The sequence below is a fragment of the Collinsella aerofaciens genome, from assembly GCF_028209395.1.
Lineage (GTDB): Bacteria > Actinomycetota > Coriobacteriia > Coriobacteriales > Coriobacteriaceae > Collinsella > Collinsella aerofaciens_AZ.
The window spans coordinates 1-56913 of the sequence record NZ_JAQLDQ010000008.1; the positions used below are offsets into that span (position 1 = coordinate 1).

The following is a 56913-nucleotide window of genomic DNA, read 5'->3' on the forward strand; positions in this document are numbered from 1 at the left end:
ACCCCGGAGGAGTTCCGGAATCAGGCCCTCGCGGCCTAGTCGCTATTTAGGGCGTCCAAGATTTGGGACGCAGTTCAGTGCGAGCTGCAGGGTCTTTTGTCAAGTGACGAATCGCTTGTGGAGCCGCGCTCCATTTTGCTCGTTAGCCCTCCTTGCGGACTTTTTGCAGGTAGCGGTACACGCTGGGCTCCGAGATGCCCAGCGCGGTGGCGGCGCAGGCCACGGCGCCCTTGAGCATGAACACCCCGTTGCCGTTGAGGTGGCGAATGACGTCCACGCGGTCGCTCTGACCAAGCGACGCTACATCCAGCCCGCGCGCGCTCAGTAACTCGGAAATACTGCGGTCGATGAGCTCCTGCGTAGACTCCGAAAGGCTTTCGACCTCGATAGACGCGGGCTCTGCCTGCCTAGGCGCAGCGTCGAAGCACGCCATGAGCTGCTGCGCCATGGCGTTGATGGAACGGACCGTGGAAAGATCGGTGTTGACGCAGAGCATACCGACAATCTCGTCATTCTCGCGGATAAAGTACGTCGCCGACTCCAACGTCTTGCCACCGGCACCGCGCCCCTCGTAGCCCGTAATAAACGGCAGGTCGCGATACTTGGCGTCGTGCATGATCTTGAGTGCCAGGTCGGTGGCGGGACCGCCGACCTTGCGGCCGCTCACGATGCCGTTGCGAATATCGACGATGGCGTGGTCGGGATCCGAGAAATCGTGCAGGACGATCTCGCTGTTCTTACCGAGTACCTGCTCCAGGAAATCGACCATCGGCAAAAAGCGACGTACGGTCTCGTTCACGGGCAACTCCTTTGGGTTCTATCGAAGTGTTCATAACAATTTTTTATCATGGTAACACGCTGCTCATCATCTCGTATATCCGCAGGTACATTGCGTAATACAGACGAACGGTAGAAATTTGGCGGTAAACGGTCGACCAAAAGAAAAGTTAGATGTTATTTTGAACAGACACATTCCTGACCTGCGGAAATGCGTTATCTCAGCTGAAGAATAGTCTGATAACAAAAAATTATTATTGAGAATGAGAATCATCTTTAATACGATATGCAACGAAGGCACAACCTCAACCCCGCACTGCGTCACAATAGAGCGTTAGATGCGAAAACAACTATTTCGAGGATTGGTGGTCAAATGACCCAGGAGACGGTTAAGAACGGCACTGAAGCCCTGTTCACTCGTGAAGGCATGCCTCCCGTTAAGGAAATGATCCCGTGTGCCCTTCAGCACGTACTGGCTTCGTTTGCCGGTATCATCACCCCGGCTGTCATCATGGCCGGCGTCTACGGCTTTAATAGCCAGCAGAGCACCGACATCATCCAGGTCGCGCTCATTCTTTCGGCAATCGACACGGCCCTTCAGGCCTTCGCTCCCTTCCGTCGTATCGGCGGCGGCCTGCCCATCGTCATGGGCGTTTCGTTCGCGTTCCTCCCGGCCCTGCAGGCCATGGGCGCCTCGGGCTTTAGCTTTGGCGCGCTGCTGGGCGGCGAGATCGTCGGCGGTGCCGTTGCTGTCCTCTTTGGTCTGGCCTACAGCAAGATCAAGTGGCTGTTCCCGCCCGTCGTGACCGGTACGGTCATCTTCTCCATTGGCGTCTCTCTCTATCCCACGGCCGTCAAGTACATGGCCGGTGGCATGGGCACGCCGCTGTGGGGTACCCCGCAGGCATGGTGCGTCGCTCTTATCACCTTCGCCGTGGTCTTCGCACTCGCCAACTTTGGCAAGGGCACGCTCAAGCTGGGATCCGTGTTCTTTGGCATGATCGTTGGCATGATCGTTTCGATCCCCTTTGGCATGATCGACTTCTCCAGCGTCGCCACCGCTCAGGTCTTCGCTCTTCCCAAGCTCATGCCCTACGCGCTCGAGTTTGATCCCGAGGTCTGCATTACCCTCGCCGTCGTGTTCCCCATGGTTGCCATCCAGGTTATCGGCGACGTCTCCGCTGCCTGCCTGGGCTCCATCGACCGTATGCCCACCGAGCGCGAGCTCTCCGGCGCTATTGTGTCCCAGGGCCTCACCTCTATGGTCGGCGGCCTGCTGGGCGGTCTTCCCACCAGCGCCCTTGGCCAGAACGTGGGCATCATCTGCTCCAACAAGGTCGTCAACAAGTGGGTCTTTGTGATCATCGCGGCCGTCTTTGCCATCGCCGGTCTGTTCCCGCAGCTCTCTGCCGTGCTCTCCGCCATCCCGCAGCCTGTCATCGGCGGCGCGACCGTCGGCGTCTTTGGCACCATCACCATGAACGGCGTGCGCATGTTCACCCGCGAGGGCCTCACGCAGCGCACCACCACCATCGTCGGCACCTCCGTCGTCTTTGGCCTGGGTATCTGGATGGCCAGCGGCTGCCTTGCCGGCGAGGGTATGCCCACCTGGGTGTCCACCGTCATCGGCTCCAACGCCGTGACCCCCACCGCCATCATGGCCATTGTCCTTAACCTGATCCTTCCGCAGACGCCGGTCGTGGCTCAGCACATCGATGCCGCCAAGGATGCCGCCGTGGATCTGGTCTTGCCCGAGAGCAAGAAGTAACCAATTCGGTGCTATTCGTCGGCGGACGCATCGCCTCGTCCGCCGACGCCATGCGGCGCCAAGCCGCACTTCAAAGGGCTTGTCCCTTTGGTGAAGCGTTGACGGGAGAGGGCCCGTTTCCGGTGTAGGCCGGCGCTTCGCACTTCCGCCATGTCAGAGGTGTCAAACCCCGCCCCTGATGTTGAAGGGAGCATTTATGCTTCTGGTCGCTAACGGTTCCGTCTTTACCCGCAACGCTCAGACTCCGTTCATTCCCAACGGTGCGGTCGCTATTGACGGAGATACGATCGTCGAAGTGGGCCCCGAGCGCGAGCTCAAGGCCAAGTACCCGAATGCCGAGTACGTCGACGCCCGGGGCAACCTCATCATGCCCGGACTCATCAACTGCCACACCCACATCTACTCGGGTCTGGCCCGCGGCCTTGCCATTAAGGGCTGCAACCCCACCAACTTCCTGGAAAATCTTGAGCAGCAGTGGTGGAAGATCGACGACAACCTGACGCTCGACGGCACCAAGGCAAGCGCCTATGCCACGATTCTGGACTCCATCCGCGATGGCGTCACCACGATTTTCGATCACCATGCAAGCTTCTGCGAGATTCCGGGTAGCCTCTTTACCATTAAGGACGCCGCTCAGGAGCTGGGCATGCGTTCGTGCCTGTGCTACGAGGTTTCCGACCGCCGTGGTCAGGAAAAGTGCGACCAGGCTATTGCCGAGAACGCCGAGTTTGCCCAGTGGGCCGCCAAGGAGCGTCGCGATAACGATAACCACATGATCGCCGCCATGTTTGGCGGTCACGCCACCTTTACGTTGTCGGACGAGACCATGGATAAGATGGCCGAGGCCAACAACGGCCTGACCGGCTTCCACATCCATGTGTGCGAGGGCATGAACGACGTGTGGGACTCCCGCCTCAACCGCGGCGGCATCAGCCCCGTCGAGCGCCTGCTGCAGCACAACCTGCTCGGTCCCGACACCATGCTCGGCCACTGCATCCATGTGACGCCCGCCGAGATGGATATCGTCAAGGAGTCCGGTACCTGGCTGGTCAACAACCCCGAATCCAATATGGGAAACGCCGTGGGCTGCGCCCCCGTGCTCGAGTTCTTCCGCCGCGGTATCCCCGTGTGCATGGGCACCGACGCCTACACCCACGATATGCTCGAGAGTCTCAAGGTCTTCCTGATCATTCAGCGCCACAACGCCGCCATGCCCAACGTGGGCTGGTGCGAGGCCATGACGATGCTGTTCGAAAACAACGCCAAGATGGCCAGCAAGTACTTCGATCGCAAGCTCGGCGTGCTCGAGGCCGGCGCTGCCGCCGACGTCATCGTCATGGACTACAAGCCCTTTACGCCACTGAGCGAGGAGAACATCGACGGCCACATGCTCTTTGGCATGATGGGCAAAAACTGCCGCACCACCATCATCAACGGCCGCGTCCTGTACAAGGATCGCGAGTTCGTCGGTATCGATGAGGACAAGATCAACGCGTGGACCATGGCTGAGTCCAAGAAGCTCTGGAGCACGCTCAACGATCGCGTGTACTAATTCCAATTGGAGATTCGCGCGCGTCGGATGTTTCGCCGCATCCGACGCGCGCATAGGCGGCCTCCGCGGGGTCGCCGGCGCTGTGCTAGCGCTACACCGTATTTGCGCCCGCCGCGCGGTCTCGCCGGGCGTTACAGAGAGGAGCTCACTATGAGCGACATCATGAGGCCGATCCCGTTTTCGCAGCTGATGAACTGGATCATCGAGGAGCACAAGACCCAGGACGCCATCTTTGGCGTGCGTAAGATGGTCACGACCAACCAGGAGGGTGCGCTTCCCATTTTTGACGAGCGCATCGAGACTCCGTTTGGCCCGGCTGCCGGTCCCAATACGCAGCTGGCCCAGAACATCGTGGCCTCTTATGTGGCCGGTTCTCGCTTCTTTGAGCTCAAGACCGTCCAGGTTATGGACGGCGAGGAGCTCTCCAAGTGCGTCAACAAGCCCTGCATCGTGGCTCAGGACGAGTGCTACAACTGCGAATGGTCGACCGAGCTCGAGGTTCCGCAGGCCTTTGCCGAGTACGTGAAGGCATGGTTTGCCTGCCACCTGATCGCTCGCGAGTACGGTCTGGGCAGCCCGGACGGCTTTGTCTTCAACATGTCGGTGGGCTATGACCTGGAGGGCATTAAGAGCCCCAAGGTCGACGCCTACATCGAGGGCATGAAGGATGCCAGCGGCTCCGACGTCTGGAACGAGTGCCGTGCCTGGGCACTCGCCAACCTGGACAAGTTTGAGCATGTCGACGCCGCGTTTGTCGAGTCCATTCCGGCGCGCGTGTCCAACTCCATCACCGAGTCCACGCTGCATGGCTGCCCGCCCGCCGAGATCGAGCGCATCGCGACCTATCTGATCACCGAGAAGGGCCTCAACACCTACATCAAGTGCAACCCCACGCTGCTGGGCTATGAGTTTGCCCGCCAGCGTCTGAACGAGCTGGGCTTTGACTACATCGTCTTTGATGATACGCACTTCCGCGAGGACCTGCAGTGGGCCGACGCCGTGCCCATGTTCGAGCGCCTGATTGCCCTGTGCGCCGAGCGCGGCCTGGAGTTTGGCGTCAAGCTGACCAACACGTTCCCCGTCGACGTGACGAGGAACGAGCTGCCTTCCACCGAGATGTACATGTCCGGCCGTTCGCTGTTCTCACTGACCATCGAGGCCGCCCGCCGCATTACCGAGCAGTTCGATGGCAAGCTGCGCATCAGCTACTCCGGCGGTGCCACGGTCTACAACATCCGCGCTCTGTACGATGCCGGTATTTGGCCCGTTACCCTGGCGACCGACGTGCTCAAGCCCGGTGGCTACGAGCGCTTTAGCCAGATGGCCGGCGAGTTTACCGACCTGGATGGCAAGCCGTTCGCGGGCGTCTCTCTCGAGGCCGTGACCGCGATCCAGACCGACTCGCTCACCAACCCGCTCTATAAGAAGCCGCTGCGCCCGCTGCCCGACCGCAAGGTCGCCGGCAAGAGCCCGCTTTCCGACTGCTTTACCACGCCGTGCCGCACGAGCTGTCCCATCCAGCAGGATATTCCTGCCTACCTGGCGGCTGTTGACGAGGGCCGCTACGAGGACGCACTCAACATCATCATCGAACGCAACGCCCTGCCGTTCATTACCGGCACCATCTGCCCGCATCCCTGCGGCCGTGCCTGCGAGCGTGCATTTTACGAGCCCGAGGGCGCCCAGATTCGCGCCAGCAAGCTCAAGGCCGCCCGCGAGGCCATGACCGCCGTGCTGCCCAAGCTGCGCGCCCAGGCTATCGCCAACGACGGTGAGCGCAACGTTGCCGTTATCGGCGGCGGCCCGGCCGGCCTGGCGACGGCGTTCTTCCTGACGCGTGCCGGCGTGCCCGTCACCATCTTTGAGGCCCGCGATTCGCTCGGCGGCGTGGTCCGTCACGTGATCCCCGAGTTCCGCATCTCGAGCGACGATATCTCCCACGATGCCGAGCTCTGCCTGGCCTTTGGCGCCAAGGTTCAGCTTAACGCCCGCGTGGAGTCCATTGACGAGCTCAAGGCCCAGGGCTTTACCGACGTTGTCGTGGCCACCGGTGCCTGGATGCCCGGTTCCGCTGGTTTGGGCGAGGGTGCCGAGCTCGACGTGTTGGAGTTCCTCGAGGCCGCCAAGAAGGGCGAGAAGCTCGAGCTGGGCAAGGACGTCGTGGTCATTGGCGCCGGCAATACCGCCATGGACGCGGCCCGCGTGGCCAAGCGCCTTGCTGGCGTGAAGAACGTGCGCCTGGTGTATCGCCGCACCAAGAAGCAGATGCCCGCCGACGAGGAAGAGCTCGATCTTGCTCTTGCCGACGGCGTTGAGTTCTGCGAGCTGCTGGCGCCCAAGGCGCTCAACGGCGCCGTGCTGACCTGCGACGTCATGGAACTTGGCGAGCCGGATGCAAGCGGCCGTCGCAGCCCCGTCGCCACGGGCGAGACCGTCGAGCTTTCCGCCACCACGGTGATCTGCGCCGTGGGCGAGGGCATCGATGCCAGCCTGTACGACGCCGCGGGCGTCGAGCACGACCGTCGCGGCCGCCTTGCCGCCACCTCCACCGGCGTCGAGGGCGTCTGGGCTGCCGGTGACTGCCGCCGCGGTCCCGCTACCGTGGTCGAGGCTATCGCCGACGCCGCCGAGGTCGCCCGTGCCATTGCCGGCGTGGACTTTAACAAGTACGCCGACTGCAACGAGCAGGCCGGCCGCGAGGACACCTGCTACGAGCGCAAGGGATCGCTGTGCCGCGACAAGCGCAACTGCACCAAGACCCGCTGCCTGGGCTGCGGCTCGGTGTGCGAGGTCTGCTGCGATGTGTGCCCCAACCGCGCCAACGTGGCAATTAAGGTGCCGGGCCTGGCCAAGCATCAGGTCGTCCACATCGACGGCATGTGCAACGAGTGCGGCAACTGCGCCGTGTTCTGCCCCTACCAGGAGGGTCGTCCCTACAAGGACAAGCTCACCCTGTTCTGGAGCGATCAGGACATGGAGAACTCCGAGAACGAGGGCTTCCTGGCCGTGGACGAGGACCACTTTAAGGTCCGCGTCGCCGGCACGGTCCGCACCGTCTCGGTCGATGCCGTCAACACCGGTCTGCCCGAGGCCGTCCGCCTGACCATCAAGGCCGTGCGCGACAGCTATCCGTATCTCCTTAAGAAATAGGCGAGTCTCTTATGGCCAAATCCATTCAACATAACGTGGCCTACGTTGCCTGCGGAAGCGGTTGCGCCTCCGCAGGCGGCGACGCCCGCTGCAGCGAAGGCTGCATTGACTGTGGCGCCTGTGTCACGGCCTGTCCCCACGGCGCCATTGCACTGATTGATGGCATCGCCCGCGTGGACCGCTCCAAGTGCACGGGCTGTGGCCTGTGCGGCATGGCGTGCCCGCAGCGCGTGATTGCCTTTGTTCCCGGCTACCAGAACATCCTGGTGCGCTGCAACAACACCGATAAGGGCGCCATCGCCCGCAAGATTTGCGACACGAGCTGCATCGGTTGCGGCATGTGCGCCAAAAAATGCCCTGCCGGCGCTATCCGCATCGAGGACAACTGTGCCCACATCGACGGTGCGGACTGCCTGTCGTGCGGCATGTGCGCCGTCGTTTGCCCGCATGGCGCCATCCACGACCGCACCGGCATCGCCGCCGGCGTGTAGAAGGGAATCACCATGGCACAGGAATTCACTTTTACCGTTAACGGCGTCGAGCACACGACGACCCAAAACAAACCGCTGCTGCGCTACCTGCGCGACGACCTGCACATCCATTCCGCCAAGGACGGCTGCTCCGAGGGTGCTTGCGGCACCTGCACCATTCATGTGGACGGTGCGGCCGTCAAGGCCTGCGTGCTGACCACCGCCCTTGCCGCCGGCCGCAACATCGTGACTGTCGAGGGCCTGCCCGAGGACGTGCGCGAGGCCTTTGTGTACGCCTTTGGCGCCGTGGGCGCCGTGCAGTGCGGTTTTTGCATCCCCGGTATGGTCATGGCAGGCGCGGCGCTGATCGCCGAGGACCCCGAGCCCACCGAGGAGCAGATCAAGTACGCCATCCGCGGCAACGTCTGCCGCTGCACCGGCTACAAGAAGATTATTGAGGGCATTTCGCTGGCCGCTGCGGTGCTCCGCGGCGAAAAGCAGATCGACGAGGACCTGGAGCGCGGCGACGACTACGGCGTGGGCAAGCGCGCCTTCCGTATCGACGTGCGCAAGAAGGTACTCGGCGAGGGCAAGTACCCCGATGACATCGACGAGCTCGATCAGCCGGGCCTGACCTATGCCAGCGCCGTGCGCTCCAAGTATCCGCGCGCCCGTGTGCTTTCCATCGACACCTCCAAGGCCGAGGCCCTGCCCGGTGTGGTGGGCATCCTGCGCGCCGAGGATGTGCCGGTCAACCAGGTCGGCCACCTTATCCAGGATTGGGACGTCATGATCGCCCAGGGCGAAATCACCCGCTGCGTGGGCGATGCCATTGTGCTGGTGGTTGCCGAGGACGAGGCGACGCTCGAGAAGGCCAAGAAGCTCGTAAAGATCGATTACGAGCCGCTGGAGCCCGTGCGTAACATTGTCGAGGCCAGGGCTGCCGACGCCCCGCGCCTGCACGACAGTTTCTTTGCCTTTGGCAACACGGTGGAGCTCAAGGACAACGTGTGCCAGAGCCGTCACGTGACGCGCGGCGACGCCGCCAAGGCGCTGGCAGAGAGCGCGTTCACCGTGACGCAGCGCTTTACCACGCCCTTTACCGAGCATGCCTTCTTGGAGCCCGAGTGCGCCGTCGCCTTCCCGTACAAGAACGGCGTCAAGGTGCAGTCGACCGACCAGGGTGCCTACGACACGCGCAAAGAGTGTGCCCACATGTTTGGCTGGGACAATGAGCCCGAGCGCGTGGTCGTCGAGACCATGCTCGTGGGCGGCGGCTTTGGCGGTAAGGAGGACGTTTCGGTCCAGCACCTGGCCGCGCTCGCCGCCTATAAGCTCCAGCGTCCTGTGAAGTGCAAGCTCACGCGTGCCGAGTCGCTCGCGTTCCATCCCAAGCGCCACGCCATGGACGGCACCTTTACGCTGGGCTGCGACGCCGAGGGCAACTTTACCGGTCTGGACTGCGAGATCAACTTTGATACCGGCGCCTACGCGTCGCTGTGCGGCCCGGTGCTCGAGCGCGCCTGCACGCATGCCGTCGGCCCCTACAAGTACCAGAACACCGACATCCGCGGCTTTGGCTACTACACCAACAACCCGCCCGCCGGCGCGTACCGAGGCTTTGGCGTTTGCCAGTCCGAGTTTGCACTCGAGAGCCTGATTGACCTGCTGGCAGAGAAGGTCGGCCTGGACCCGTGGGAGATTCGTTACCGTAATGCCATCGAGCCGGGCGAGGTTTTGCCCAACGGCCAGATTGCCGACTGCTCCACGGCACTTAAGGAGACGCTGCTCGAGGTCAAGGATGCCTACTACGCGCATCCCGGCCACGCCGGCATTGCCTGCGCCATGAAGAACGCAGGCGTGGGCGTGGGCCTGCCCGATGCCGGTCGCTGCAAGATTCGTATCGAGGATGGCCGCGCCGTGGTCTATGCCGCCACGTCCGACATCGGCCAGGGCTGCAACACCGTCTTTTTGCAGGACGTTGCCGAGGCGTGCGGTCTGCCGCTGAGCTGCATCGCCAACGGCGAGTGCTCTACCGAGAACGCTCCCGACTCCGGCACCACGTCTGGCTCGCGTCAGACGGTCGTGACCGGCGAGGCCGTGCGCGGCGCCGCCTTCCTGCTGCGCGATGCCATGCTTGGCGTCGAGGCCGGCAAGCCTGCGCCTACCGCCCCGGTGAGCGCCCATGGTGACGGCGTCAAGATCGAGTACGACGACGGTCGCGCCTATCAGCTACGCACACAGGAGCTCGTCGCCGGCCAGGGCATGCATCCTCAGGATCCCGCGGCCGCCATCAAGGCGCTCGAGGGATGCGAGTTTGGCTACGTGTATCTGGAGCCGACCGACAAACTGGGCGCCGACGTCCCCAATCCCAAGAGCCACATCTGCTACGGCTTTGCCACGCACGTGGTCATTCTGGACGATGACGGCCGCGTGAGCGAGGTCTATGCCGCGCACGATTCCGGCAAGGTGGTCAACCCCATCTCGATCCAAGGTCAGATTGAAGGCGGCGTGCTCATGGGTATGGGCTATGCGCTCACCGAGGACTGGCCGCTTAAGGACTGCGTACCCCAGGCAAGGTACGGCACGCTCGGGCTGTTCCGTGCGCCCGAGATTCCGGATATCCACGCCATCTACGTGGAGAAGGACGAACTGCTGCCCGTGGCATACGGCGGCAAGGGCATCGGCGAGATCGCAACGATCCCCACGGCGCCCGCCGTGCAGAACGCCTACCGCGCATTCGACGGCAAGCTGCGTCCGGATCTGCCCATGGTGGATACGCCGTACAGCCGCGCTCGTCACCGCGGGTAGAGTAGAGCGCGGACGGCCATTGCTGACGGGCTGTTCGCGCTCAACACCAACTGCATATGCTGCACCTTTGGCCCCAGCTCCATCGCGAGCCGGGGCCTTTTGTTTGGAGCACCTCCACATGCGGAAGCTGCGTCCCAGATTTCGGCTCCAGAATGAGACGTACTTTCCGGACGGGGCTTCAAACGGAAACCGTATCCCGGATTCGACGCTCAGAATGGGACACACTTTCCTGGACAGCCCTCAACCGGAAACTGCGTCCCAGAATTTCGCTTCAGAGTGGGATGCCGTTTCCGGCTGAACCCTCTGCGGAAAGTTCATCCCAGAATTGACGCTCGGAGTGGGACACGGGTTCCGGATCGGCCCTCAGCGGAAAATGTATCCCAGTTTGAGCGTCTATTCCGGGATGTAGTTTCCGCTGGGCGTTCAACCGGAAAGCGTATCCCGGTTTGGTAGGCAGGCGGGCATAAGCTCAGCGGCCCCTACGGCTCCACGTCGTTAAGCCATGCCGGCAGAGCGGTCTGCCGGATGCCTGCCGTCTGCAGCTTTTTCGCGAGCAGTCCTGCCGAGCGGACTTCGCTCATGGTAAAGCGCAGCAGAGGGTGACCGTAGAGCGATAGGTGCGCCTCGCGCTGTCGTTCGGCAACGAGCGCCTCGGCGGTGGTGCGTCCGGCCAGCATGGTCTGGTCGGTATATTTGATGAGCCCGTCGAGCTCGCCCAGCGTGAGTTCCCGCGCCTGGCGCTCCCAGGCAAAGTCCGTTCGTATGGGCTTGGCCGAATCGAAGGGGTCCGTCAGCTCGTATTGAAGCCAGTCGGGCGCAAAGCCTGTCTCGATCATGACGGCTCGGGCGACCGATTCCCCGCCGCTCTCGGCGCGGGCGTCGGCATATCGAAGCGTTGTGAGGGCGGTGCGGATCGCGCGACCATTGCGCGCAGTCGCTCGTTGCTCAACGGCCTCCATCAGCTGTTCCGGCGCAAGGCCGAGCTTTGAGATCGCCGAATCGGCAATGGACATGCCGTCGGCAAAACCAGTTTGCAGCAGGCAATCTGTGGCCGTTTGGATGGGCGGTGTTACCGATACGCCGGCTCTGCGTATTGCTCCGGCCGGCTCAATCTGGTGCCGCTGAATATGTGCGCCCGGGCGAGCCGACGGCTTGGTGGCGCTGCAGACATGCACGACGTTCAGGTGTCGCCACGAGACCTCGAGCCCCAGCAGGCAAGCTGCCGAAAACGAGCAGAACGTCCAATCAGGGTGGATGATCGCAAGGGCGCGAATAATCTCGCAATGACGCTGCGCCCGGTTGAGTCCATCCCAGCGCGTTTTTCGCGCAAACAGCCCCGGCATGGGCGAGACAACCGTGCCGCCGGTGCGCCGAAGGAGCGCTTTGCGGATTGCCGTGCTCGGGGGAATCAGACAGCGCCCCTCTTGTTCGGCTTGAGTGAGCAGTTGGTCGATGAGTTGGTCATTGCAATGGGTCATGAGCTACCGCCTCCTTTTGGGTAGCAAAAACGTATCAGCCGCAACTTGCCGCTCAGCTGACCAAAAGCTGACCAAAATCTAACCATGCAGGTAGATGGCCTGTTTTCGGCGACTTTTTTACATCCGAATCGGTGGGCGGTAATCGGCGACCGTGAACGGTGGCAAGTTATGAAGACTGGGTAAGTTTCGGTACGTGTACTTTTTGAAAAAGAGCATTCTATCTGCTGTTTTTGCGTTTCTGGATCGCATATTTGAAGGCATGTGATATGGGCTGCGGACTGTCGCCTTGTATCTGCGGAAACTGTGACCCGGAATTGCCACTCGGAATGGGACGCGCTTTCCGGATCGCCCTTCAAGCGGAAACTACATCCCAGATTTCGGCTCCAAACCGGGATGCGCTTTCCCGGCGGCGTCTCTGGCGGAAATTGCACCCCGGAATGAGCGCTCAGAGTGGAACATGCTTTCCTAACGAAGCCGCATGCGGAAACTACGTCCCGGATTCGATGCTCAGGACGGGATGCCGTTTCCGATAGAGACATGGGGTGGAAAGCCTCCCATTTCTAATGTTCAAGAAATGGGAGGCAGCTCATCGCGAGCTGGGCCTTTTGTTTGGAGCGGAGGCAGCATCCCGGAATTCGGGCAATCCGGTGGTCAGGGGTTGAGCAAGCGTCGCGCTAAGGATGCCAAGCGTAAAACCTTCAATGAACATAGCGTAAAAACTACATCCGCAACGGCGTAAAAACTACATTGGAAGTAGCGTAAAATCCGCATTGAAAATGGCGTAATTTCGTATATCGCATGATCGCCCGAGCTTGCACACGGCCTTTTGCGAGCTCTTGCCATGAACGAGAGCCAGGCCGTCACGTACAAGACGCTCATAAAGGACGCCTCGTACGGTGAGGCGGGCCCCGACGAGAGGACCATCGCTGCGTACTTGGATCTCTTCAACAGGCTCAAGCTGACCGAGGACCTGTGCGGATGGGAGCCGCCCATGCGCTCGAAGGCCCGCGTTCGCGTGCGCCCCAAGCGCTACTTCTGCGACCCGTCACTTGCGGCGGCGTTGCTGGGGGCTACCCCTGAGCGGCTGCTTGGCGATATGCAAACGCTGGGGATGCTCTTTGAGAACCTCGTTCTGCGCGACGTGCGCGTGTTCCTTTCCACCTACGGCGGTGTCGACAACAGTGTCCATTATTTCCGAGATGAGAAGGGCCTTGAGGTCGATCTGATCGTTGAGCACGACGGGCGCTGGGGAGCCATCGAGGTCAAGCTGAGTGATGCGAAAGCAGACGATGGAGCGAGAAATCTCAAGGCGCTGGAGAGGAAAGTACTCTCCAGTCCTACCGCCCAGAATGCCGCGCCGTCGTTTTTTGGCGGTCGTGGTTGGAAAGGGGAGCATTGCCTACACACGCGACGACGGCGTGGCGGTGATCCCCATGGCGGCACTTGGGGCGTAGTGGTTTTGCGGGCGTGCTGTGCTTCCATTACCGAAAATCCATTTGTTAGACCTGGCGTCCGCGGGTAAAATAAAGTCGACGGCAGCCCAAGTAGTGAAGAGCTGGGCGGCGCCGTTACTTCGATTAAGGGGTCAATGCCTTAGAGGCGTCGACCCCTCTTTTTCTGCTTCGTACGCTGCTTGAGTGCCTCGGTAAGTCCGATAAGCGCCGTGAGGAGCGAGACCAAAGCGGTCAGGAGCTTCACGAAATCAGTCAGATCGGTCATGGGCATCACCTCCCGTCGCATGGAGGGCGCTGCCCGGCACATGGAACTGCCGTCAACAACTGCAATTCTATCAAAGTACTGCTATAAATACGAATATATGTTCGATAATAACAGTGACGTGATTCTCTCAAAGTGTGGCTTTACGCAAGGATGCCGGAAAGCCGTGCTGTGCGATTTCATGTCCGCACGGGTTCCTATCCTTACGACAATGTAGCCGCCTATGTAACGAGCGGCAGTTGACGGAGAAAGGCCCTGACCGTGCCAGACAAAAAGACGCCGGATATTTCGGCCGTCGATACGACGAACTTTGCGCGCCAGATTGTGCTGGACTTTGAGTTTGCGCCGGTGCCAAAGCAGCGCCAACGTCGTGGACTGCGCAACGAGATTATCGAGGTTGGCGCCGTCAAGCTCGATTACCACGGCAACGTTATGGGCGAGTTCTCGCAGTTTGTGCAGACGGAATTTACCGAAGGCGTTGCGTTCCCCGTCTGCGAGCTTACAGGGATATCAGCCGTGGACACCGCGATGGCCGATCCGCTCTATGTGGTGATCAAAAGGCTCAACGATTGGATCGGTCGCTACTCCGCCCAGATAGTTTGCTGGAGCGGGACGGATCGCCGACAGCTTTTGGCCGAGTGCCAGGCAAAGCACATCGACCTTTCCGCATTTCCTACGGACTGGGCTGACCTGCAGGCGTTTTACACCTCGATCATGGATGTGGGCAGCCACGGGTGCGTCTCGTTGGGCGACGCGGCAACGTGGTTTGGCATCGAGTTCGACGAGTCGACGGGCCACGCCCACAGCGCCTTAGCCGATGCGCGCGTGACCGCCAAGCTGCTCAAGCAGGTGATGGACGGGGACTACCACGTGAGCCCGTGCGCCCAGGAAGTCCGCCAGCGGTGGGGGATGGGCGAGCGAGTCCAGACGCACCTTTCCAGCAAGTGCCCCGAGCTGGGAGACCTGCTGCTGAAACTGAAAGCGGAGGGGAGATAGGGTACGGACATCATTGTCGTTTTCGTCTGCGAAGAGGGAATCAATTAACTACAAAGTGTGGATGGCTTCTAGTGAAGACTTAACCACCAGATTATGAAAGGGTTAGCGGGCCATTGGGGGTTGCAGTGTTCACCCGTCGCAAGACGTTGCTCGTTCAAATTGGGACGCTCCGCATCCGATGAAATGGTTGATGCGGAGCGTCCCTAGAGACCTGTCTTCTGTTGCCTAATAGTAGAGTTCAATATACGAATACGCCTTATCAAAAAGAGCCTGGTCTTTGAGCTTGTAGCGCATCCAAAGAATGGCGCGTAGCTGCTTCTTGACCTCTTTGACGCCTGCTGTGGTTGCCTGCCAACCGTCGAATCGGGTGATCTTAACGATTTCGTCGATGTCGCCGACGATGTTCTCGACGATGATTGGCGTGTCCCCATTCTTTACACCATTGAAGAGTTCTGTGAGGGCAGCCTTGCCCTTGTCCTCCTCTTCTTCGGGCACGACTTCCTTTTCGGCCGCTCGAGCCTCTCTGGCGAGGTCGATGAGCATCTTGAGGAACTCGACGCTGTTGATGAGACCTTGCTCGTGACGCTCCCTCAGGTCCTCCAGGCGCTCGCCGAGCTTCTGGAACTTGCCATTCTTATCGTGCCTGCGGATTCGGGCGACGAGATCTATCTCCAGCTTACGCGTGATCTTCTCGGTATTGCTCTTGTCGTTGATGAAGTGCTCGATCATATCCTCGTCGAGTTCAAGGATGTCGTCATCGTCTCGGACTCTCTCGACGGTGATGTTCTCGTGCACGAGCTCGATTGTCTTGGGCCCGAGCGCTGCCCAGATGAGCTTCCCGCGATTGTCTACCGGTCTCACGGAATCGTAGACCTGCGAGAGCCAGATGAAATCGGGCTTGTAGGGATTGAGACATGGGTCGGGCGAAAGGGCTTCCCACGCTCTGTTCAAGACCGAGAAGTCGGCCCCAAACTGGTCTTTCACCTTTGTCGTTGGCAGGCATTGTTGAGCTTCGAGAAGGGACTCCCAATCCGCGCTGCGGCGGTCTTTGACCGTTGAGAAGTACTCAAGACAGCAATGCATAAGCCCGGGTAGCTCGGCCTTTACCTCGTCGATGTTGGTTATGACCTTCTTCACCTCGGCCTCGTCGAAGTGCAGAGACTTGGCGACGTTGTCGAAGAGGCCGATATAGTCGACAATGAGACCGAATGTCTTCTTGTCGTTGTAGACGCGGTTGGTTCGACAGATTGCCTGCAACAGCGTGTGGTCGCGCAAGGGCTTGTCAAGGTACTGAGTTTGCAGGATGGGCGCATCGAACCCCGTGAGCAGCTTTGCAGTGACGATGAGAATCTTGAGCGGATCGTCCGGGTCGCGGAAACGGTCAAGGAGCTTTTCTTCGGCATCGCGATCTCGACGGTATGCCTTGTAGCGGTCTTCCTTGTCGTTGTTCGTGTCCATGACGATTGCGACCGCATCAGCGCCCAAGAGCTTGTCGAGCTTCTCCTTATACAGCAGGCAGCACTCTCGGTCGTAGCAGACTACCTGCGCCTTGAAGCCGTCGGGCTCAACCTTTGACTTGAAGTGCTTGGCGATGTGTTCGCATACCTTGTGGATGCGGTCGGGGGCCTTCATGACGGACTCGATCTTGACGCGCCTGGTAAGTTCCGCCTTGTCCTCTTTGCTGAGGTCTCGGGTCATTTCGTCAAAGGCGGCGTTCACGACCTCTTGGTTGACGTGGAGCTCGACGGGAACAGTTTCAAAATGGAGCGGCAATGTGGCGTGGTCGCGGATGGAGTCGGCGAAGGAATAGCGGCTCATGTAGCCGGACTTGTCCTCTTTGGCACCGAAGGTGTGGAACGTGTTCTTGTCGGTTCGGTTGATGGGCGTGCCGGTCAAGCCGAAGAAGAAAGCGTTTGGCAAGGCGAGTCGCATCTTCTCGCCGAGGTCGCCCTCTTGGGTGCGGTGCGCCTCGTCGACCATGAGGATGATGTTCTCACGGTCGTTGAGTGTCCCCGCAACCTCGCCGAATTTGAAGATGGTGGTGATGAGGATCTTTCTCATGTCCTGCTTGAAGAAGGACTCAAGCTCCTCCTTGCTGCCGGCGCTTGCGAGGTTGGGGATATCGGATGCGTTGAAGGTCCCCGTAATCTGGGTCTCGAGGTCGATTCGGTCATCCACGATGACGACGGTCGGGTTCTTGAGTTCGGGGACCATGCGCAGCTTCTGGGCGGCGAATACCATGAGCAGTGACTTTCCTGAGCCCTGGAAATGCCAAATGAGGCCACGCTTCGGGTATCCTGCGCGGACGCGGTCCACGATGAGGTTCGCGCCCTCGAACTGTTGGTAGCGACAGATCAGCTTGATGCGTCGATGCCTCTTGTCGGTGGCGAAGAGCGTGAAGAACTGGAAAATGTCCATGACGTTCGTGGGGGTTAGCATGGACGCCATGCTTCTCTTGACGTCGGCAAGTGTGCCCTCGCTCTTCTTGTCGCCCTCATGCCAGGGTCCCCACATCTCGGGAGGCATGTTCACCGACCCGTAGCGATAGCATTTTCCTTCGCTGGCGAAGTTGATGGCGCTACAGACGAACATCTGCGGGATGCTCTTCTCATATTTAGCGATGTCGCCGGCGCCGTCGAGCCAGGTTATCGAATCGCGTACCGGCGTCTTGAACTCGCCAATGACGAGTGGGAATCCGTTGACAAGAAGGACCAGGTCTAGGCGCTTGCCACCTTGTTCCTGGGGATAGACCCACTGGTTGGTGATGATGCACTCGTTCTTGTCGAGATCACCGTCCGCCGCCGTGCCAAAGAAACGGATTGGAACCATGCGACCGTCTTTGCCGTAGGGGAATGAGTTCTCCTCGAAGACGAACTTTTTGAACCGCTCGTTGGTGGAGACCAGGTTCTGCGGGCTTGCAGATTGAACGAGAGCCCTGAGTTGGTAGATGATTTCATCGGCGCGGTCAGGGTCTTCTGCGATCTCTGGGTTGAGCCTGATGAGGGCATCCTTGACCATGGGCTCGACCATGACGTCGGCATGGCGGCGCGGGAGGTCTTCGGCAGCAACGTATCTCCAGCCAAGGCTGGCAAGCGCCTCGACGCTCATTTGCTCGACGGTGTTGTCCTCGTTAAACATCTCCGAGTCCTAACTCCTGGTTCAAAATTTTCTTCGTTGTCGCATTCAATTCGTCGAGTGCCTGCTGTACGGCAAATTTCGATTTGTCGACCTGGGCGACGAAGTCGGCGAACTTCTGCTGACGTTCTTTTGAAGCCACCTTGATTGGCAAGCTACACAGATCGTCAAAGTCGAGAGCGCTTGTACTTACGCTCCTGACCCCAGCCAATAGTCGCTGCTCATGCGACCTTATTGCCCAAAGAAGGTAATTAGCGCCGAACTCCTCATTTGGAATGAATGCTTTGATATCTTGGTTAATGGCCACGGTCTTGTTGCATATTGCAGTAGAGACCTTTCGTTGAAGAAGCGCGCTTCTGGTAACCACCAGCACCGAATTCTGGGGAATAAGCTTCACTCCAGCCTCCTCCAATGCCGTATCGCTTAGCCAAAGAGACCCGGATGACACGGAGTCATCTTTTACATCTCCCGATTTAATGAAAGGAACGTTTCCTCCGTAATACTCCGGATGCTTCATTGAAGGCGTTTTTCCTCCGCAAATCGATGCACAGCAATCTCTAAGAGCTACGACCTCACCATCACTTTGCAAAGTAAACATCTCGACAAATTGTGATTTGACGACGTCGTCGCAGGTGGCGAGGAGCCGTTTGTAGCGTCTCCTTGTCTCCTGGGCTGCCCAGAGGACGTCGGCAAGCCCCTCCTGTGCCTGGATACCCGGGAGCTCGATCTCGAATTCGGCGAGCCCTTGCCACTTTACGCGCGGCGAAAGGGAGCCCGCCGATTTCTCGACGGCGTGCTTGAACAGGGCATCGTTCTGGATGATGAACGGCAGGAGCCTCGGCGAGAGCCCGTCTCCGGCGGCTATAACGGTGATGTCGCCCGAGCAGACTCCGTCGAACGGCGCGACGACCGCCTTGTGCAGGTAGGCCCTGCGGCGGCCGAACAATACCTGACCCTTCTCGAACCCCTTTGTGAAGGTCGTCTCCACGTCCTCGTTCCAACGCGTCAGCTCGACCTCACCGGGATCTAGGTGCTCGAGGCCAACCGTCGGAAGGTCGGAGCCCTCGATAGTCCTCTTTCTTACCTCGCGGGCGACGTCGCCCAGACGAACTCGTGTCATTTTATTCACCGTCGCTTTTGCGGAGTTTAGCTGCTACGTCGCCGAGTAGGCCTGCTGCCCTCGCAGCCGCGGATTGCCAGCCGCAGACGACCTCGCTGATGCTGCGGTCATCCGACTCCGCGTCGCCGGCCTTCTTTACGTATAGGGGTATGGAGAGCGAGGACGCGTTGTCCTCGATCTCGTCGATCGTCGCGTAGGCCGAGAAATCGTCGATGCCCTCGTTCGAGCTGTATGCGCCGACTATTCTCTCGATGTGGACGTCCTCGAGGTAACTCTGGGCGTTCTTGCGTGTGACCTCGGACGAGGCGTCGACGAACAGGATGCGCCCGCGCCTCTCCGGCACCTTCACGCTGCGACAGATGAGGATGCACGCCTCCATCGGCGAGTTGAAGAAGAGGTTGGGGCCGAGTCCGATGACGGCCTCGATGAGGTCGCTCCTGACAAGCCTCTCGCGCATTTCAGACTCCTCGTTGCGGAAGAGTACGCCATGGGGAAGAAGAATGGCGCACCTTCCGCTCCTCGGGTCCATGCTCTTGAGGATGTGCTGTATGAAGGCATAGTCGGCCCGCCCCTGCGGCGGGGTGCCGAGGAAGTTGCGGCCGTAGGGGTCCGCCGAGAACGCCTCGCGGTCCCATTGCTTGATCGAGTAGGGAGGGTTGGCGAGCACCATATCGAAGGTGCGCAGCTTTCCCGCCTCGAGGAAGGCTGGGTGTCGCAGCGTGTCGTCGTTTGCAATTTCGAAGTCCTCGACGCCATGCAGGAATAGGTTCATGCGTCCGATGGCGGAGGATAGCTGGTTGATCTCCTGTCCGTAGGCGTGAACATTGCGCCATTCCTCTCCGTGCTGTTTGAGGTGGGCAATGGAGGAGATGAGCATGCCGGCGCTGCCGCAGGTGGGGTCGTAGATGGACTCGCCCGGTTTGGGTTGGAGAATCTCGGTCATCAGGTGGACGACCGTGCGGTTGGTGTAGAACTCCTGTGCCGTGTGCCCTGAGTCGTCTGCGAACTTCTTGATGAGGTACTCGTAGCCCTGGCCGAGTTCGTCCTCGGGGCAATTGGCGATGGAGAGCGTTATAGCGCTGAAGTGCTCGATGAGGTCCTTGAGCAGGCGGTCGGGAAGTCGTTTCTTGTTAGTCCAGGCGGCGTCGCCGAAGATGCCACGCAGCTTGGAGCCGTTGGCCGTCTCGATGGCGCGGAAGGCGCCCACGATGGCCTTACCGATGTTTTCCGTGGTCTCCCGGACATCGCACCAGTGGGCGCCGTCCGGGATTGCGAAACTGTGGTTCTCGGGAAGGACGGCGAACTCCGCATCTCCGTCAGAGGCTTCCAATGCCTCAGCGGTCTCCTCGTCGTAAACATCTGAGAGGCGCTTGAAGAATAGCAGCGGGAATATGTACTGCTTGTACGAGCCGGCATCGATGTAGGTGCGCAGCAGAACCGCTGCGTTCCATAGATGGTTGTTCAGTTCTTCCTGGGGGATTCTACTCTCCATCGACATAGCCTCCCTTTGAGAGCAGCTCAAGGAGTTTCTCCTCGGACTTCCTCGTCTGGCGAAGGAGGTCGTAGAAACGTTTCCTGGTTTCCGCCGGCGGCTCGATCTCCTCGCGCCTTCTTTCGACGTAATTGTTCGCCGAGAGCACGTAACCCTCGCGCTCTATCTCATCGAGCGTCGCGATGGCACACTTCTCTACGACGGGTTCGTAGGATTGGTAGAGGGAGAGCATCTCCTGAGCGTTCTCCTCCGAGATCATGTTCTGCGCGCGCTGGGCGGTGAAGATCTCGGTACCGTCGATGATGCAGACGCGGCCCCGATGCGCCGGAGGCTTGTCATTCCGGAGGAACAGCACACAGGCGGAGACGCCGGTGCTGTAGAAGACGCCGCTCGCGAGCGAGATCACTGCCTCGACCTTGTCTGACTTGAGCAGCTCCTTGCGGATGGCACCCTCCTTGCCGCCGTGGAACAGTGCGCCCTGGGGCAGCACTACGGCGCAGCGACCGCGCTTCTCGTCCATGGAGCAGACCATATGCTGCACCCATGCGAAGTCTGCCGACTTGTCGGTGGGGACACCCCAGATGTTGCGGCCCCATGGGTCCGAGGAGAACTCTGCGGACCCCCAGTTCTTAAGGGAGAAAGGCGGATTGGCGAGGACGCAGTCGAACGACCTGAGGGTGTTCCCGGCAAGGAAGGCGGGCTCGCGCAGGGTGTCGCCCTGGGCGATGCGGAAGTCCTTCGCGCCGTGGAGATACAGGTTCATTCGCGCTATGGCGGACGTGCTGAGGTTCTTCTCTTGGCCATAGAGCTTTCCGTAGGCGAGCTTGGAGTTGTCCATCTGCCGCACGGCTTCGATGAGCATGCCGCCCGTGCCGCAGGCGGGGTCATAGACGGTCTCGCCAGGTTTCGGCTCAAGCAGGGAGACCATCATCTTGACGATTTCGCGCGGGGTGTAGAACTCGCCGGCGTTCTTCTTCTGCATGTCGGCGAACTTCTTGATCAGGTATTCGTAGGCGTCGCCCATCATGTCGGCGCTGTAGTTTCTGTTGCCGAACTTCTTTGCTGAGAAGTGCTCGACGAGGTCCTTCAGGCGCTCGTCGGAGAGCTTGCCTTTGTCTGTCCAGCTCGCATCGTCGAAGCTACTGAAGAGGCCGCTGAGGGTATCGGGGTTGGCTCGTTCGATTCCTACCATGGCGTCTACGATTGCCTTGCCGACGTTTGCGCCGGTGTTGCGCACATCCTGCCAATGGCAGCCGTCCGGCACCGCGAAGCTGTGGTTTTCGGGCAGGGCGGCGTAGTCTTCGTCTCCGTCCGACATCTCTAGAGCTTCGGTGGTCTCCTCGTCGTAGACGTCGGAGATGCGCTTGAAGAAGAGCAACGGTGTGATGTAGCTCTTGTACTCGTCCTGGTTGATGGGGCCACGCAGGATATCGCAGGCTCCGAGTAAGTGGTTTCCCAGCTCGGATTTACTTATCGGTTCTTCAGTCATTCAGGTACCTATGAGCTCAAAAATACAAATTACAGCTCTTGTGATTATACCGTCATATTTGCCGAGATAAATGAGCTGAGCATCGCCTCCCATTCAGACATCCTGCGCCTGTAAATCACAATTTAGCTGCTGGGGGTACGCGGCATGACGAAGGTGAAACTGTCCGAGGTCATCAGGCGCTGTCAGACGAGAGCTGACCGTTACGATACGAATCTCTTGTATTACGTTGCCGGAGAGCATTTTGAATCTGGTGAAATTGATCTTGCTGGACGAGGCGAAATAGCCGGAAGCACCATCGGCCCCATGTTCTATTACGCCTTTAAGCCCGGCGACTTCCTCCTCGTATCCAGGAACCCTCATCTCAGGAAGGCCTCAAGGGTCGACTTCGCTGGCGTCTGCTCGGAGAAGACGTTCGTTCTTGAGACTGCCGATGAGAGCGTCCTGTCGAATGAGTACCTGCCTTGGGTGCTTCAGAACGACAGATTTTGGAACTATGCACAGGAAAACAGGCACGGTTCAACGAACTTCTTTATCAACTGGTCGACCCTTGCCGATTATGTATTTGAGCTTCCGTCGATTGAAGACCAGAAACAAATCGCGACCATTCTCTGGGCAGCGCAAAGCGTTCGGCGCAATTATCGCAAGCTGCTCAAAGCCTGCGATGATGTCGTCAAATCACAATTTGTCGAAATATTTTCCGAGAAAGAGTTTCCGCTGATTCCCCTCTCGCAAGCATGCACGAAAATTACTGATGGCACCCATAAAACGCCCCAATATCAAGAAGCTGGAATTGCATTCATTTCTGCGAAGAATGTCACATCAGATGGCAAGCTAGATTTCAGCGACATCAAGCATATAAGCACGGATGAATATGAGTCCATTCAAAAACGTTGTGAAACCCAAATCGGCGATGTGCTTCTTACAAAAAGTGGATCACTTGGTATGCCGGCTATTGTCGATGTCGATTTTCCAATCGGTCTATTCGAAAGTCTCGCTGTCCTCAAATACCGTCGCGACATTCTTGATGGAGTATTCCTACGAGAACAACTAAAAAGCGCAAGAGTGCAGGACCAATTTACAGGCGGCGTTAAGGGGATTGCTGTAAAACACCTCCATCTAAACGTAATTGGAAGGACGAGCATTATAGTTCCCCCGCTCGAACTCCAGGAGGAGTTCACCGACTTCGTGCTTCAGGTCGACAAATCGAAATTTAAGTTAGGTACCTGCGGTGGGATGCTTTGACGTTGCGCTGGTCGACCATCGCGTACCTTAATGTGGTGTCTATTTTTTTATGGCCAAGGAGCACCTGGACTTGTTCGATGGGCATTCCTTTGTCGATTGCCTTTGTAGCAAGCGTTCTTCTGAACTTATGAGGGTGGACCCTTCCTAAATCAAGCTCGCGCCCCAGTTTTCTAAGCAGCGCCTCGACGCCGCCAATTTGTAGCCTCTCGTGTGGCGCCTTGCTCGATACGAAGAGTGCTTCCGAGCTGTCCATTCGGGTTGACAGGTAATTCTCAATATGGACTTTAGTCTTTGCGTCAAAATATACGATGCGGTCCTTATTTCCCTTGCCGTGTACGATGCACTCACGATTGATGGTGTCGATGGAGCTCCTGTCCAACGAGACAAGTTCGCCCACACGCATGCCCGTGGAGCGCAACAGGTCGATCAGGGCAAGGTTTCGGGGCGACCCGCAGTTATCGCAAAGAATCTCAACGACTTCATCGCTATACGTTTCCTTTATGGGTTGCGGAGCCTTGACTCTTTTAATGCGTCTAACCGGGCTCTTAATGATATGGTCCTCGTCTTCGAGCCATGAGTAGAAGCTTGAGATGATTCTTCGGACATTGTCGACGGTGACGCGACTGACGCCGGCTTTTTGCTGATAGTCGGAAAGATAGGACCTAATCTCTTCGGTTCCCAGGTCGCAAGCTGGTGTATCGAATGATTCAAGCATTTTATTGATGGTGGTTTCGTAGTAGGAGATGGTCCTATCCGAGCAGCCTTCGAGGCGTTTTGCAGACAGAAAAAGATCCAGGAATGATTCGCTTTCACCGTCGCCGCAGTCTTCAGCTAATTGGCTTTCATCGAAAAGGCAGTGCGATAAAACCTTTTTGAGCTGGCGGTTCTGCTGCGTGGTCAGGTAGGGGAGCATGAGACGGGTAATTTCTCTAGCCGTTTTCGTGAGATCCATGGTGGCGTCCTTCCTTGCACGGTGGGTGGCGCTATTTCCCTTTGTTTACCCGTGCGTTATGGAAGGGATGCCGGGTGGCACTTCCGCTGGGCCGCGTCAAGGGAACCCGTGAAACCCCGCGCAGACCTCCGCATCACTCCGGTGCGGCTTTGCCTGCAGAGCAAGATGTTCAAGTGCGTTTTCTTAACGGGGGCATCTAAATGTAAATCGGTATCCAATTCCGCAAGAGACTTTGCTGAAAGCAATGTACCAGCCATCAGAATTCGCTGACATAATAACGATACGGTGGCTTTTGACGAAAGGCGAACGATGAATGCCGACGCCCAACTAGAAAAGGCAGTTGCGTTGATTGACGAACAGATTGCCTCTGCATTGCGAACGACTTACATATTTAGGGAGCACTGGAATGGCGAAAAGCTCCGGAGACGAATCGGCGGTTTTGCGACGCTGATTCAGCCATCGCAAGAGCAGGTTGAATACGATTTCTTTAAGGCATCTCTCGAGTTTTCCGTTAGAAATAACATAGTCAATCCAATACTCGGATCCTTGTTCGCTCTCTATGGTATTGACGCTGCCTGGCCGAAGGGCTCGGCTGTTGTTGGGTCGAATAATGAGAGGCACGAAAGTACGAACCCTATTGAGTTTCTAATTTCAACAAATTGCGAAACCGTAGGGTATCGATACACCCTTCCGGACTCATTTACCGCTATGAAAGTTGATAAAATCCTAGATGCATGGGGAATCAGCAGGATTGTCGTTATCGACTGGTCTGCAGCAGAGATTGAGGGGCTAAAACGATGTCCCAACGAGTTGCGTGTCGAAGGATTCGATAGCGTATTCCAAATACCATCGAGCGGCTTTTTCAAAAAGTTCTTCCCAGAGGATCTCTACGATGAGTTTGTTTATCGCGTTCGAGATGCAGTTGCCAGGGTAGAGGATATCATCGGTCTACAGGCCATTTCTAGCCTCTCCATGCCTCGTTTGGCGCCATTCAGGGCTTCGTTGGTAGATGAAGTTCGTCGTACTGTTGACGGCTTTTCTGAGTCGAATTACACGGTTCAATCAAATCACACCACGTTCAGGCTTGTCGACGAAGATCGAAAAGTGCTCAATACAGCTTTCTTCGATGATGGACTCGGACACTGCCTTGCTGGAACAAAGGGCTTTGCAAGATGTCTTACTACATCGGAGTACCTGCGCAGGTCTTTTTTGCGGGGCGGAGAGTTCGATTACACTTCAATTGTTTGTGGCTATATAAAGGCGGTTGAGCAGCTCGCATATGAGCTTATGCTTGCTACGCTAGGCGAGCCGGGATCAGAAAAACTCTTCATTGCCACAGCTAAGAAAGGAAATAGGGCAGTCGTATACAAGAGACCATTCGATTGGTCTCGAGAGGCTAAACACATCCAGTTCGTCGAATCAAATAAGCGGTGGTTTTCGACAACCCTGGTCGCTCTTGCGAATCTTCTCCATGACAATAAAGAGGCTTGGAGGATTAGCGACGAGGGAAGACATTTCGTGCTTCTCAAGATAAGGGATTTTGCAGGTAAAGATAGGAATGGCTATTTCCACAAGGATAACTTTACGGATTTGGATGAAGTTAATAGGATTAGGCAAGATGCAATTGCGCTTCTGTATTACCTATTGGGCGGTTATGTTATCCCAGGAAGCAAGGAAAAGGCGCTTGAAACGCTTGGATTGAAGCACGTTTCCTATAGCGAAATGTATATGAAGCTAGCCGAGATACCTTTGACTGACTTTGTTTTGGAGTTTGAGGGGCGAAATCCTGTGAAAGCAGTTAGGCCCTTCGAGCAACCTGCCATAGAGTATGACGGTTACGGCCTAGTCTCTTCGAAGGTGCTATTTGTTAGAGTTGACAGCTATCGTGGCGCCCGTGAACGGGAATTGACTGAGGCTGCCAGCAAGGATGACCTCATCGTAGTTGGTCGCGATAATATGCCGTCTAAGCTGTTCTTTGTAAAACGTAACGGCGAACGGGTGCGGTTTTGGTAAGAAAACGGCACGCGAACGAGAGTCCGCGTGCCGACGCGCTTCCGTCGTTTAGCTGCTGGGCGTCTCGTTGCCGCGATACTTAAAGTATGCGGTTGCGATAGCCACAATAGCATCTATAACGGCGAGAACGACCTCATCGTTAGGCGTGTACTTCATCTTTTCCTCCTTTGTCGGGATTCTAAGCTGACGTATGCCAGCAAAAAGGAGGTCGTAAGCGCTAACGCTATGATAACCGATACTCATTTAGCTATTGTCTAATACCGCCAAATAGTGAAGGTGCACGTATTATTTGTGATAAGGACGCTAAAAGACTATTTGCCTTTTAGCTCTTTGCGGATACTGACCACGCGGCTTGCCCACAATCTCATCTCCAGTGTTTTGATTGACGGGGCAATTGCAGGCGATGTAAATAAGAGGGGACAACCGTAAATGAAAGCAACCGAGGCAAATCTACTCGACCTTATGGGTGTGGCGAAGATGCAGTTTGTCATTCCCGTGTACCAGCGAGTTTACTCGTGGAGCGTAAAAGAGTGTGAGGTGCTTTGGGATGACGTTATGCGAGCGGGTCGTGATGACGTATCGCACTTCGTGGGGTCGATGCTCTATATCCCCGAGTCCGAGAGCTCTGCCACGAGTATTTCGCGCGTGCTTCTGATTGACGGGCAGCAGCGCATGACGACGTTTTCGTTGATGATTGCAGCTTTGGCTGACTATTTGGAGAGCAACCCCGACAAGGCCGGCTTCCTTGGCGATCTCAAGATTTCAGCACTGCGGAAGAACTACCTCTTTAACGATGATGACTACAACGGTCTGGCGCGCTACAAGCTGGTGCTCTCGCAGGACGATAAAGAGACGCTGTTCTCCATCGTGTCTGGGTCTCCCGTGCCAGATGAAAAATCGGATCGGATTGTCGAGAACCATGCGTTCTTCCGCGAGAAGATGCACGGGAAATCATTCGACCCTGCAAGGCTTTGGGCGGGGCTAAACCGCGTGCAGGTCATCGACACTAAGCTCACCGCTGGCGTTGATAATGCCCAGCTCATATTTGAGTCCATGAACTCCAAGGGTAAGCCGCTCACGCCTATTGACCTCATTCGTAACTACGTTCTTATGTCGCTTCCCAACGACGAGCAGACCAAGCTCTACGAGGGTTACTGGCATCCGCTCGAGCGCTTGTTCGGAAAAGGCGGCGAGGAAGAGTTCAATGCATTTATCTGGTACTGGCTGTGGCTCAAGGTTCCCAATAGGATGCCGAAGGAAAACGAGGCCTACCACGAGTTCAAACGCTATTTCGCTGATGACTACGATGGAGATACCGAGGGCCTGCTGAAGGAGCTCCGCGAATATGCGCAGAGATATGCCAGGCTGTTCCTTGGCGAGGAAAAAGACGAGGGGCTGCGCCGAGTGTTCGGCAGGATTACTTGTCTTTATGTGAAACCGGTCAGACCTTTGCTGATGCTGCTTTACTCGGTTTATGAAGGAGGCAGGATTGACCGCAATGCGTTTCTTCGTATCTGCGAGACTATCGAGTCGTTTCTGTTCAGGCGGGCGGTTTGCGGCAGGCTTACCACGGGCCTAAATAATTTCTTTGCCGGCATGTATCGCAATCTCGAGCAGCAGGACGATATAGAGGAGTACGTTACGGCGATGCTCCTTATCCATAGCGGTGGTATGACCGCGTACTTCCCGACGGACGAACATTTTGTCGAGGAGTTTAAGACGCGTGACTGCTACAACCGCTTCTCTAAAAAGCGCTATTACCTGGAACGCATGGAGAACTGGCACCATCCGAAGGAGTCCATCTCGGCTGACGATTACCAGATCGAGCACGTCATGCCCCAGACGATTGATGATGAGCACGGTTGGAAGGAATCGCTTGGCGAGAACTGGGAAGACATCCACGACAGGCTGTGCAACAACTTGGGAAATCTAACGCTGACGGGCTACAACCAGGAGTACTCAAACCGGTCGTTCTCGGACAAGCTCAATCTTCCGAACGTGGGACTTATGTGCAGCCCACTCTACCTAAACAAGTCGATCGCCTCGCATGATAAATGGGGCGAGGAGGAGATTAGGCAGCGTGCGGACGAGCTGGCGAAAGAGGCGTGCGAGATATGGAAGTACCCCGATCTTCCGGCAGATGTCGTCGACAAGTATCGCCCCTCTCGCGGGGAGTCTGACGAGGCTCCTGTCTGGACTCTGCAGGAGAATCACCCCACTTTTGCTGAAGGCGGACTCAACCAGAAGCTTTTCGATGAGGTGCGCGAGTCTGTTCTGAGTGGTGACCCTTCGTGGGAGTCCTATATAGCCAAGTACTATGTAGGCTTCAGGTCGGGCAAGCGAAAACTGCATGCCGTTCTAGATGGCAGGACCAGCAACGGTGGTTGGATTGCCGTCGGCCTGGCAAAGAGTGTGGACGAGCTGATTGACCCGGAGGCCATGTGCCAGGACAAGCGCACACAGGGCGGATTTGGGCCGGGTATGCCGACCTATGTTGCACTCCGTAGCGCTGACGATATCCCCGCGGTGCTCGATCTCATAAAGCAGTGCTAGGTTAAGGGCCGGGAATCTAATTCCCGGCCCTTGCCAGCTCGGAATTGCCGATGGCTCATCCGCTCGCCTACACCTCCACGATCCCGCGCGCGGCACTCAACAGCTCGTACTCCCTCTGGCTCCATTGGCGCAGCTCGGCAGTCTCGACGGCATCTCGGCACAAGTCCAGGAACACCTCGGCGCCCTCGCAGAAGCACTCGCGTGCAAAGGCGCCAGATCCGTCCGCAACGCACTTGCCGTCGGCAAACAGCTTCCAGCTGGACGGCTCGCGCGAGTCGTCTCCAAGCAGCTTGGTCTGCAGTACGTGCGGGTCACCGGCGACGCAGGGCTCTTTCTCAAGCACCTGCACGGTAAAGCGCATCTGATAGGAGAGACTGCTCTTGACCATGGCCGAGGCGTAGCCATTTGGCTTCTCCAGAAGATGCATGTGATTCGGTTTGACGACCAGGTTGTGGAAGTTGCGCTCGCTGCGCACGGAGAAATTGTCCATACGGACTCCTTTCATCGATGTTGGCAGGGCCACCGTGCCTCTTGGCCGGTTGGCGTCGGGATCGTGGAGCCAACTCTCTACCCCGACTCTGGATAAAACGTGCCCGCTCCTTGCAGACACGATGGAGTCTATCAACGTGTACGGACAGAAATCAAGCGCCATCCGCGAAATGACGCGCGGATGGCGCTTGATTTCCCAAGTGATTATTCGGCTTTCATCCGGAAAAGTGTCGAAATCAGCCGTGTAAAAGTACGGAAAAGTGTCGTAATACACACTTCAAAAACTCGAAAAAGTGTCGAAATGAGCATCTAGCAACCACGGAAAAGTGTATCATAGTGCTAAAACAGCACGTAATAAGGGGTACGCTTATGCTACAGAGAAAAGCGAAAGCACAGTTTGAATCTTGGCTTGCCTCGTCGCCTAACAAGGCTCTTTTGGTCAAGGGCGCCCGACAGGTAGGAAAGTCATATTTGGTCAACGTCTTTGCAAGCGAGTCGTTCGAAAATGTCGTGACGTTCGACCTTATCGCCGACGCGTCCGTGCGCGATTCGTTTTTGGCGGCAAAAAGCGCGGATGACCTGCTTATGCGCATGTCTATTGCTGCAACGCAGCCGATGGTTGCGAACAAGACCGTTGTGGTTATCGACGAGGTGCAGCGATGCCCCAACGTAGTGACGTTTATCAAATACCTGGTCCAGCGCGGCGACTTTCGATACATCCTTACCGGATCGCTCCTTGGCGTTGAGCTCGAGGGCATCGATTCCCTGCCGGTGGGGTATGTCGAGCAGGTCCAGATGTACCCGCTCGACTTTGAGGAGTTCTGCTGGGCAAGCGGCGTTGCTGCCGGAGCGTTTGACATGCTCAGGGGTTGTCTAAAGGACGAAAAGGAGCTCCCCGGCTATCTGTATGACCGCTTGCTCAATCTGTTCCATCAGTATGTGGTGGTGGGGGGCATGCCCGACGCGGTCAATTCCTTCTTGGCGACGCGCAATGTCGACGAGGTTCGAAACATCCATCGCGATCTTCACGCCCTGTATCGCGATGACATCGCAAAGTACGCTCCGCCTGAGCTACGCTTGGTTATTCGCGATATCTATGATCTGATTCCCAGCGAGGCCGGCTCCAAAAACAAGCGATTCAAACTGTCATCGATTAACGGTGTCAAACGTTTTTCGCAGGTGACAGATCATTTTCTCTGGCTATCGGAGGCGGGTGTCGCGCTTCCCGTGTATAACGTAACGGCGCCCGTGGCACCCCTTTTATTGGGGGAGCAACGAAATCTGTTCAAGCTGTTTTACTTGGACACCGGAATGCTCATGTCGTCGTATTCCAAAAGGGTCGCCCAAGGCGTTTTTGATGGGGAGGCGGAAGACGCCTTTGGCATGAACATGGGGGCGGCGTTTGAGGGCTTCGTTGCCCAAGAGCTCAAAGCCCACGGATTCAGATTGCGCTACTTTACGTCTAAAAAAGTCGGCGAGCTCGATTTTGTGGAGGAGACGCTCGATGGGGAGGTCCTTGCCATCGAGGTCAAGTCGGGCAAGAGCTTTAAGTCCCATGCGGCGCTCGACAACGCGCTCGCGACGAAGGGCTACGGAATCGATCGCGCCCTGGTACTTGCGGAATGTAATCTTCACCGCGATGGTGACGTGCTGTATCTGCCCATCTTTATGGCAGGGCTTTTGGAGCCATAACATGCCGCCGGCTCTTCCGGCCCTCCCTTAACCCTCGCTACTCGTCGTCCCCGTCGTTGGGGTCGCCCTTGAGGGTGTTGATGTCCAGGTACTGGTTGTCGTCCTCTTTTTGCTGGGTCTCCGACTCCGCTTGGGTGGGGCCGGAGAACAGCTGGAATCCCTCAAACGCAATGACGCCGAGCAGGGCAATGACAATGGCGATAAAGGCAACCTTGACTGCCTGCGGAAATTCCGAGAAACGCAGCGCCTTTTCCTTGGCGTAATAATCGGCGAAGCGCTCTTCGCCCGTGCTTTTGGTATACGCCGGTGCGGACGCGGCCTCCGGGTCATATTCCGGTGCAGGCGTGGCAGCGTACGGATCGTTGAGATAATCGCTCGATGCGGTGCCATAATCCTCGGTCTCGATGCGACCGGCGTCAGCATAGCCATCGGAATAATCGGAATATGCCGCACCGCCCTCATAGTCCGCGGCGCTCGTGTTGGCGGCAAAAAGCGGGTTAACTGGAACGTCGAGCGCCGGCATGCCGGTAGAGGTCTCATCCAGATCGGCTGCAGCCCAGAAATCGTAGGCAACCTGATGGGCAACGGGCTCATCGAGCCTTGTGACCGGAGGCTTGCGTGCCGCAGGAACAGGCAACTGCTGGGCGCTGTACATAACGGTGCTGTCGGCCGATTTGCCCTGCGTCGCCGCAGCGAGAAATGCCGCCGTCTCGGACGGGTCGCTTGCGGGGCGGGGAGTGGGCGTGGGCGCCGAAATGGGTGCGGGCGCAGACGCGGGCGTCGAAACAGGCGGCTGCGCAGGAGTCGGCGCAGATGCGGACTTAGGCGCAAGTGCGGGATTGGGGCTTGACGGGCGAGCCCCACCGCCCATGAGTTCGTCGGCGGTCCACGGGCGATCATCCATCACGTCGTCAAGGCTCAGCGAAAACAGGTCGTCTTCACCCTCATCGAACATGCGGTGCACATGTCCACCAATTGCCGGAATCAATCCGCGACCGGTGCATGATGCCTTGCTCAGCGCCATTCTGTTCCACCCTTTCGAAATACCAATGACATCGATTATATGGAACTTCCCAAGCGACTCGGTCTTGGATTCGTGCTTTCCAGAACTCGCGCCCAAAAGGGGAGGGGCAATCCAGGCGAGTACCTACTTGTCGCCGGCCGCCGCCTTGGCCTCGTTGAGGTAGCTATAGAAGCTGTATTTGGAGATGCCAAAGAACTCGCAGGCGCGCTCGCTCGACTTGGAAATGAGGAAGGCGCCGCGACGGTCGAGGTAGCCAATGGCACGAATACGCTCGTCTTTGGTCATGAGTGCCGCGGGCTTGCCCACAAACTGCTCGCACTCGTGCAGCAGGTCCTCGAGCAGGTCGCCGATGTTCTTGGTAATGGGCTCGGGCTCGGTATAGCCCGTGCCGCCGGTGCCGGTAAAGGCGTCGAGCGAACGCTCAAAAGCCTTCATAAGCGTAATGTCAAAGTTGATGCCCAAAATGCCGACGGGCTTGCCTTCGTCGTTGCGGATAAAGATGGTCGAGGACTTGAGCAGCTTGCCATCGGTGGTTTTAGTGAGGTACGGCTCGCGGTCGTGTACGTCGGTGGTGCCCTCGTGCATGGACTCAAACACGATATGGCTGGGGCCGTCACCCAGTTTGCGCCCGCTGACGTGGCCATTTTCGATCACTACGATGGAGTGGTCCACGTCCTCGGTCTCCAGATCGTGGACGACGACTTCGCAGTTGGGGCCAAATTGGAGCGCCAGACCGTGTGCAAGGCGCTTGTAAAACTCAATCTGTGCGGGGGTCATGGGTGCCTTCCTAAAAATTAGTTTGGGCACACTTTGCCATAAACCACACTTGTTCGCAAATAACGAAAGCGTTGCTGCGTTATGTGACCGTTCGGCGGCGAAAAGGTACCGATTGCGGCAACAAACAATTTGTTAGGTTATCCAATCAAAAAGTGTGATAGAACATTGATAACAAACTTTTTGTTTGGCATCCACATAAAAGTTCAGCCGTGTGAATGGGATCGGGCTGAAACGCGTATGCGGGGGCCGGCAAGAGAGGACTTAAGGAGTTCACCGTATGGCCGATAAGATCCAGTGGGCGGGCAACACGATGCCCAAGAGCGATGACAAGCACTTGGGAATCATGAGTCTCGACCACGTGAAGAAGGCCCGTGCCTTCCACCAGTCGTTCCCTCAATATACCGTCACCCCGCTTGCCCGCCTGGACGGTCAGGCTGCGCGCCTGGGTCTGTCCAACCTGTGCGTTAAGGACGAGAGCTATCGCTTTGGCCTCAACGCCTTTAAGGTTCTGGGCGGCTCGTTTGCCATGGCCAACTACATTGCCGACGAGACCGGCAAGGACGTTGCCGAGTGCACCTTCGATTACCTGACCTCCGATCAGCTTGCCAAGGACTTTGGCCAAGCCACCTTCTTTACCGCTACCGACGGCAACCATGGCCGCGGCGTGGCATGGGCTGCCAACAAGCTGGGCCAGAAGGCCGTCGTGCACATGCCCAAGGGTTCCACCAAGCCCCGCTTCGATAACATCGCCGCCGAGGGCGCCACGGTGACCATCGAAGAGGTCAACTACGACGAGTGCGTGCGCATGGCCGCCGCCGAGGCCGACGCTTGCGAGCGCGGCGTTATCGTTCAGGACACCGCCTGGGAGGGCTACGAGAAGATCCCGTCTTGGATCATGGAGGGCTACGGCACCATGGCTTCCGAGGCTGCCGAGCAGCTGCGCGAGATGGCCATCAACCGCCCGACGCACGTCTTTGTCCAGGCTGGCGTGGGCTCGCTGGCCGGCGCCGTGGTGGGCTACTTCACCAACCTGTATCCCGATAACCCGCCCACCTTCGTCGTGGTCGAGTGCGCACCTGCCGCCTGCCTGTACAAGGGCGCTGCCGCCGGCGACGGCGATCCGCGCATCGTGGACGGCGACATGCCCTCCATCATGGCCGGCCTGTGCTGCGGCGAGCCCAACATCCTGGGCTGGGATATTCTGCGCAACCACACCACCGCCTTCGTGTCCTGCCCCGACTGGGTCACCGCTCGCGGCATGCGCACCCTGGGCGCCCCCGAGAAGGGCGACCCGCGCGTCATCTCCGGCGAGTCCGGCGCTGTGACCACCGGTCTGGTCGAGACCCTTATGCTCGATCCCGAGTACGCCGAGCTCAAGGAGCTCATCGGCCTGGACAAGACGAGCTCCGTGCTCTGCTTCTCCACCGAGGGCGACACCGATCCGGATCAGTACCGTCGCATCGTCTGGGAGGGCGAGTATCCGACCTGCTAGCAGACTGACCTGTCCGGAGGCAGCCGGAGGACTTTACTCCCTGCTCGGACAGTCCTGCTCGCACGGAGAGCACATTAAGTGCTCTCCGGCTCGTGCGGAACTCGCGACGGAGCAAAGTCCTCCGTCCGCCTCCTATGGTTACTTGCTTGTGGGGTGCTCAACCTCACGCCGCTTGGCACAAGTGATCTATCTGAAATATCTACCTGTAGGTAAACCCTTGTAGAAAGGTTGACTGTTATGACTAAAGAACTCGATTTTGATGCCATTAAGGCTGCGGCTGAGTCTCATCGTGCTGATATGACTCGCTTCCTGCGCGCTATGATCTCTCACCCCTCTGAGTCCTGCGAGGAGGGTGAGGTTGTTGCCTGCATCAAGGCCGAGATGGAGAGCCTTGGCTATGACGAGGTCAAGGTCGACGGCCTGGGCAACGTTATGGGCTTTATGGGCGAGGGCGACAAGATCATCGCCATCGACTCCCATATCGACACCGTCGGCATCGGCAACATCGAGAACTGGGATGCCGATCCCTACGAGGGCTACGAGACCGACGAGATCATCTACGGCCGCGGCGGCTCTGACCAGGAGGGTGGCATGGCTTCTGCTACCTACGCTGCCAAGATGATGAAGGACATGGGCCTCATCCCCGAGGGCTACAAGATCATGGTCGTCGGCACCGTCCAGGAAGAGGACTGCGACGGCATGTGCTGGCAGTACATCTACAACAAGGACGGCATTAAGCCCGAGTTCGTCATTTCCACCGAGCCCACCGACGGCGGCATCTATCGCGGTCATCGCGGCCGCATGGAGATCCGCGTCGACGTTCACGGCACCTCCTGCCACGGCTCCGCTCCCGACCGCGGCGACAACGCCATTTACAAGATGGCCGACATCATCGCCGACGTCCGCGCCCTCAACAACAACGGCTGCGACGAGTCGACCGACATCAAGGGCCTCGTCAAGATGCTCGACCCCAAGTACAACCCCGAGCACTTCGAGGACGCCCGCTTCCTGGGCCGCGGCACCTGCACCGTCAGCCAGATCTTCTACACCAGCCCCAGCCGCTGCGCTGTCGCTGACTCCTGCGCCATCTCCATCGACCGTCGCATGACCGCCGGCGAGACCTGGGAGTCCTGCCTGGACGAGATCCGCAACCTGCCGGCCGCCAAGAAGTACGGCGACGACGTGAAGGTCTCCATGTACATGTACGACCGTCCGTCCTGGACCGGCGAGGTCTACGAGACCGAGGCTTACTTCCCCACGTGGATCAACAAGGAGACCGCTCCGCACGTCAAGGCCCTCGTCGACGCCCACAAGGCCATGTTCGGTGACGAGCGCATCGGCTGCGAGCCCAGCATGGACAAGCGCACCGGTCGTCCGCTGTGCGACAAGTGGACCTTCTCCACGAACTGCGTCTCCATCCAGGGCCGCTATGGCATCCCCTGCGTGGGCTTTGGCCCGGGTGCCGAGTCTCAGGCTCACGCTCCCAACGAGGTCACCTACAAGGACGACTTGGTCACCGCTGCTGCCATGTATGTGGCTGCCCTGAACCTCTACGATCCGAGCCAGGCCGATGGCGATGCCACCGTGTTCCGCGCCGGTCTGACCAACAACAAGATCGACTAGTCCCATTCCTCGATCTTGTTGAGCCGGGGGCCGCTCGTGTCCCCGGCGCCTCCTGCTGACTTGGGGCCCGCGGTCGTTATCTCTCGTGCTTCCTCAACGGTGGCGGGTCCTCGTCATGGTGCTCTGCATGTTCTAGCCACACGCATACCGGAGCACATCTACTCATTGCGATTGTTTCATCTTTAGAAAGGACATTTCCATGGACGCTAAGTTTACCGAGCTCGTCGAGCAGCTGAACGGCCTCGATTTTAAGGGTATGTACGGCAGCGACTTCCTGCACACCTGGGATAAGACCACCGATGAGCTCAAAGCTCTCTACATCGTCGCCGACGCCCTGCGCGAGCTGCGTGAGAACAACGTCTCTCCCAAGATCTTCGACTCGGGCCTGGCCGTCTCGCTGTTCCGCGACAACTCCACCCGTACGCGCTTCTCCTTCTCTAAGGCCGCTAACCTGCTCGGCCTTGAGCTGCAGGACCTGGACGAGAAGAAGTCCCAGATCGCCCACGGCGAGACCGTCCGCGAGACCGCTACCATGATCTCCTTTATGGCCGACGTCATCGGCATCCGCGATGACATGTACATCGGCAAGGGCGACGCCTACATGGGCGAGGTCTCCGAGTCCGTCCAGCAGGCCTACGAGGACGGCGTTCTTGATCACCGTCCCACGCTCATCTCCCTGCAGTCCGATTCCGACCACCCCACGCAGTCCTCTGCCGACATGCTCTACCTCATCAACGAGTTTGGCGGTCTTGAGAACCTCAAGGGCAAGAAGGTCGCCGTCACCTGGGCCTATTCGCCTTCTTACGGCAAGCCGCTGTCCTGCCCGCAGTCGCTGATCAGCCTGCTGCCCCGTTTTGGCATGGATGTCACCCTGGCTCACCCCGAGGGCTACGACCTCATGCCCGAGGTCGTCGAGCGCGCCCGCGGCTATGCCGCCGAGTCCGGCACCACCTTTAAGCAGGCCAACACCATGGCCGAGGCCTTCGAGGGCGCCGACATCGTGATCCCCAAGAGCTGGGCTCCGTTTGCCGCCATGGAGAAGCGCACCAACCTGTACGCCGAGGGCGACGACGCCGGCATCGCTGCGCTCGAGAAGGAGCTGCTCGCCCAGAACGCTACGCATCAGGATTGGTGCTCCACGACCGAGCTCATGGAGAAGACCGCCAACGGCCAGGACACCATCTTTATGCACCCGCTGCCCGCCGACATCTCCGGTGTCTCCTGCGAGTACGGCGAGGTCAACGCCGACGTCTTCGACATGCACCGCGTGGGCATGTACAAGGAGGCCAGCTACAAGCCGTACGCCATCGCAGCCATGATGTTCCTGCAGAAGGTTGCCGATCCCGCCGCCGCCCTCAAGGCCCTCGACGAGCGCAACGCCGCCCGTTGGTTCCAGGCCTAAAGCTGGGCTGAGAAATGGCTAAGCGTATTGTTGTCGCCCTGGGCGGAAACGCCCTCGGCGCCAACCTTCCCGAGCAGATGGAGGCCGTCAAGACGACTTCCAAGGCTATTGTCGACCTGATCGAGGAGGGCAACGAGGTCGTCGTCGTGCATGGCAACGGCCCCCAGGTGGGCATGATCGCCAATGCGATGGCCGAGCTCACGCGCTCTAACCCTCAGAAGTACATTCCCTGTCCGCTGTCCGTTTGCGGTGCCATGAGCCAGGGCTACATTGGCTATGACCTGCAAAATGCCCTGCGCGAGGAAATGCTCGACCGCAACATCGACAAGGGTGTCGCCACCGTGCTCACCCAGGTCGAGGTTGCGGCAGACGACCCGGCCTTTGCCGACCCGGTCAAGCCGATCGGTCCGTGGATGAGCGAGGCCGAGGCCAAGGAGCTGGAGGCCGACCGCGGTTACCAGTTTATCCACGATGAGAAGCAGGGCTTCCGTCGCGTGGTTGCCTCGCCCAAGCCCGTGAGCATCGTCGAGCTCGACACCATTAAGTCGCTCGTTGAGTCCAACCATGTGGTGATTTCCTGCGGCGGTGGCGGCATTCCCGTCACCAAGTCCCAGGGCCACCACCTTAAGGGCGCTGCGGCCGTCATCGATAAGGACTTTGCGGCCGAGAAGCTCGCCGAGCAGCTCGATGCCGACGCCCTGATTATCCTGACGGCGGTGGAGAAGGTTGCCATTGGCTTTGGCACCGATCACGAGCAGTGGCTCGACACGCTGACCGCTGCCGATGTTAAGCGTCTGTCCGAGGCCAACGAGTTCGGTCGCGGCTCCATGCTGCCCAAGGTCCAGGCCGCCTCGACGTTTGCCGAGAGCAAGCCGGGTCGCGCGGCGCTCATCACGCTGCTCGAGAAGGCGCGCGATGGCCTTGCCGGCAAGACCGGTACCACGTTTACCGGCAACGCCGAGTAGGCATATCTGCACCATTGAGGAGGGTGTCCTGCGTCGCAGGGTGCCCTCCTTTGTGCTACAGAGAGCCGAGGGACGCTCGCTGGAAAAACGAGCGCGTGTCTGTTCCGACGGAGTGCGAGATTGGTATGGTGGGTATGGCAACTATGGCGTTCAAGGCAGCCAGGGGAGGTTTGCGGAGATGAAACTCGGTTGCGTGATTATGGCCTCGGGCGAGGGCAAGCGGTTTGGCTCTAACAAGATGCTCGCCGATATCTATGGCAAGCCGCTGATTGCCCGGACCATCGATTCGGTTCCCCGGGGCTTTGACGTCGTGGTTTCGACGCGTTGGCCCGAGGTCGCCCAGATTTGCGAGGACAAGCATTGCCCGTGCGTGCTGCACGATGCCGAGCTGCGCAGCGAAAGCGTCCGTGCGGGCCTTTCGTGGGGAGTCGAACGCAACTGGAAAGGCTGCCTCTTTTTGCCGGGCGACCAGCCGCTCGTGAGTTCGGATTCTTTTGAGGCTATGGTTCGTGCATTTGACGAGCGTGGCCGCAAGCATCCGGTGCGTCTTGCGTGCAACGGTGAGCCTTCGAGTCCGGTGCTCTTTCCGGCGGAACTGTTCGATGCACTTATGTGTCTTGAGGGCAAGGACGGCGGGGGCTCGATTCTCAAAGGCCGCGTCGACGTTGCGCTGGTCGAAGCGCACGCCTACGAGCTGTGGGACGTCGATACCGCCAAGGGACAGCGACGCATAGCGGAGCATATCGCCGCCTGCTCGTATTTTGATCGCGTGGCCAACTGCATCAATCAATAAGGAGCAATTATGATCATCATCAAAAACGGCGCGCTCGTGACGCCCCAGGGGCTTCGCCGCGCCGATCTTGCCATGGAGGGCGATAAGATCGTGCGGATCGCCGCGGCGATTGAGCCGGCCGAGGGCGACACCGTCGAGGATGCCGTGGGCTGTTGGGTGTTTCCCGGCTTTATCGACGGCCACACGCACATGCAGTGCTGGACCGGCATGGATTGGACGGCCGATAGCTTTGAGACCGGCACGCGCGCGGCTGCCTGCGGCGGCACGACGACCATTGTGGACTACGCGACGGCCGATCGCGGCGTGACCATGCCCGATGCCTTGGCCGAGTGGCATCGCCGCGCCGACGGAACCTGCACGGCCAACTACGCCTTTCATATGGCACTCGCCGAGTGGAACGAGCGCAACCGCGCCGACCTTTCGGCCATGCGCGAGGCGGGCGTATCGTCGTTCAAGACCTACTTTGCCTACGATCATCTGCGCCTGGACGATGCCGAGACGCTCGAGGTGCTCGAGGAGCTCAAGCGTATTGGCGGCATACTGTGCGTGCATTGCGAGAACGGTACGCTGGTGGACGAGCTGCAGAAGCGCGTGTTTGAGCAGGGTATCCACGGGCCCGAGGGCCATGCGCTCAGCCGTCCGGATGTGTGCGAGGCCGAGGCAGTGAGCCGTCTGCTATATCTGGCGCACCTGGCCGGCGACGCACCGGTCAACGTGGTGCACCTTTCGACCAAGCTGGGGCTCGAGGCCATCCGTGCCGCCAAGGCGCGCGGGCAGAAGAATATTTATGTCGAGACCTGCCCTCAGTATCTGATGTTCGACGATACGTGCTACTTGGAGCAGGGCGAGGACGGCTTTGCGGGTGCCAAGTATGTGATGAGCCCGCCGCTGCGCCATGCGGGTGACCGTGCGGCATTGCGCGAGGCGCTTGTGGCCGGCGAGATCGATACGATTGCGACCGACCACTGCAGCTTTAACCTACACGGGCAAAAGGACCGCGGGCGCGACGACTTTCGCGCGATTCCCAATGGCGGGCCCGGTGTGGAGCATCGTCCCGTCGCGATTGCCACGAGCTTTGAGGGGCAGTTGGGCCCCGAGGATCTGTGCCGCTTGATGAGCGAGAACCCGGCGCGCGTGTTTGGCATGTACCCGCGCAAGGGTTGTCTTACCGAGGGCTCCGATGCCGACGTGTGCGTGTGGGATCCCCAGGCGCGCTGGACGATCAGTGCCGCGACGCAGCATCAGGCCGTGGACTACACGCCGCTCGAGGGCTTTGAGGCGCATGGCCGCGCAAAGGCTGTGTTTGTGAACGGCGTGCTGGTGGCGCGCGACGGCGAGCCCACCGGAGCCCAGCCCGGCCGCTACGTCCCCCGCTAGCAGGAAGATCACCGGATTTCCCTCCGCAGTTGCGGTGGAATAGTTCCTGTTTAGCCGCCAAATAGGCCGTTTCAGGAACTATTCCACCGCAACTTATAGGCCTGCTGGGGCAGCGCCAGCTACTTGAGGCTGGTGGCGATGAGGGGGTGGCCGAGGGCTGCCTCGAAGCGATCTGCCATCGTTGGGTCGGCAAGCGCGTCGACTTGGTTGAGCATGATACGGGCATTGCTGAGGTTCAGCATCTGCAGCTCGGCATTGAGCGCCATGGCGACGCGCTCTGGGGTGGCGGTGTCGGTGGGCTCACAGCCGCAACGCTCGCAGAAGAGCTCGGGGCGGTGGACAACCTTGGCGACGGGCTTGCCGAGCCCCGAGGCGCCGACGACCCAGACAACGTTTGCCGTGGCGGCGGGAATTACCGGCTCCCAGGCGGCATGCGCCTTGAGCGGGAGTCGCTTGCTGCCATCTGCCTCGGCCAACACATAGTCAAAGCGCTGCGCCAACTCGTTGAGCGGCTCGGCGGGGGCGGAGAGCTTGCCTGTCTCCGGGTCCAAAACACCCGCCTGGCAGATGCTTCCGCGGACAAGGCCCGCGCAGGCCTCGCAGGTGCAACCAGGGACATGTGCGGCGCCCGGCTTCCAAGGCACGGCGTCCAGGCGACGGCTCGACCCGTTCCATGGCACGCCGGCAACGGGAAACATGTGCGTGGTGGTGCAGAGGAGCACGCGGCCGCCAGCGCGCATGAGCTCAAGGCCGAGCGTCTTGAGCAAGGTCGACTTGCCACCGCTGCCGATAATCGCGGTAATGCCCGTCTCGATCTTGAGCGCGGAGGCAAGGTTTCCGCCCGTCGTTTCCATCTGTTCACCGCCGTATAATACTGTGATAATAAATAATCATCAGAGTAGCGGTCGAACCGCTTTTGCTCTGCTCAAACCGTAGCACAGGGAGGTGCCCCGGGAATGCTCGTTTATGTTCGCGGCGCCGGCGATATCGCCACGGGTGTCGCTGCCCGTTTGGTGCGCGCCGGCGTGTTGGTTGTCATGGCCGATATCGCGGCCCCCACGTGTATCCGTCGCACAATCAGTTTTTGCGAGGCCATTCGCCTGGGCGAGGTCCAGGTCGAGGGCATTCGCGCTCGCTTGGCGCAGACGCCGGTAGAGGCGCTTGCGATTACCGAGGCCGGAGACGTCGCCGTTGTGGTGGACCCTCGGGCCAAGATGCTCGATGAGCTTAAACCCGCGGCCGTGGTCGACGCGATTTTGGCTAAGCGCAATTTGGGCACCACGCGCGACATGGCGCCTGCCGTCATCGCCGTGGGGCCGGGCTTTACCGCGCCGGTAGACTGCGACGCCGTGGTCGAGACCATGCGCGGGCATTTTCTCGGCCGTGTCATTACCCAAGGTTCACCCCAGCCCAACACGGGCGTGCCGGGCATGATCGCCGGCTATGGCAAGGAGCGCGTTATCCACAGCCCCGCCGTCGGCGTGTTCCGGTCCGACCGCGCGATCGGCGACATCGTGAGCGCCGGAGACGTGATTGGCTACGCGGGCGATACGCCCATGTGCACGCAGATCGATGGCTGTCTGCGCGGGCTTTTGGCGAGCGGCGTGCAGGTGACTGAGGGCTTTAAATGCGCCGATGTCGATCCGCGCGGCGATGCCAGCTATATCAACTACATTTCGGACAAGGCGACGTCGGTCGGCGGCGGCGTGCTCGAGGCACTCGCTATGCTCACCGATGTCTTTAGAGGATAGAAGGCGGCAATGGAAAAGCTCGATGTGGTGAATGCGGCGCTTGCCGCCCTGCGTGCTGGCGAGACGTGCGAGCTCGTGGTCGTGGCCGGTACGGCGGGGTCGTCACCGCGCGGTGTGGGCGCTTGGATGACTGTCTTTGCCGATGGCAGCCAGGCGGGCACTATCGGCGGCGGCAAGATTGAGCTCTTTGCGCTGGATGAGGCGCGCGAGCTCCTGAGCGCGGGACAGTCGCGTCTGGTCCGCTACACCATGGGCGGTGAGAACTCCGATACCGGCATGATCTGCGGCGGAGCCATCTGCCTGTGCTACCTGCATCTGGATGCGACCAAGGTGCCGTTGTTTCAGGAAATTGCCGATGTGCTGGCGTATCGGCGCATCGGCGATTTCGTCATCGACTGTGAGCCGTTTATCGCGAGCGCGCTCGAGGGCGATGCGGCCGAGTACCATGGCGAGGAATCGCGCCGCACCATTGCGGGCTGCCCCGGGCTATCGCTGGTGGAGGAGGGGACTAAGGTCACCTACACCAACGCGGCCTCCGAGATTCCCGCGGCGCACATCGAGACGCTCTGCCCCGAGGGCCTGACCTATATCTTTGGCTGCGGCCACGTGGGCGCCGCGACGGCGCGCGTACTCACGGCGGCGGGCTTTGCCGTTGTGGCGTGCGACGACCGCCCCGGCACGCTGACCCCCGAATGGGTGCCCGGTGTCTACGACCGTCGTCTGGTCGACTACAAGAACCTGAGCAAGCTGTGCCCCATCGGTCCGCGCGACCTGGTGGTCGTCGCCACGGCGGGCCACAAGTCCGATATCGACGTGGTGATTCAGGCCATGCGCGCCAAACCCGCCTATCTGGGCTGCCTGGGCTCGCGCCGTAAGACGGCCTTTGTGCACGCCCGCCTGGAGCAAGAGGGCTTTACGAAGGAGCAAATCGGCGAGCTGCACCTGCCGATCGGTGTCGCCATCGAGGCCGAGGACCCCGAGGAGATCGCCATCTCCATCGCTGCCGAGATGATCCACCTGCGCCGCACCAAGCTCGTCCCCCGCAAGCGCTAATGGCATCCTCGATATGAGTTGCGGTGAAATAGTTCCCAGATGGGCCCGACGGGCGGTCAGCCGGGAACTATTTCACCGCAACTGCTCTTTTGATCCCCTAGGGTTCAATATGTGCGGGGGAGTTGTGGAGTTGTGCAGGCAGACGAGGTTTTTCTGGAAATACGCGCCCAATGCGCGTATAGTACCGATTGTTTTGTCGGCTCCTGCTGCGTCGAGTCCAAACCGCGAAATGCCATGAGCGGGGCGGATGCAGCCAGGAGGCACGAGGACAACCCACCGTGGCCACGCCCCGTGCTTAAAACCCCAAGAAGGAGTGAACAATGGCAGAAGAGAAGTATGTGCCGCGTCTGAAGACCAAGTACAACAACGAGGTCAAGCAGCAGCTTCAGGAAAAGTTCCAGTACGAGAACGTCATGATGATCCCCAAGTTTGAGAAGATCGTCGTGAACATGGGTGTCGGCGAGGCCGCTACCGATTCCAAGGCCATCGACGGTGCCGTGCGCGACCTGCGCGCCATCACCGGCCAGCAGCCGATGATCACCCGCGCCCGCAAGTCCATCGCTACCTTCCGCCTGCGCGCTGGTATGCCGATCGGCTGCAAGGTTACCCTGCGTGGCGACCGTATGTGGGAGTTCTTCGATCGTCTGACCTCCGTCGCGATCCCCCGTATCCGCGACTTCCGCGGCATCTCCGCCAAGAGCTTCGACGGCCGTGGTAACTTCTCCATGGGCGTCACCGAGCAGCTCATCTTCCCCGAGATCGACTTCGACTCCGTCGATCACCAGCGTGGTATGGACATCACCTTCGTGACCACCGCCAATACCGATGAGGAGGCCAAGGCCCTTCTGGACGCCTTCGGTTTCCCGTTCAAGAAATAGGTTCACCTGCCCTAAAAGCGCCGTTTCCAAAAGGGGACGGCGTTTGGGGCGAACAATACTCTATGTGAGGAGGATATAAGTGGCTAAGACATCGATGATCGTCAAGTGCAATCGCAAGCAGAAGTTCTCTACTCGTGAGTACACGCGCTGCCAGCGCTGCGGCCGTCCGCACTCTGTGTACCGCAAGTTCGGCCTGTGCCGTGTCTGCTTCCGCGAGCTTGCACTCAAGGGCGAGCTTCCCGGCGTTAAGAAGGCCAGCTGGTAAGTCACTACCAGCGTTTCAAGCATCCGTTTGGAACAGGGAAAACGCGCTAGTTAGGCTTTGCCGTTAAGGGCGGCGAAGAACCAAGAGCACGTGTTCATCAAGAACGAAGGAGAATCTGTATGAACCTTACAGACCCGATCGCAGATATGCTTACGCGCATCCGTAACGCTAACTCTGTGAACAAGGCCACGGTCTCCATGCCGAGCAGCAAGAAGCTCGTCGAGATCGCTCGTGTTCTGCACGAGGAGGGCTACATTGAGGGCTACGATGTCGAGGACACCGTTCCCCAGAAGACTCTGCACATCACGCTTAAGTATGGTCCCAAGAAGGCTAAGATCATCAACGGCATCCGCCGCATTTCCAAGCCGGGCCTGCGTAAGTACACCGGCGTTGCCGACATGCCCCGCGTCCGCGGTGGCCTTGGTACCGCCATTATTTCCACCAGCCATGGCGTCATGACCGACCGCGATGCTCGCAAGCACAACGTCGGCGGCGAGATCATCGCTTACGTCTGGTAATTCGCTCGGTAGGTAGAAGGAAAGGAGATCACCGTGTCTCGTATCGGTAATAAGCCTGTCCAGATTCCCGCCGGAGTCGAAGTGGCAGTCAACGGCAACAATGTTGTCGTCAAGGGCCCCAAGGGCCAGCTCGAGCTCGATGTCTTTGAGAAGCTCGCTATCAACGTCGAGGACAACGTCCTCACCGTTTCCCGTCCCGACGACGAGCGTGAGACCCGTGCCCGCCACGGCCTCACCCGCGCCCTCATCCACAACATGGTTGTTGGCGTTTCCGAGGGCTTCGAGAAGAAGCTCGAGCTTGCCGGCGTCGGTTACCGCGTGCAGCAGAAGGGCAAGAACCTCGAGTTCTCCCTGGGCTTCTCGCACCCCGTGATCGTCGAGGCTCCCGAGGGCATCACCTTCGAGGTTCCCGACAACACCCACGTGAACGTCAAGGGTATCAACAAGCAGCAGGTCGGTCAGATCGCCGCCGAGATCCGCGGCCATCGTCCTCCCGAGCCTTACAAGGGCAAGGGTATCCACTACGTTGGCGAGCACATCCGCCGCAAGCTGGGTAAGGCCGCCAAGTAGTCGTAACCGGCTCACTCGCATAAGACCAGCACCCCGTCAGGTGCTGGCAAGATCAACCTTTTTAGGAGTTTACGTATGAACAAGCATAAGGCGAAGCTGGAAGGCCTCAAGCGTCGTCAGCGTCGTGTTCGCGGCAAGGTCTCGGGTACCGCCGAGCGTCCGCGTCTTCGCGTGACCCGTACTAACGCCAACATCTATGCCCAGATTATCGACGACAGCAAGGGCTCCAGCCTGACGCTCGTCTCTGCCTCGACCCTCGAGGCCGAGTTCAAGGGCACCCACACCTCGAACAAGGAGGCTGCGGAGAAGGTCGGTCAGCTCGTTGGCAAGCGCGCCATCGAGGCCGGCATCACCAAGGTCGCCTTCGATCGCGGTGGCCGTATCTACCATGGCCGCGTCAAGGCCCTCGCCGACGGTGCTCGTGCCGCCGGTCTCGAGTTCTAGGAGGTATGTAGCACATGGCTCGTAATCAGAAGCAGCAGCGCGAGGCCTCCGAGTTCGAGGAGCGCGTCGTTTACATCAACCGCGTGTCGAAGACCGTCAAGGGTGGTCGTCGCATGAGCCTCGTCGCTCTCGTCGTCGTTGGCGACGGCAAGGGCAACGTCGGCGTTGGCATGGGCAAGTCCGCTGAGGTGCCCCTGGCCATCTCCAAGGCGTCTCTCGATGCCAAGAAGAACATGTTCCACGTGCCGGTGACCGAGCAGGGCACCATCCCGCACGAGGTTCTCGGCCACTTTGGTGCCGGCCGCATCATCATCAAGCCCGCTGTCGAGGGTACCGGCGTTATCGCCGGTGGCGCCGTGCGTCCCCTCTTTGAGCTTGCTGGCATCAAGAACGTCCTGTCCAAGTCCCTCGGTACCGACAACGGCCTCAACATCATCAAGGCTGCCGTCGAGGGCCTCAAGGAGCTCTCCAGCCCTGAGGACGTCGCGGCTCGCCGTGGCCTGACGGTCTCCGAGATGTTCGTCGGTAAGGAGAACTAAGCATGGCTGACACCATCAAGATCAAGCAGGTCCGCAGCACCAACGGTTGCAAGCAGGACCAGGTCCGTACTGTCCGTGCCCTCGGTCTCCACAGGATCCGCGAGGTTCGCGAGATTGCTGACAACGAGTCCGTCCGCGGCATGATCTTCAAGGTCAAGCACCTTGTCGAGATTGTAGAGGAGTAGCAAATGCAGCTTCACGATCTTACTCCCGCGCCCGGTTCCACCAAGAACCGTAAGCGCGTCGGCCGTGGCAATTCTTCGGGTCACGGCACCACTTCTGGCCGCGGCCAGAAGGGCCAGGGTTCCCGCTCTGGCGGCACCAAGGGTGCCGGCTTCGAGGGTGGCCAGACTCCGCTGGCTATGCGCCTGCCCAAGCTTCCGGGCTTCCGCAACCCCCGTCGTATCGAGTACACCGCTGTTAACGTTGAGCGTCTCGAGCGTAAGTTCGAGGATGGCGCTGTGATCGACGGTGCCGCTCTTAAGGCCGCTCGCATCACCAAGAGCGAGTTCGAGCCCGTCAAGGTGCTCGGCAATGGTGAGCTCACCAAGAAGTTCACGGTCAAGGTCGACAAGGTCAGCGCTTCTGCGCAGGCCAAGATCGAGGCCGCCGGCGGAAAGGTCGAGCTGCCGTGCTAAATGGTCTTAAGAATGCTTTCCGCATCAAAGAATTGCGCGAAAAGATTCTTTTTACCATAGCTATGCTCGTCGTGTACCGCATTGGTGCGCACGTTCCTGTGCCCGGCATTCCCTTCCAGGGGATGCTGGGCCTTTTCTCGACCGATAACAATTCGGTCGCCGCAGGTGCTATGGCCCTCCTGAATCTTTTCTCTGGCGGCGCGTTGAGCTATGTGTCGGTGTTTTCGCTGGGCATCATGCCTTACATCACCAGCTCGATCATCCTCCAGATGCTCCAGGCCGTCGTGCCTTCCCTGCATGAGCTTGCCCGCGAGGGCGAGGTCGGTCAGACCAAGATTACGCAGTATTCGCGTTACCTCACCTTGGCTCTGGCAATCCTCAACTCCGTGGGTTACCTCTTCCTCTTTAAGAGCTTCGGCATCAGCTTTAATGGCGCCGGCGCTCCCGAGATCATCTTCGACCTCATGGTCGTCGGCACGCTCACTGCGGGCGCCATGCTGATCATGTGGATTGGTGAGCTCATCACCCAGCGCGGTATCGGCAATGGCATGTCGCTGATCATCTTTGCGAACATCATGGCCGGTCTGCCGCAGGCTATCTTCTCCAGCACCGAGGGCAATGCCGGTGGCATCATCACCATGGTGATCATCTGCGCCATCATCCTGCTGGTTATCCCGCTGATCGTTTTCCTTGAGCGCGGCCAGCGCCGCATCCCGGTCTCCTACGCTAAGCGCGTCGTGGGCCGTCGCATGATGGGTGGCCAGACCACCTACCTGCCCATCAAGGTCAACACCGCGGGTGTCGTGCCGATCATCTTCGCTTCGGCGCTGCTGTACTTCCCGGCTCAGATTGCCGTGTTCTTCCCCGGCATCGGCTGGATTCAGGCAGTTGCCTCCGCGCTTTCGACCGGTTGGCTCAACTGGGTGCTTAACGTTGTCCTCATCGTGTTCTTCGCGTACTTCTACACCTCCATGGTGTTCAACCCCGATGACACGGCCGATAACCTTAAGAAGCAGGGCGGCTTTATTCCGGGCGTGCGTCCGGGTAGGGCTACCGCGGCCTACATCAAGAACGCGCTCAACAAGATCACGCTTCCCAGCGCTGTCTTTTTGGCGCTCATCGCCATCGTGCCTTCGATCATCTTCTCCTTCACGGGTAACCATCTGATCCAGGCATTTGGCGGCACGTCCATCCTCATCATGGTCGGCGTCGTGCTCGACACGGTCGATAAGCTCGAAGGCCAGATCAAGATGTATGATTACGATGGATTCTTTAAATAGGCTAGAGGAGGATTGCTCATGAACCTCGTATTGCTCGGAGCTCCGGGTGCCGGTAAGGGCACCGTCGCACAGGAGCTCGTCGCCGAGTTTGGCGTCGCCCACATTTCCACGGGCGACCTGCTGCGTGCTGCCGTCAAGGGTGGCACCGAGCTTGGTATTCAGGCTAAGAAGTACATGGACGCTGGCGAGCTCGTTCCCGATCAGCTCGTGATCGACCTTGTCAAGGAGCGCCTTGCCGCCGATGACGCCCAGCAGGGCTTCATCCTCGACGGCTTCCCGCGCAACACCGCCCAGGCTGTGACGCTCGATTCCGAGCTCTCCGCCATGGGTCGCGAGATCGACTGTGCCCTTCTGGTCGATGTGGCCCCCGAGGTCATTATCGATCGTCTGTCTTCGCGTCGCACCTGCCGCGCATGCGGTTACACCGGCACCGCTGCCGATGCTACCTGCCCCAAGTGTGGCGGCGAGATGTATCAGCGCGACGACGACAAGCCCGAGACCATCAAGAACCGTCTCGACGTCTACGAGAAGTCCACGAGCCCGCTCGTCGACTACTATCGTGGCCAGGGTCTGCTCAAGTCGGTCAACGGTGACCAGGCTCGCGAGACCGTGTACGGGGATGTCAAAGAGGCTCTCGGTCTATGATCAAGATTAAGTCTGCAACGCAAATCGAGCAGATGAAGAAGGCAGGAGCGCTATCTAAGATGGCGCTCCGCCACGTTGGAGCCATGGTGCGCCCTGGCGTTTCCACCTTTGAGCTCGATCAGCTCGCTGAGCAGATTATCCGCATGCATGGCGGCACCCCGGCCTTTAAGGGTTACGGCGGGTTCCCGGGGACCATTTGCGCATCGATCAACGATGCCGTGGTCCACGGTATTCCCAACCCCGACATGATCCTGCGCGATGGCGATATCATCTCCATCGATACGGGAGCCGTTGTCGACGGTTGGGTCGGCGATAACGCTTGGACGTTTTTCGTCGGCACCCCCACGCCCGAAGCCAAGGCTTTGTGCGAGGTCACGCGCGATTGCCTTAAGGCTGCCATCGAGCAGGCTGTTCCCGGTAACCATATCGGGGACGTCGGTTATGCCGTTCAGTCCCTCGCCGAGTCTCACGGTTACGGCGTGCTTCGTGATTATGTTGGCCATGGCATTGGCCGCGTGATGCACGAGGACCCCAACGTTCCTAACTATGGAAAGAAGGGGAGGGGCGTTCGCCTCCAGGCCGGCATGGTCATTGCCATCGAGCCGATGGTTACGATGGGTTCCAACCATGTGAGCACGGGCTCCGACGGTTGGATTGTTACGACCAACGACCACCTGCCCGCCGCGCACTACGAGAACACCGTCGCCATTACCAATGACGGTCCGGTGATTCTCACCACGGATGCCCAAGGTGCTTGGTGTTCCTTGCAAGGCGGTGAAATGTAAAAGTCGCCGCCCCCTGATGCCCAACCTCGCCTTTCAATTTCGAAGGCATGACCCCAAGGTCTATGCCTTCTCATTTCAAGGCGATCTTGGGCATCAGGGAACGGCTTTGTTTTACATTTCAAATGTAACAAGTTCCACTTAGTTGTGGAGCCATTACGAAGTTATTACGATGCGTGCATACGTGTTGTAGAATACTCAATCGCTGTCGTTTTCTAGAGAAAGATGATTGCTTGTGAAGAAGGAAGACGCAATTGAGCTCGAGGGTACGGTAAAGGAACCGCTGCCCAATGCCATGTTTAAGGTCGAGCTCGAGAACGGTCATTCGGTTCTGTGCAACATTTCTGGCAAGATCCGAATGAATTACATCCGTATTCTCCCCGGTGACAGGGTTGTCGTGGAGCTTTCCCCGTACGACCTGACCCGCGGCCGCATCACCTATCGCTACAAATAGCGGCACGCATACACGCACTCCATTTCCGACTGCAGGCTTAGCTCAACCTACGGTCGGATTGTGTGTGAAGACCAGCCATAGTTTTAAACGCCTGCGGCTGGGCGAGTAGATAGTAGGGAAGTAGTTTGAGCGCTACCGAAAGGAAGAACGATGAAGGTACGTCCTTCGGTCAAGAAGATGTGCGATAAGTGCAAAATCATTAGGCGCCATGGCAAGGTCCTCGTCATTTGCGAGAACCCCCGTCATAAGCAGCGTCAGGGTTAAGAGAGGAGACTACGTTGGCCCGTATTAATGGTGTCGACCTCCCGCGTGAGAAGCGCGTTGAGATCGGTCTGACCTACATTTACGGCATCGGCCGCACCACTGCGACGAAGATTTGCGTCGAGTGCAACGTTAACGTGGATACGCGCGTTAAGGACCTCACCGAGGATGAGGTTAACGCCATCCGCGATTATATCGATAAGAACCAGATCATGGTTGAGGGCGACCTCCGCCGTGAGCGCAACCAGAACGTCAAGCGCCTTATGGACATCGGCTGCAACCGCGGCCTTCGTCACCGCAAGGGCCTCCCGGTCCGCGGCCAGCGCACCCACACTAACGCTCGTACCCGCAAGGGCCCGAAGCGTCAGATCGGTGCTAAGAAGAAGAAATAAGGAGCGCTAGATAGATGGCTACTGCTAAGAAGAACGTTCGCGCTGCCCGTCTGAAGCGCGCGGACCGTAAGAACATTTCCGTGGGCCAGGCTCACATTCGTTCTACGTTCAACAACACGATCGTTTCGATCACCGATCCCCAGGGCAACGTCATTTCCTGGAAGTCGGCTGGCCAGGTGGGCTTCAAGGGCTCCCGTAAGTCCACGCCGTTCGCTGCCCAGATGGCTGCCGAGGCTGCTGCCAAGCAGGCCATGGAGCACGGTATGAAGAAGGTTTCCGTCTTCGTCAAGGGCCCCGGCTCCGGTCGTGAGACCGCCATCCGCTCCCTCCAGGCTGCTGGCCTCGAGGTCTCGAGCATCCAGGACAAGACCCCCATTCCGCACAACGGCTGCCGCCCCAAGAAGCGTCGCCGCGTGTAACTGAAAGGATCGTATCAATATGGCAATCGACAGGACTCCTGTTCTTAAGCGCTGCCGTCAGCTCGGGATCGATCCCGCTGAGCTCGGTTACAGCAGCAAGAAGGAATCTATCCGTCAGCCCAAGCGCCGTCGCAAGGAATCTGAGTACGGCATGCAGCTGCGCGAGAAGCAGAAGGTCAAGTTCATCTATGGCGTTCTGGAGAAGCAGTTCCACGGCTACTTCAACAAGGCCCGTAAGATGAACGGCGTCACCGGTGAGAACCTCATGATTATTCTTGAGTCTCGCCTCGACAACGTCGTCTTCCGTCTTGGCTTCGCCCGCACCCGCAAAGAGGCTCGTCAGTCCGTCCGTCACGGTCACTTCACCGTGAACGGCAAGCGCGTGGACATCCCGTCCTACCGCGTCAAGGCCGGCGACGTCGTCGCTGTCGGCGAGAAGTTCCGTGACCTTCTCCCCATCAAGGAGGCTCTGATTTCCTCCGAGCGCTTTGAGGTCCCTGGCTGGCTCGAGGTCGATATCGAGAAGCTGTCTGGTAACGTGCTCGCTCTGCCGACGCGTGAGCAGATCAGCGGTGATATCAACGAGCAGCTCATCGTCGAGCTCTACTCTAAGTAGTCCATCCGGGCTGCTGAGGCTGGAGGTAATACATGTCAGAATTCATTAGGCCTCAGGTTCAGGTCGAAGAGATCAACGAGACGTCTGCTCGTGTCTCCGTCGAGCCGCTCGAGCGTGGCTACGGCGATACGCTGGGTAACTCCCTTCGTCGCGTTCTTCTGTCCTCGCTCGAGGGTGCCGCCGTCGAGGCTATTCAGATCGATGGCGCGCAGCACGAGTTCATGACCATCCCTAACATGGTCGAGGATGTCACCGACATCGTCCTGAATGTCAAGGGTCTTGTCTTCAGGGCTCTCGGCACGACCGACGAGGCGACCGCCACCATCTCGGTTGACGGCCCGTGCGAGGTCACCGGTGCGGACTTCTTTATTCCGTCCGAGTTTGAGCTGGTCAACCCCGAGCAGCACATTGCTACGCTCACCGAGGGTGGCCATCTCACCATGAGCATGCGCATCGGCTATGGCCGCGGCTATGTTTCTGGCGAGGCCAACAAGCGCGACAACGATCCCATCGGTGTGATCCACGTCGACTCGCTGTACTCGCCGGTTTCCCGTTGCGCCAAGCTCGTTGAGGCTTGCCGTGTCGGTCAGCACACCGACTACGACCGCCTTGTCCTCGAGATCGAGACCAACGGCTCCATCGCCCCGCGCGACGCCGTGGTCCAGGCTGCCAATATCATCAACCAGCATATGGCCGCCTTTATGAACCTTGCCGAGACCCCCGAGGTCGAGGAGGAGGCTTCGATCTTCGCTCCCGAGGTCACCAACGACAACGCCGAGCTGGACAAGCAGATCGAGGATCTGGACCTTTCCGTCCGTTCCTACAACTGCCTTAAGCGCGCCAGCATTCACTCGGTCCGTCAGCTCGTTGAGTTCTCGGAGAACGATCTGCTCAACATCCGTAACTTCGGTGTTAAGTCGATCGAGGAAGTGAAGGACAAGCTTGAGTCCATGGGCCTGAGCCTGAAGGCTTAATGCTTCGCATATTTGAGGAGAAACTAGACCATGCGTCACAACGTTAAGAAGGGCCTGAAGCTCGGCACCGATGCGAGCCACACCAAGGCCATGAAGAAGAGCCTTGCTAAGGCCCTCTTCGAGAACGACCGCATCAAGACCACCGAGACCCGCGCTAAGGCGCTGCGTTCGGTCGTCGATCCGATCATCACTTGGGCCAAGAAGGGCGACCTGCACTCTCGTCGTCTGGCTATCGCCAAGCTCGGCGATAAGCAGCTCGTTGCCGAGATCTTCGACAAGGCTGCCCAGGGTATGTGGCAGGACCGCAACGGCGGTTACACCCGCATCATGAAGCTCGGTAACCGTAAGGGCGACAATGCTCCCATCGTTATCATGGAGCTCGTCACCGAGCCTTGCACGCCTAAGGCCAAGAAGGCTGCTCCGGCCCCCAAGAAGGCCGCTGCTCCCAAGAAGGTCGAGGCTGCCGAGGAGGCTCCTGCTGAGGAGACCGCTGAGTAGACAATCCGTCTGCATAGGCTATATTCGAGGGGTACGTTCGCGTACCCCTCTTTTTTTGTCGAAATGCCATTGCCTGTTTGTTGGGAGCGCCCATGACCGCGCCGTCTGATTTCAATTCGATTCCCGAGCTCGACGCCACGCTCGTTTTCCGCGTGGCCTACGATGGCTCGTCCTATAGCGGCTTTGCCGAGCAGCCTGGCCAGACGACGGTTGCGGGTGAGCTACGTCGAGCTATTGAGACGCTCCTGCGCCGTCCGATCGACCTGACGTGTGCGGGACGTACCGATGCCGGCGTGCATGCGGTGGCACAGTTTATCAGCGTGCCCGTAACGGACGCTGAGTTGGCTTTGACGCGCCGTAGGTGGCTGAGGGCTATGGATGCCCTCCTGCCCAAAGATATCGCCATAAACGAGGTCTACAAGGCCCGTAGGGGCTTTTCTGCCCGCTTTGACGCGCGGTCCCGTACGTATACGTACCGTATTGCCGATCGCGATGCGCGCCCCGTGCTCTCGCGCGGTGCGGTGTGGTGGCATCGCTATCCCCTCGACGTCGATGCGATGGCGGCCGCCTGCCCTGCGCTTTTGGGCGAGCAGGACTTTAAGAGCTTTTGCAAGGTTGCCTCGGCCGTTGGCAAGCCCACGCATCGCTGCGTGATGCGTGCCGAGTTTGGCCATGAGGTTGCGTTTGGCGAGGACATCCTGACGTTTACCATCGAGGGCAATGCGTTTTTGCATTCGATGGTCCGCACGATCGTGGGCACGCTTGTCGAGATTGGCATGCATCGCCGTGAACCCGAGTGGATGCGCGAGGTCATCGATGCTTGCGACCGTACCGCTGCGGGCCCCACGGCTCCTGCCTGCGGCCTTACGTTTATGGGCGTGGATTACGATCCCGCCGAGCTTGTCGTGCTCGACTAGGGGAGGGCTCGACGCGTCGTGCGTCGACACCTGTCATCTGTGGGCTGCGCGTGTGCAACATCTGTTCTTGACGTGCAATACAACTGGTGTCTCATTGCTTTTATTGCCGGGGTGTACCATGAACCACGGTTTGATTCATTGCTGTCGAGAGGACGGATAACTTGGTTCGACGTGGCTCGCATCCGCGACTTTCGGTGATCCTTGTGGTAGAAGGTTCGCCCAGCTATGCGATGCGTGCGCTCGAGAGTATCCAGAACCAAGACCTCTACGATTTGCAGATTGTCGTTGTCTGCCGCGATGCTGCGCCCGGTGTGCGCCATTCGCTTCAAGTTGCCGCCGACAGGGACATCCATATTGATTTGATTGACGTCGAGGACGCGAAGCGCGGCGCTTGTCTTCGTGCCGGTTTTGCTGCCTCGCGCGGCTCTCAAATCATCGCCATGAACGCCGATGAGTGGTTTGCTCCGCAGTCTCTTTCCAAGATGGTCGATATCGCGTGCGATACTGCGGCAGACATAGTGCTCCCCACGGTGTCGCTCGACCGCTATGATGCACATCGAGAGCGCCATTCGCGCGTCTTGGATGCTGCTCATATTTCCATTGATAGCAAATCTTCGATGGTGGCCGGGCTGCCTCAGTTGATTTTAGGCGGCCTAGTCGCTCAGACCTCTGGCGTGATGTACAGCCGCTCGCTGTTTGAGGCATGCCTTTTGTGCGACAAGGTGTTTCGCACAGTTGGGTTTATGGCATGCGCGCTTTCGCAGGCACGATGCGTGTCCGGCTGCGGCGATGCTTGTTTCCACGCGGCGGCACCTAAGCTTACAGATGCCTTTGATCCCACCATGTATGCCAAGGTATCCGATGACACCCGAGCGCTCGACGAGCTTGCTGACTCACTCTCGGAAGCAGATAGCGGTGGTCGGCTCAAGCTGGCAAGCCAAAAGTTCTACTTTGCCGGACTGGTCGCCTGCATCGAGAATTTGTGTCTGAGCCCGCATGGGGTGTCGTCAATCGAGCGTTCCGCCCGCATGCGTGATATGCTCGAGGCACCTCGAACCCGTCAGATGGTCGCCGCGCTCAAGGACAACCATCGGGGACTCGGTCTGTTGTTTGGACCGATCGCCAGCGCCAAGCCCGCGCGCTGCGTGATGTGTACGCATCTGGCAGCTTTTCTTAACCGGACGGGCGCAAAAACCGCCTAAACGGCTCATTTCGAAACAAACTTGCATAGAATTGTTTCGAAATGCGTTCTTATACACAAAAGCATTCAAATAGCGTTAAACTATTCAATCACTGATTGATTGTCTCCACCATCTTTTGGAGAGAGGGTTTGTATGGCTAAAAAACGCAATGGGCGCCAGGATGCCATTAGAGATATTGTGCGCAATAAGGACGTCCGCACGCAGCGTGTGCTGGTCGATGAGCTCCGCGCCATGGGCTTTGATTGCACGCAGGCGACTGTCTCTCGCGATATTGCCGACATGGGGCTGCGTAAGCTCCCTGAGGGCATCTATGTTCTGGCAGAGGACCTGCACTTGCAGCGTATGGTTTCCGAGCTCGTTACGGGCGTTCTGCGTACCGATAATCTGGTTATGATCAAGGCTCAGCCTGGCACGGCTTCCGGCATCGCCGCCGCCGTTGATGCGGCAGAGTTGCCCGATGTGCTTGGCTCGCTTGCCGGCAACGATACGATTTTGGTCATTGCCCAGACGGCCGAGGACGGCGAGCGTCTTGAGGCGCTGATCAATAAGCTGAGCAATTCTCGCAAGTAGGCGTGCGGGTCGTGCGCTCGGCACTGTGTGCGTGACATGGTGGCTTGTAAGGGGGTATCGACGTTGGTCGGTACCCCCTATATTGTTTGCCGGTATAAAGACCGTCCACCAGGTCGCTTTAAACTAAAAGGCCCCCGAGCACTTTAATAAGCTGCTCGGGGGCCTTGTTGCTAATGGCCGGATGAATTTCTAGCCAACAGTATCGTCAGGCGTGGGCGAGGGGTCGGGAGTGGGCGTAGGCGTGGGCGTGGGCGTGCCGCCATCGCCGCCGGTCGAACCACCAGTGGAACCGCCCGTCGAGCCACCGGTCGTACCGGTGTCGCCGGTGGTGTCGCCGCCCGTAGTCTCGGTGGTCGTGGTCGTCGTGGTAGTCGTCGTGGTGGTTTCCTCTTCGTCCTCGTTCTCGTCCTTGTCGTCGATCTCCGTCTTCTTGGTGTTGTTGGTGCCGTAGAACTTCCAGACGCTGTTGTTCTTGTAGGTGGGCGCCGTTCCGGTCGCAAACTCCTCGCGCTCGGTACCGGTCAGAACGGTGTTCATAAACCGCTTAAAGACAGGCAGGTTGGTGCTGTCGCCCAGCAGGTCCGTGCCGTATTTTTGGATGGGGATCTCACCTGCGGAATAGCCGGTCCACAGGGCGCACGCCAGCTGCGGGGTATAGCCGCAGAACCACAGGTTGGTGGTGTTGTCGGTGGTGCCCGTTTTGCCGGCATAGGGCTGGTTGACGCTCAGGGCGCCGGCAGCACCCGTACCGCCGCCCTTCATGACGCCGGACAGAACATCGGTGACCGCGGCGGCCTCGCCCTCGGTAAGCACCTGTGAGGGATTGTCGGTGTGCTGGTACAGCACCGAACCGGTACGAGAGTCAATCTCGGTGATGGCGATCGGCTGGCGATAGTAGC

General features: G+C 58.9%; 53 protein-coding genes and 1 riboswitch (1 of these 54 only partly in view). Of the genes, 40 read left to right on the forward strand and 13 right to left on the reverse strand.

The features are described from left to right. Positions 1 to 142: 142 nt before the first annotated feature. Positions 143 to 799, reverse strand: a complete 657-nt coding sequence (locus PMW67_RS04785; RefSeq protein ID WP_271738872.1) for a helix-turn-helix transcriptional regulator — start codon at positions 797 to 799, stop codon at positions 143 to 145. A 351-nt stretch (positions 800 to 1150) separates the two neighbouring features. Here PMW67_RS04785 and PMW67_RS04790 point away from each other — a divergent pair, with 351 nt between their 5' ends. The 5 genes from PMW67_RS04790 to xdh all read left to right on the forward strand — a co-directional run bounded on the left by PMW67_RS04790 (position 1151) and on the right by xdh (position 10528). Beyond that, entirely contained in the window at positions 1151 to 2545 is a 1395-nt protein-coding gene (locus PMW67_RS04790) for a uracil-xanthine permease family protein (RefSeq protein WP_161144905.1), read from the forward strand. Between the two features lie 196 nt (positions 2546 to 2741). Next, the gene (gene ssnA / locus PMW67_RS04795) at positions 2742 to 4097 is read left to right on the forward strand and encodes a putative aminohydrolase SsnA (RefSeq protein ID WP_271738873.1); all 1356 of its coding nucleotides are present in this window, start codon (positions 2742 to 2744) and stop codon (positions 4095 to 4097) included. 150 nt (positions 4098 to 4247) lie between these two features. Further along, positions 4248 to 7247, forward strand: coding sequence for a putative selenate reductase subunit YgfK (gene ygfK, locus PMW67_RS04800; RefSeq protein WP_118256659.1), 3000 nt, complete (start codon positions 4248 to 4250; stop codon positions 7245 to 7247). Positions 7248 to 7258: 11 nt separating this feature from the next. Further along, on the forward strand, positions 7259 to 7738 hold the full coding sequence (locus tag PMW67_RS04805; protein WP_271738876.1) for a 4Fe-4S binding protein: 480 nt from the start codon (positions 7259 to 7261) through the stop codon (positions 7736 to 7738). A 12-nt stretch (positions 7739 to 7750) separates the two neighbouring features. Continuing rightward, entirely contained in the window at positions 7751 to 10528 is a 2778-nt protein-coding gene (xdh, locus tag PMW67_RS04810) for a selenium-dependent xanthine dehydrogenase (RefSeq protein ID WP_271738878.1), read from the forward strand. 479 nt (positions 10529 to 11007) lie between these two features. Here the strand turns inward: xdh and PMW67_RS04815 are convergent, their stop codons facing one another. Next, positions 11008 to 12006: a hypothetical protein gene (locus PMW67_RS04815; protein ID WP_117773414.1), complete on the reverse strand. Its 999-nt coding sequence runs from the start codon at positions 12004 to 12006 to the stop codon at positions 11008 to 11010. An 841-nt stretch (positions 12007 to 12847) separates the two neighbouring features. On the opposite strand from PMW67_RS04815, the gene PMW67_RS04820 reads away from it, so the two are divergent. Continuing rightward, the gene (locus tag PMW67_RS04820; protein WP_271738881.1) at positions 12848 to 13528 is read left to right on the forward strand and encodes a DUF4143 domain-containing protein; all 681 of its coding nucleotides are present in this window, start codon (positions 12848 to 12850) and stop codon (positions 13526 to 13528) included. A gap of 71 nt (positions 13529 to 13599) precedes the next feature. Here the strand turns inward: PMW67_RS04820 and PMW67_RS04825 are convergent, their stop codons facing one another. Further along, on the reverse strand, positions 13600 to 13725 hold the full coding sequence (locus PMW67_RS04825; RefSeq protein WP_255360338.1) for a hypothetical protein: 126 nt from the start codon (positions 13723 to 13725) through the stop codon (positions 13600 to 13602). Between the two features lie 258 nt (positions 13726 to 13983). Here PMW67_RS04825 and PMW67_RS04830 point away from each other — a divergent pair, with 258 nt between their 5' ends. Next, entirely contained in the window at positions 13984 to 14718 is a 735-nt protein-coding gene (locus tag PMW67_RS04830) for a 3'-5' exonuclease (protein WP_271738883.1), read from the forward strand. A gap of 225 nt (positions 14719 to 14943) precedes the next feature. On the opposite strand, the gene PMW67_RS04835 is transcribed toward PMW67_RS04830, so the two are convergent. From PMW67_RS04835 to PMW67_RS04850, 4 genes are read right to left on the reverse strand one after another with little or no spacing between them, the layout of a single operon-like run. Further along, positions 14944 to 17856, reverse strand: a complete 2913-nt coding sequence (locus PMW67_RS04835; protein ID WP_271738885.1) for a type I restriction endonuclease subunit R — start codon at positions 17854 to 17856, stop codon at positions 14944 to 14946. Continuing rightward, the gene (locus PMW67_RS04840; protein ID WP_271738916.1) at positions 17849 to 18973 is read right to left on the reverse strand and encodes a restriction endonuclease subunit S; all 1125 of its coding nucleotides are present in this window, start codon (positions 18971 to 18973) and stop codon (positions 17849 to 17851) included. Before PMW67_RS04840 ends, PMW67_RS04835 begins: the two co-directional genes overlap by 8 nt. Position 18974: 1 nt before the next feature. Beyond that, on the reverse strand, positions 18975 to 20465 hold the full coding sequence (locus PMW67_RS04845) for a type I restriction-modification system subunit M (protein ID WP_271738886.1): 1491 nt from the start codon (positions 20463 to 20465) through the stop codon (positions 18975 to 18977). Next, positions 20455 to 21954, reverse strand: coding sequence for a type I restriction-modification system subunit M (locus tag PMW67_RS04850; protein WP_271738887.1), 1500 nt, complete (start codon positions 21952 to 21954; stop codon positions 20455 to 20457). The genes PMW67_RS04845 and PMW67_RS04850 overlap by 11 nt, the downstream gene beginning before the upstream one ends. Positions 21955 to 22098: 144 nt before the next feature. Here PMW67_RS04850 and PMW67_RS04855 point away from each other — a divergent pair, with 144 nt between their 5' ends. Continuing rightward, positions 22099 to 23196 carry a restriction endonuclease subunit S gene (locus tag PMW67_RS04855; RefSeq protein WP_271738889.1) on the forward strand — a complete coding sequence of 366 codons (1098 nt, stop codon included), beginning with the start codon at positions 22099 to 22101 and terminating at the stop codon, positions 23194 to 23196. Here PMW67_RS04855 and xerA read toward each other — a convergent pair. Continuing rightward, positions 23165 to 24148, reverse strand: coding sequence for a site-specific tyrosine recombinase/integron integrase (gene xerA, locus PMW67_RS04860; protein WP_118256648.1), 984 nt, complete (start codon positions 24146 to 24148; stop codon positions 23165 to 23167). The genes PMW67_RS04855 and xerA overlap by 32 nt on opposite strands. A 309-nt stretch (positions 24149 to 24457) precedes the next feature. Here xerA and PMW67_RS04865 point away from each other — a divergent pair, with 309 nt between their 5' ends. Beyond that, positions 24458 to 26161 carry a hypothetical protein gene (locus PMW67_RS04865; protein WP_271738890.1) on the forward strand — a complete coding sequence of 568 codons (1704 nt, stop codon included), beginning with the start codon at positions 24458 to 24460 and terminating at the stop codon, positions 26159 to 26161. 429 nt (positions 26162 to 26590) lie between these two features. Further along, positions 26591 to 28714: a DUF262 and DUF1524 domain-containing protein gene (locus PMW67_RS04870; protein ID WP_271738892.1), complete on the forward strand. Its 2124-nt coding sequence runs from the start codon at positions 26591 to 26593 to the stop codon at positions 28712 to 28714. Positions 28715 to 28781: 67 nt separating this feature from the next. Here PMW67_RS04870 and PMW67_RS04875 read toward each other — a convergent pair whose 3' ends face one another. Continuing rightward, positions 28782 to 29204 carry a hypothetical protein gene (locus tag PMW67_RS04875; protein WP_271738893.1) on the reverse strand — a complete coding sequence of 141 codons (423 nt, stop codon included), beginning with the start codon at positions 29202 to 29204 and terminating at the stop codon, positions 28782 to 28784. A gap of 8 nt (positions 29205 to 29212) precedes the next feature. After that, positions 29213 to 29303: riboswitch (SAM riboswitch) on the reverse strand. A 269-nt stretch (positions 29304 to 29572) separates the two neighbouring features. Between PMW67_RS04875 and PMW67_RS04880 the strand changes: the two genes are divergently transcribed. Continuing rightward, complete coding sequence (locus PMW67_RS04880; protein WP_117843103.1) at positions 29573 to 30895, forward strand: ATP-binding protein; 1323 nt, start codon at positions 29573 to 29575, stop codon at positions 30893 to 30895. Between the two features lie 37 nt (positions 30896 to 30932). Here PMW67_RS04880 and PMW67_RS04885 read toward each other — a convergent pair whose 3' ends face one another. Both PMW67_RS04885 and PMW67_RS04890 read right to left on the reverse strand, forming a co-directional pair. Next, the gene (locus tag PMW67_RS04885) at positions 30933 to 31919 is read right to left on the reverse strand and encodes a hypothetical protein (protein ID WP_271738894.1); all 987 of its coding nucleotides are present in this window, start codon (positions 31917 to 31919) and stop codon (positions 30933 to 30935) included. A 123-nt stretch (positions 31920 to 32042) separates the two neighbouring features. Beyond that, positions 32043 to 32696: a helix-turn-helix transcriptional regulator gene (locus tag PMW67_RS04890; RefSeq protein WP_022094290.1), complete on the reverse strand. Its 654-nt coding sequence runs from the start codon at positions 32694 to 32696 to the stop codon at positions 32043 to 32045. Between the two features lie 277 nt (positions 32697 to 32973). Here PMW67_RS04890 and dpaL point away from each other — a divergent pair, with 277 nt between their 5' ends. The 6 genes from dpaL to hydA all read left to right on the forward strand — a co-directional run bounded on the left by dpaL (position 32974) and on the right by hydA (position 40348). Then, entirely contained in the window at positions 32974 to 34188 is a 1215-nt protein-coding gene (dpaL, locus tag PMW67_RS04895) for a diaminopropionate ammonia-lyase (RefSeq protein ID WP_055252227.1), read from the forward strand. A 237-nt stretch (positions 34189 to 34425) separates the two neighbouring features. Further along, positions 34426 to 35811 carry a YgeY family selenium metabolism-linked hydrolase gene (locus PMW67_RS04900; protein WP_099432046.1) on the forward strand — a complete coding sequence of 462 codons (1386 nt, stop codon included), beginning with the start codon at positions 34426 to 34428 and terminating at the stop codon, positions 35809 to 35811. 199 nt (positions 35812 to 36010) lie between these two features. Beyond that, positions 36011 to 37213 carry a knotted carbamoyltransferase YgeW gene (gene ygeW / locus PMW67_RS04905; RefSeq protein ID WP_271738895.1) on the forward strand — a complete coding sequence of 401 codons (1203 nt, stop codon included), beginning with the start codon at positions 36011 to 36013 and terminating at the stop codon, positions 37211 to 37213. Between the two features lie 14 nt (positions 37214 to 37227). Further along, a complete protein-coding gene (gene arcC, locus PMW67_RS04910) occupies positions 37228 to 38178 on the forward strand; it encodes a carbamate kinase (protein WP_156600467.1) in 951 nt (316 codons plus the stop codon). A gap of 178 nt (positions 38179 to 38356) precedes the next feature. Beyond that, complete coding sequence (locus PMW67_RS04915) at positions 38357 to 38971, forward strand: nucleotidyltransferase family protein (protein WP_271738897.1); 615 nt, start codon at positions 38357 to 38359, stop codon at positions 38969 to 38971. A gap of 9 nt (positions 38972 to 38980) precedes the next feature. Next, positions 38981 to 40348, forward strand: coding sequence for a dihydropyrimidinase (hydA, locus tag PMW67_RS04920; protein WP_271738899.1), 1368 nt, complete (start codon positions 38981 to 38983; stop codon positions 40346 to 40348). Between the two features lie 119 nt (positions 40349 to 40467). Here the strand turns inward: hydA and yqeC are convergent, their stop codons facing one another. Next, complete coding sequence (yqeC, locus tag PMW67_RS04925; RefSeq protein WP_271738901.1) at positions 40468 to 41202, reverse strand: selenium cofactor biosynthesis protein YqeC; 735 nt, start codon at positions 41200 to 41202, stop codon at positions 40468 to 40470. 102 nt (positions 41203 to 41304) lie between these two features. Between yqeC and yqeB the strand changes: the two genes are divergently transcribed. The 23 genes from yqeB to PMW67_RS05040 all read left to right on the forward strand — a co-directional run bounded on the left by yqeB (position 41305) and on the right by PMW67_RS05040 (position 56014). After that, complete coding sequence (yqeB, locus tag PMW67_RS04930; RefSeq protein WP_271738902.1) at positions 41305 to 42099, forward strand: selenium-dependent molybdenum cofactor biosynthesis protein YqeB; 795 nt, start codon at positions 41305 to 41307, stop codon at positions 42097 to 42099. Between the two features lie 9 nt (positions 42100 to 42108). Then, positions 42109 to 43152, forward strand: coding sequence for an XdhC family protein (locus PMW67_RS04935; RefSeq protein WP_271738903.1), 1044 nt, complete (start codon positions 42109 to 42111; stop codon positions 43150 to 43152). 320 nt (positions 43153 to 43472) lie between these two features. Beyond that, positions 43473 to 44030, forward strand: a complete 558-nt coding sequence (gene rplE, locus PMW67_RS04940; RefSeq protein WP_152073525.1) for a 50S ribosomal protein L5 — start codon at positions 43473 to 43475, stop codon at positions 44028 to 44030. Between the two features lie 79 nt (positions 44031 to 44109). Continuing rightward, on the forward strand, positions 44110 to 44295 hold the full coding sequence (locus PMW67_RS04945) for a type Z 30S ribosomal protein S14 (protein WP_022094280.1): 186 nt from the start codon (positions 44110 to 44112) through the stop codon (positions 44293 to 44295). Between the two features lie 119 nt (positions 44296 to 44414). Further along, entirely contained in the window at positions 44415 to 44813 is a 399-nt protein-coding gene (gene rpsH / locus PMW67_RS04950) for a 30S ribosomal protein S8 (protein ID WP_152073526.1), read from the forward strand. A gap of 33 nt (positions 44814 to 44846) precedes the next feature. Continuing rightward, positions 44847 to 45383: a 50S ribosomal protein L6 gene (gene rplF, locus PMW67_RS04955; protein WP_006235263.1), complete on the forward strand. Its 537-nt coding sequence runs from the start codon at positions 44847 to 44849 to the stop codon at positions 45381 to 45383. 75 nt (positions 45384 to 45458) lie between these two features. Continuing rightward, on the forward strand, positions 45459 to 45827 hold the full coding sequence (rplR, locus tag PMW67_RS04960) for a 50S ribosomal protein L18 (RefSeq protein WP_055252235.1): 369 nt from the start codon (positions 45459 to 45461) through the stop codon (positions 45825 to 45827). Between the two features lie 14 nt (positions 45828 to 45841). Further along, complete coding sequence (gene rpsE / locus PMW67_RS04965; RefSeq protein ID WP_055252236.1) at positions 45842 to 46366, forward strand: 30S ribosomal protein S5; 525 nt, start codon at positions 45842 to 45844, stop codon at positions 46364 to 46366. Between the two features lie 2 nt (positions 46367 to 46368). Beyond that, positions 46369 to 46551, forward strand: a complete 183-nt coding sequence (rpmD, locus tag PMW67_RS04970; protein ID WP_006235266.1) for a 50S ribosomal protein L30 — start codon at positions 46369 to 46371, stop codon at positions 46549 to 46551. A gap of 3 nt (positions 46552 to 46554) precedes the next feature. Then, positions 46555 to 47004, forward strand: a complete 450-nt coding sequence (rplO, locus tag PMW67_RS04975; protein ID WP_006235267.1) for a 50S ribosomal protein L15 — start codon at positions 46555 to 46557, stop codon at positions 47002 to 47004. Beyond that, a complete protein-coding gene (gene secY, locus PMW67_RS04980; protein WP_089573561.1) occupies positions 46998 to 48284 on the forward strand; it encodes a preprotein translocase subunit SecY in 1287 nt (428 codons plus the stop codon). The genes rplO and secY overlap by 7 nt, the downstream gene beginning before the upstream one ends. Before the next feature lie 18 nt (positions 48285 to 48302). After that, on the forward strand, positions 48303 to 48929 hold the full coding sequence (locus PMW67_RS04985) for an adenylate kinase (protein ID WP_006235269.1): 627 nt from the start codon (positions 48303 to 48305) through the stop codon (positions 48927 to 48929). Then, positions 48926 to 49714 carry a type I methionyl aminopeptidase gene (gene map, locus PMW67_RS04990; RefSeq protein ID WP_006235270.1) on the forward strand — a complete coding sequence of 263 codons (789 nt, stop codon included), beginning with the start codon at positions 48926 to 48928 and terminating at the stop codon, positions 49712 to 49714. The genes PMW67_RS04985 and map overlap by 4 nt, the downstream gene beginning before the upstream one ends. Positions 49715 to 49946: 232 nt before the next feature. Further along, on the forward strand, positions 49947 to 50165 hold the full coding sequence (gene infA, locus PMW67_RS04995; RefSeq protein WP_035137443.1) for a translation initiation factor IF-1: 219 nt from the start codon (positions 49947 to 49949) through the stop codon (positions 50163 to 50165). Between the two features lie 150 nt (positions 50166 to 50315). After that, positions 50316 to 50429, forward strand: coding sequence for a 50S ribosomal protein L36 (gene rpmJ / locus PMW67_RS05000; protein WP_006363204.1), 114 nt, complete (start codon positions 50316 to 50318; stop codon positions 50427 to 50429). 14 nt (positions 50430 to 50443) lie between these two features. Then, entirely contained in the window at positions 50444 to 50818 is a 375-nt protein-coding gene (gene rpsM / locus PMW67_RS05005) for a 30S ribosomal protein S13 (protein ID WP_022094275.1), read from the forward strand. A 14-nt stretch (positions 50819 to 50832) separates the two neighbouring features. Then, complete coding sequence (rpsK, locus tag PMW67_RS05010) at positions 50833 to 51237, forward strand: 30S ribosomal protein S11 (RefSeq protein ID WP_006235274.1); 405 nt, start codon at positions 50833 to 50835, stop codon at positions 51235 to 51237. A gap of 19 nt (positions 51238 to 51256) precedes the next feature. Next, the gene (gene rpsD, locus PMW67_RS05015) at positions 51257 to 51853 is read left to right on the forward strand and encodes a 30S ribosomal protein S4 (protein WP_006235275.1); all 597 of its coding nucleotides are present in this window, start codon (positions 51257 to 51259) and stop codon (positions 51851 to 51853) included. A gap of 32 nt (positions 51854 to 51885) precedes the next feature. Further along, positions 51886 to 52827 (forward strand): DNA-directed RNA polymerase subunit alpha, encoded by a 942-nt coding sequence (locus PMW67_RS05020; protein WP_006235276.1) that lies wholly within the window; start codon positions 51886 to 51888, stop codon positions 52825 to 52827. 30 nt (positions 52828 to 52857) lie between these two features. Then, on the forward strand, positions 52858 to 53325 hold the full coding sequence (gene rplQ, locus PMW67_RS05025) for a 50S ribosomal protein L17 (protein ID WP_055287451.1): 468 nt from the start codon (positions 52858 to 52860) through the stop codon (positions 53323 to 53325). A gap of 92 nt (positions 53326 to 53417) precedes the next feature. Next, complete coding sequence (gene truA / locus PMW67_RS05030) at positions 53418 to 54242, forward strand: tRNA pseudouridine(38-40) synthase TruA (RefSeq protein WP_271738906.1); 825 nt, start codon at positions 53418 to 53420, stop codon at positions 54240 to 54242. A 161-nt stretch (positions 54243 to 54403) separates the two neighbouring features. After that, positions 54404 to 55444 (forward strand): glycosyltransferase family 2 protein, encoded by a 1041-nt coding sequence (locus PMW67_RS05035; RefSeq protein ID WP_271738907.1) that lies wholly within the window; start codon positions 54404 to 54406, stop codon positions 55442 to 55444. A 132-nt stretch (positions 55445 to 55576) separates the two neighbouring features. Next, entirely contained in the window at positions 55577 to 56014 is a 438-nt protein-coding gene (locus PMW67_RS05040) for an arginine repressor (protein ID WP_006235280.1), read from the forward strand. 189 nt (positions 56015 to 56203) lie between these two features. Here the strand turns inward: PMW67_RS05040 and PMW67_RS05045 are convergent, their stop codons facing one another. After that, positions 56204 to 56913, reverse strand: partial view of a transglycosylase domain-containing protein gene (locus PMW67_RS05045; protein WP_271738909.1) — the 3' end only. The gene runs 1489 nt beyond the window's last position; 710 of the gene's 2199 nt are visible here — the last part of the coding sequence; its start codon lies beyond the right edge, outside the window; it ends in the stop codon at positions 56204 to 56206.

Excerpts from the sequence above, each read along its gene's own strand:
- PMW67_RS05040 (WP_006235280.1), top strand. The coding sequence starts at position 55,577 with ATGGCTAAAAAACGCAATGGGCGCCAGGATGCCATTAGAGATATTGTG.
- PMW67_RS04900 (WP_099432046.1), top strand. The coding sequence starts at position 34,426 with ATGACTAAAGAACTCGATTTTGATGCCATTAAGGCTGCGGCTGAGTCT.
- rplR (WP_055252235.1), top strand. The coding sequence starts at position 45,459 with ATGAACAAGCATAAGGCGAAGCTGGAAGGCCTCAAGCGTCGTCAGCGT.
- PMW67_RS04880 (WP_117843103.1), top strand. The coding sequence starts at position 29,573 with ATGCTACAGAGAAAAGCGAAAGCACAGTTTGAATCTTGGCTTGCCTCG.
- PMW67_RS04935 (WP_271738903.1), top strand. The coding sequence starts at position 42,109 with ATGGAAAAGCTCGATGTGGTGAATGCGGCGCTTGCCGCCCTGCGTGCT.
- ygeW (WP_271738895.1), top strand. The coding sequence starts at position 36,011 with ATGGACGCTAAGTTTACCGAGCTCGTCGAGCAGCTGAACGGCCTCGAT.
- PMW67_RS04855 (WP_271738889.1), top strand. The coding sequence starts at position 22,099 with ATGACGAAGGTGAAACTGTCCGAGGTCATCAGGCGCTGTCAGACGAGA.
- PMW67_RS04850 (WP_271738887.1), bottom strand. The coding sequence starts at position 21,954 with ATGACTGAAGAACCGATAAGTAAATCCGAGCTGGGAAACCACTTACTC.
- PMW67_RS04885 (WP_271738894.1), bottom strand. The coding sequence starts at position 31,919 with ATGGCGCTGAGCAAGGCATCATGCACCGGTCGCGGATTGATTCCGGCA.
- PMW67_RS04875 (WP_271738893.1), bottom strand. The coding sequence starts at position 29,204 with ATGGACAATTTCTCCGTGCGCAGCGAGCGCAACTTCCACAACCTGGTC.
- rpsE (WP_055252236.1), top strand. The coding sequence starts at position 45,842 with ATGGCTCGTAATCAGAAGCAGCAGCGCGAGGCCTCCGAGTTCGAGGAG.
- PMW67_RS04840 (WP_271738916.1), bottom strand. The coding sequence starts at position 18,973 with ATGACACGAGTTCGTCTGGGCGACGTCGCCCGCGAGGTAAGAAAGAGG.
- dpaL (WP_055252227.1), top strand. The coding sequence starts at position 32,974 with ATGGCCGATAAGATCCAGTGGGCGGGCAACACGATGCCCAAGAGCGAT.
- PMW67_RS04890 (WP_022094290.1), bottom strand. The coding sequence starts at position 32,696 with ATGACCCCCGCACAGATTGAGTTTTACAAGCGCCTTGCACACGGTCTG.
- hydA (WP_271738899.1), top strand. The coding sequence starts at position 38,981 with ATGATCATCATCAAAAACGGCGCGCTCGTGACGCCCCAGGGGCTTCGC.
- PMW67_RS04825 (WP_255360338.1), bottom strand. The coding sequence starts at position 13,725 with ATGACCGATCTGACTGATTTCGTGAAGCTCCTGACCGCTTTGGTCTCG.
- PMW67_RS04985 (WP_006235269.1), top strand. The coding sequence starts at position 48,303 with ATGAACCTCGTATTGCTCGGAGCTCCGGGTGCCGGTAAGGGCACCGTC.
- rplO (WP_006235267.1), top strand. The coding sequence starts at position 46,555 with ATGCAGCTTCACGATCTTACTCCCGCGCCCGGTTCCACCAAGAACCGT.
- ygfK (WP_118256659.1), top strand. The coding sequence starts at position 4,248 with ATGAGCGACATCATGAGGCCGATCCCGTTTTCGCAGCTGATGAACTGG.
- rpsH (WP_152073526.1), top strand. The coding sequence starts at position 44,415 with ATGAACCTTACAGACCCGATCGCAGATATGCTTACGCGCATCCGTAAC.
- rpmJ (WP_006363204.1), top strand. The coding sequence starts at position 50,316 with ATGAAGGTACGTCCTTCGGTCAAGAAGATGTGCGATAAGTGCAAAATC.
- PMW67_RS04865 (WP_271738890.1), top strand. The coding sequence starts at position 24,458 with ATGAATGCCGACGCCCAACTAGAAAAGGCAGTTGCGTTGATTGACGAA.
- ssnA (WP_271738873.1), top strand. The coding sequence starts at position 2,742 with ATGCTTCTGGTCGCTAACGGTTCCGTCTTTACCCGCAACGCTCAGACT.
- xdh (WP_271738878.1), top strand. The coding sequence starts at position 7,751 with ATGGCACAGGAATTCACTTTTACCGTTAACGGCGTCGAGCACACGACG.
- truA (WP_271738906.1), top strand. The coding sequence starts at position 53,418 with ATGACCGCGCCGTCTGATTTCAATTCGATTCCCGAGCTCGACGCCACG.
- PMW67_RS04790 (WP_161144905.1), top strand. The coding sequence starts at position 1,151 with ATGACCCAGGAGACGGTTAAGAACGGCACTGAAGCCCTGTTCACTCGT.
- rplE (WP_152073525.1), top strand. The coding sequence starts at position 43,473 with ATGGCAGAAGAGAAGTATGTGCCGCGTCTGAAGACCAAGTACAACAAC.
- PMW67_RS04845 (WP_271738886.1), bottom strand. The coding sequence starts at position 20,465 with ATGGAGAGTAGAATCCCCCAGGAAGAACTGAACAACCATCTATGGAAC.
- rpsK (WP_006235274.1), top strand. The coding sequence starts at position 50,833 with ATGGCTACTGCTAAGAAGAACGTTCGCGCTGCCCGTCTGAAGCGCGCG.
- PMW67_RS04815 (WP_117773414.1), bottom strand. The coding sequence starts at position 12,006 with ATGACCCATTGCAATGACCAACTCATCGACCAACTGCTCACTCAAGCC.
- PMW67_RS04870 (WP_271738892.1), top strand. The coding sequence starts at position 26,591 with ATGAAAGCAACCGAGGCAAATCTACTCGACCTTATGGGTGTGGCGAAG.
- yqeC (WP_271738901.1), bottom strand. The coding sequence starts at position 41,202 with ATGGAAACGACGGGCGGAAACCTTGCCTCCGCGCTCAAGATCGAGACG.
- PMW67_RS04820 (WP_271738881.1), top strand. The coding sequence starts at position 12,848 with ATGAACGAGAGCCAGGCCGTCACGTACAAGACGCTCATAAAGGACGCC.
- PMW67_RS04915 (WP_271738897.1), top strand. The coding sequence starts at position 38,357 with ATGAAACTCGGTTGCGTGATTATGGCCTCGGGCGAGGGCAAGCGGTTT.
- PMW67_RS04835 (WP_271738885.1), bottom strand. The coding sequence starts at position 17,856 with ATGTTTAACGAGGACAACACCGTCGAGCAAATGAGCGTCGAGGCGCTT.
- PMW67_RS04805 (WP_271738876.1), top strand. The coding sequence starts at position 7,259 with ATGGCCAAATCCATTCAACATAACGTGGCCTACGTTGCCTGCGGAAGC.
- PMW67_RS05020 (WP_006235276.1), top strand. The coding sequence starts at position 51,886 with ATGTCAGAATTCATTAGGCCTCAGGTTCAGGTCGAAGAGATCAACGAG.
- xerA (WP_118256648.1), bottom strand. The coding sequence starts at position 24,148 with ATGGATCTCACGAAAACGGCTAGAGAAATTACCCGTCTCATGCTCCCC.
- rpsD (WP_006235275.1), top strand. The coding sequence starts at position 51,257 with ATGGCAATCGACAGGACTCCTGTTCTTAAGCGCTGCCGTCAGCTCGGG.
- map (WP_006235270.1), top strand. The coding sequence starts at position 48,926 with ATGATCAAGATTAAGTCTGCAACGCAAATCGAGCAGATGAAGAAGGCA.
- arcC (WP_156600467.1), top strand. The coding sequence starts at position 37,228 with ATGGCTAAGCGTATTGTTGTCGCCCTGGGCGGAAACGCCCTCGGCGCC.
- rplQ (WP_055287451.1), top strand. The coding sequence starts at position 52,858 with ATGCGTCACAACGTTAAGAAGGGCCTGAAGCTCGGCACCGATGCGAGC.
- rpmD (WP_006235266.1), top strand. The coding sequence starts at position 46,369 with ATGGCTGACACCATCAAGATCAAGCAGGTCCGCAGCACCAACGGTTGC.
- yqeB (WP_271738902.1), top strand. The coding sequence starts at position 41,305 with ATGCTCGTTTATGTTCGCGGCGCCGGCGATATCGCCACGGGTGTCGCT.